Source organism: Paenibacillus sp. ClWae2A (genome assembly GCF_032452295.1).
Taxonomy (GTDB): Bacteria; Bacillota; Bacilli; order Paenibacillales; family Paenibacillaceae; genus Paenibacillus.
Window position 1 is genome coordinate 1 of sequence record NZ_JAULSQ010000015.1, and the last position, 57,671, is coordinate 57,671.

The 57,671-nt window shown below is 46.2% G+C and carries 58 protein-coding genes and 1 pseudogene (1 of these 59 running past the window's edge); 44 read left to right on the forward strand and 15 right to left on the reverse strand.

Features of this window, described 5'->3' with window-relative positions; translation table 11 throughout:
* Positions 1 to 303 precede the first annotated feature (303 nt).
* Positions 304 to 1,251 carry an aldo/keto reductase gene (locus tag QVE09_RS27510; protein WP_315939377.1) on the reverse strand — a complete coding sequence of 316 codons (948 nt, stop codon included), beginning with the start codon at positions 1,249 to 1,251 and terminating at the stop codon, positions 304 to 306.
* A 20-nt stretch (positions 1,252 to 1,271) separates the two neighbouring features.
* On the reverse strand, positions 1,272 to 2,276 hold the full coding sequence (locus QVE09_RS27515) for a Gfo/Idh/MocA family protein (RefSeq protein ID WP_315939378.1): 1,005 nt from the start codon (positions 2,274 to 2,276) through the stop codon (positions 1,272 to 1,274).
* A gap of 118 nt (positions 2,277 to 2,394) precedes the next feature.
* Between QVE09_RS27515 and QVE09_RS27520 the strand changes: the two genes are divergently transcribed.
* The 3 genes from QVE09_RS27520 (at position 2,395) to QVE09_RS27530 (ending at position 4,412) form a co-directional block, all read left to right on the forward strand.
* Entirely contained in the window at positions 2,395 to 3,234 is an 840-nt protein-coding gene (locus QVE09_RS27520) for an AraC family transcriptional regulator (RefSeq protein WP_315939379.1), read from the forward strand.
* A gap of 107 nt (positions 3,235 to 3,341) precedes the next feature.
* Complete coding sequence (locus tag QVE09_RS27525) at positions 3,342 to 3,749, forward strand: RrF2 family transcriptional regulator (RefSeq protein WP_017692155.1); 408 nt, start codon at positions 3,342 to 3,344, stop codon at positions 3,747 to 3,749.
* Positions 3,750 to 3,962: 213 nt separating this feature from the next.
* On the forward strand, positions 3,963 to 4,412 hold the full coding sequence (locus tag QVE09_RS27530) for a nuclear transport factor 2 family protein (protein WP_315939380.1): 450 nt from the start codon (positions 3,963 to 3,965) through the stop codon (positions 4,410 to 4,412).
* A 197-nt stretch (positions 4,413 to 4,609) separates the two neighbouring features.
* Here the strand turns inward: QVE09_RS27530 and QVE09_RS27535 are convergent, their stop codons facing one another.
* Positions 4,610 to 5,989, reverse strand: coding sequence for an MFS transporter (locus QVE09_RS27535; protein ID WP_315939381.1), 1,380 nt, complete (start codon positions 5,987 to 5,989; stop codon positions 4,610 to 4,612).
* Positions 5,990 to 6,194: 205 nt separating this feature from the next.
* Here QVE09_RS27535 and QVE09_RS27540 point away from each other — a divergent pair, with 205 nt between their 5' ends.
* From QVE09_RS27540 to QVE09_RS27570, 7 genes are all read left to right on the forward strand, one after another.
* The gene (locus tag QVE09_RS27540) at positions 6,195 to 6,518 is read left to right on the forward strand and encodes an ArsR/SmtB family transcription factor (RefSeq protein WP_315939382.1); all 324 of its coding nucleotides are present in this window, start codon (positions 6,195 to 6,197) and stop codon (positions 6,516 to 6,518) included.
* A gap of 171 nt (positions 6,519 to 6,689) precedes the next feature.
* Entirely contained in the window at positions 6,690 to 6,878 is a 189-nt protein-coding gene (locus tag QVE09_RS27545; protein WP_074096524.1) for a hypothetical protein, read from the forward strand.
* 83 nt (positions 6,879 to 6,961) lie between these two features.
* Positions 6,962 to 7,183, forward strand: coding sequence for a hypothetical protein (locus QVE09_RS27550; protein ID WP_315939383.1), 222 nt, complete (start codon positions 6,962 to 6,964; stop codon positions 7,181 to 7,183).
* Complete coding sequence (locus QVE09_RS27555; protein WP_315939384.1) at positions 7,180 to 7,881, forward strand: WYL domain-containing protein; 702 nt, start codon at positions 7,180 to 7,182, stop codon at positions 7,879 to 7,881. The genes QVE09_RS27550 and QVE09_RS27555 overlap by 4 nt, the downstream gene beginning before the upstream one ends.
* A 28-nt stretch (positions 7,882 to 7,909) precedes the next feature.
* On the forward strand, positions 7,910 to 8,908 hold the full coding sequence (locus tag QVE09_RS27560; RefSeq protein WP_315939385.1) for a cysteine peptidase family C39 domain-containing protein: 999 nt from the start codon (positions 7,910 to 7,912) through the stop codon (positions 8,906 to 8,908).
* A 23-nt stretch (positions 8,909 to 8,931) separates the two neighbouring features.
* On the forward strand, positions 8,932 to 9,951 hold the full coding sequence (locus QVE09_RS27565) for a hypothetical protein (protein WP_315939386.1): 1,020 nt from the start codon (positions 8,932 to 8,934) through the stop codon (positions 9,949 to 9,951).
* 245 nt (positions 9,952 to 10,196) lie between these two features.
* Positions 10,197 to 10,388 (forward strand): aspartyl-phosphate phosphatase Spo0E family protein, encoded by a 192-nt coding sequence (locus tag QVE09_RS27570; protein ID WP_315939387.1) that lies wholly within the window; start codon positions 10,197 to 10,199, stop codon positions 10,386 to 10,388.
* A gap of 48 nt (positions 10,389 to 10,436) precedes the next feature.
* On the opposite strand, the gene QVE09_RS27575 is transcribed toward QVE09_RS27570, so the two are convergent.
* The 3 genes from QVE09_RS27575 to QVE09_RS27585 form a co-directional block, all read right to left on the reverse strand.
* Positions 10,437 to 11,315 (reverse strand): carbohydrate ABC transporter permease, encoded by an 879-nt coding sequence (locus QVE09_RS27575; protein WP_017692164.1) that lies wholly within the window; start codon positions 11,313 to 11,315, stop codon positions 10,437 to 10,439.
* A gap of 33 nt (positions 11,316 to 11,348) precedes the next feature.
* Complete coding sequence (locus tag QVE09_RS27580) at positions 11,349 to 12,269, reverse strand: ABC transporter permease (RefSeq protein WP_036668173.1); 921 nt, start codon at positions 12,267 to 12,269, stop codon at positions 11,349 to 11,351.
* Positions 12,270 to 12,576: 307 nt separating this feature from the next.
* Positions 12,577 to 12,855 (reverse strand): hypothetical protein, encoded by a 279-nt coding sequence (locus tag QVE09_RS27585; protein ID WP_315939388.1) that lies wholly within the window; start codon positions 12,853 to 12,855, stop codon positions 12,577 to 12,579.
* Positions 12,856 to 13,016: 161 nt separating this feature from the next.
* On the opposite strand from QVE09_RS27585, the gene QVE09_RS27590 reads away from it, so the two are divergent.
* From QVE09_RS27590 to QVE09_RS27600, 3 genes are all read left to right on the forward strand, one after another.
* Positions 13,017 to 14,777, forward strand: a complete 1,761-nt coding sequence (locus tag QVE09_RS27590; RefSeq protein WP_315939389.1) for a sensor histidine kinase — start codon at positions 13,017 to 13,019, stop codon at positions 14,775 to 14,777.
* Positions 14,752 to 16,344 (forward strand): response regulator transcription factor, encoded by a 1,593-nt coding sequence (locus QVE09_RS27595; RefSeq protein WP_315939390.1) that lies wholly within the window; start codon positions 14,752 to 14,754, stop codon positions 16,342 to 16,344. The genes QVE09_RS27590 and QVE09_RS27595 overlap by 26 nt, the downstream gene beginning before the upstream one ends.
* A gap of 142 nt (positions 16,345 to 16,486) precedes the next feature.
* Positions 16,487 to 18,139, forward strand: coding sequence for an extracellular solute-binding protein (locus QVE09_RS27600; RefSeq protein WP_315939391.1), 1,653 nt, complete (start codon positions 16,487 to 16,489; stop codon positions 18,137 to 18,139).
* Positions 18,140 to 18,507: 368 nt separating this feature from the next.
* Here the strand turns inward: QVE09_RS27600 and QVE09_RS27605 are convergent, their stop codons facing one another.
* A complete protein-coding gene (locus tag QVE09_RS27605) occupies positions 18,508 to 18,750 on the reverse strand; it encodes a DUF7662 domain-containing protein (RefSeq protein ID WP_105407032.1) in 243 nt (80 codons plus the stop codon).
* A gap of 331 nt (positions 18,751 to 19,081) precedes the next feature.
* Between QVE09_RS27605 and QVE09_RS27610 the strand changes: the two genes are divergently transcribed.
* The 3 genes from QVE09_RS27610 to QVE09_RS27620 all read left to right on the forward strand — a co-directional run bounded on the left by QVE09_RS27610 (position 19,082) and on the right by QVE09_RS27620 (position 22,631).
* Positions 19,082 to 20,797, forward strand: a complete 1,716-nt coding sequence (locus QVE09_RS27610; protein WP_315939392.1) for a DUF6138 family protein — start codon at positions 19,082 to 19,084, stop codon at positions 20,795 to 20,797.
* An 89-nt stretch (positions 20,798 to 20,886) separates the two neighbouring features.
* Entirely contained in the window at positions 20,887 to 21,939 is a 1,053-nt protein-coding gene (locus tag QVE09_RS27615; protein WP_315939393.1) for a hypothetical protein, read from the forward strand.
* Positions 21,940 to 21,974: 35 nt separating this feature from the next.
* Positions 21,975 to 22,631 (forward strand): hypothetical protein, encoded by a 657-nt coding sequence (locus QVE09_RS27620; protein ID WP_315939394.1) that lies wholly within the window; start codon positions 21,975 to 21,977, stop codon positions 22,629 to 22,631.
* A 122-nt stretch (positions 22,632 to 22,753) separates the two neighbouring features.
* Here QVE09_RS27620 and QVE09_RS27625 read toward each other — a convergent pair whose 3' ends face one another.
* Positions 22,754 to 23,863: a stalk domain-containing protein gene (locus QVE09_RS27625; protein WP_315939395.1), complete on the reverse strand. Its 1,110-nt coding sequence runs from the start codon at positions 23,861 to 23,863 to the stop codon at positions 22,754 to 22,756.
* Between the two features lie 190 nt (positions 23,864 to 24,053).
* Between QVE09_RS27625 and QVE09_RS27630 the strand changes: the two genes are divergently transcribed.
* Complete coding sequence (locus tag QVE09_RS27630; protein ID WP_315939396.1) at positions 24,054 to 24,944, forward strand: phosphotransferase; 891 nt, start codon at positions 24,054 to 24,056, stop codon at positions 24,942 to 24,944.
* Here the strand turns inward: QVE09_RS27630 and QVE09_RS27635 are convergent.
* Positions 24,941 to 25,147: a hypothetical protein gene (locus QVE09_RS27635; protein ID WP_017692174.1), complete on the reverse strand. Its 207-nt coding sequence runs from the start codon at positions 25,145 to 25,147 to the stop codon at positions 24,941 to 24,943. The genes QVE09_RS27630 and QVE09_RS27635 overlap by 4 nt on opposite strands.
* A 267-nt stretch (positions 25,148 to 25,414) precedes the next feature.
* Here QVE09_RS27635 and tnpA point away from each other — a divergent pair, with 267 nt between their 5' ends.
* The 13 genes from tnpA (at position 25,415) to QVE09_RS27700 (ending at position 39,241) form a co-directional block, all read left to right on the forward strand.
* Complete coding sequence (gene tnpA / locus QVE09_RS27640; protein WP_315939397.1) at positions 25,415 to 25,813, forward strand: IS200/IS605 family transposase; 399 nt, start codon at positions 25,415 to 25,417, stop codon at positions 25,811 to 25,813.
* A 5-nt stretch (positions 25,814 to 25,818) separates the two neighbouring features.
* Positions 25,819 to 26,898, forward strand: coding sequence for an RNA-guided endonuclease InsQ/TnpB family protein (locus tag QVE09_RS27645; RefSeq protein ID WP_315939443.1), 1,080 nt, complete (start codon positions 25,819 to 25,821; stop codon positions 26,896 to 26,898).
* Between the two features lie 374 nt (positions 26,899 to 27,272).
* Positions 27,273 to 28,895, forward strand: coding sequence for a copper amine oxidase N-terminal domain-containing protein (locus tag QVE09_RS27650; protein WP_483874301.1), 1,623 nt, complete (start codon positions 27,273 to 27,275; stop codon positions 28,893 to 28,895).
* Between the two features lie 189 nt (positions 28,896 to 29,084).
* Positions 29,085 to 29,534, forward strand: coding sequence for a disulfide oxidoreductase (locus tag QVE09_RS27655; protein WP_124118173.1), 450 nt, complete (start codon positions 29,085 to 29,087; stop codon positions 29,532 to 29,534).
* A gap of 19 nt (positions 29,535 to 29,553) precedes the next feature.
* Positions 29,554 to 29,997 (forward strand): FixH family protein, encoded by a 444-nt coding sequence (locus QVE09_RS27660; protein WP_315939399.1) that lies wholly within the window; start codon positions 29,554 to 29,556, stop codon positions 29,995 to 29,997.
* A gap of 92 nt (positions 29,998 to 30,089) precedes the next feature.
* Positions 30,090 to 31,070: a LacI family DNA-binding transcriptional regulator gene (locus tag QVE09_RS27665; protein WP_315939400.1), complete on the forward strand. Its 981-nt coding sequence runs from the start codon at positions 30,090 to 30,092 to the stop codon at positions 31,068 to 31,070.
* Between the two features lie 161 nt (positions 31,071 to 31,231).
* Positions 31,232 to 32,557: an ABC transporter substrate-binding protein gene (locus tag QVE09_RS27670; protein ID WP_315939401.1), complete on the forward strand. Its 1,326-nt coding sequence runs from the start codon at positions 31,232 to 31,234 to the stop codon at positions 32,555 to 32,557.
* A gap of 146 nt (positions 32,558 to 32,703) precedes the next feature.
* Complete coding sequence (locus QVE09_RS27675; protein WP_091019202.1) at positions 32,704 to 33,588, forward strand: carbohydrate ABC transporter permease; 885 nt, start codon at positions 32,704 to 32,706, stop codon at positions 33,586 to 33,588.
* Complete coding sequence (locus QVE09_RS27680; protein WP_397387109.1) at positions 33,585 to 34,415, forward strand: carbohydrate ABC transporter permease; 831 nt, start codon at positions 33,585 to 33,587, stop codon at positions 34,413 to 34,415. The genes QVE09_RS27675 and QVE09_RS27680 overlap by 4 nt, the downstream gene beginning before the upstream one ends.
* 42 nt (positions 34,416 to 34,457) lie before the next feature.
* On the forward strand, positions 34,458 to 36,020 hold the full coding sequence (locus QVE09_RS27685; protein WP_315939402.1) for a glycoside hydrolase family 32 protein: 1,563 nt from the start codon (positions 34,458 to 34,460) through the stop codon (positions 36,018 to 36,020).
* A gap of 84 nt (positions 36,021 to 36,104) precedes the next feature.
* Entirely contained in the window at positions 36,105 to 37,592 is a 1,488-nt protein-coding gene (locus QVE09_RS27690) for an alpha/beta hydrolase family protein (RefSeq protein WP_315939403.1), read from the forward strand.
* A 26-nt stretch (positions 37,593 to 37,618) separates the two neighbouring features.
* Complete coding sequence (locus QVE09_RS27695; protein WP_315939404.1) at positions 37,619 to 38,020, forward strand: MerR family transcriptional regulator; 402 nt, start codon at positions 37,619 to 37,621, stop codon at positions 38,018 to 38,020.
* A 165-nt stretch (positions 38,021 to 38,185) separates the two neighbouring features.
* Positions 38,186 to 39,241 (forward strand): serine hydrolase domain-containing protein, encoded by a 1,056-nt coding sequence (locus QVE09_RS27700; protein ID WP_315939405.1) that lies wholly within the window; start codon positions 38,186 to 38,188, stop codon positions 39,239 to 39,241.
* An 88-nt stretch (positions 39,242 to 39,329) separates the two neighbouring features.
* Here QVE09_RS27700 and QVE09_RS27705 read toward each other — a convergent pair whose 3' ends face one another.
* The 4 genes from QVE09_RS27705 to QVE09_RS27720 form a co-directional block, all read right to left on the reverse strand.
* A complete protein-coding gene (locus QVE09_RS27705) occupies positions 39,330 to 40,007 on the reverse strand; it encodes a M14 family metallopeptidase (RefSeq protein WP_315939406.1) in 678 nt (225 codons plus the stop codon).
* Between the two features lie 96 nt (positions 40,008 to 40,103).
* Positions 40,104 to 41,072, reverse strand: coding sequence for an ABC transporter ATP-binding protein (locus QVE09_RS27710; protein ID WP_315939445.1), 969 nt, complete (start codon positions 41,070 to 41,072; stop codon positions 40,104 to 40,106).
* 22 nt (positions 41,073 to 41,094) lie between these two features.
* Positions 41,095 to 41,895 (reverse strand): ABC transporter permease, encoded by an 801-nt coding sequence (locus tag QVE09_RS27715; RefSeq protein ID WP_315939407.1) that lies wholly within the window; start codon positions 41,893 to 41,895, stop codon positions 41,095 to 41,097.
* Positions 41,892 to 42,668 (reverse strand): ABC transporter permease, encoded by a 777-nt coding sequence (locus QVE09_RS27720; protein WP_315939408.1) that lies wholly within the window; start codon positions 42,666 to 42,668, stop codon positions 41,892 to 41,894. Before QVE09_RS27720 ends, QVE09_RS27715 begins: the two co-directional genes overlap by 4 nt.
* Positions 42,669 to 42,973: 305 nt before the next feature.
* Between QVE09_RS27720 and QVE09_RS27725 the strand changes: the two genes are divergently transcribed.
* The 10 genes from QVE09_RS27725 to QVE09_RS27770 all read left to right on the forward strand — a co-directional run bounded on the left by QVE09_RS27725 (position 42,974) and on the right by QVE09_RS27770 (position 52,023).
* Entirely contained in the window at positions 42,974 to 43,825 is an 852-nt protein-coding gene (locus QVE09_RS27725) for a DegV family protein (RefSeq protein ID WP_315939409.1), read from the forward strand.
* 202 nt (positions 43,826 to 44,027) lie between these two features.
* Positions 44,028 to 44,693: a response regulator transcription factor gene (locus QVE09_RS27730; RefSeq protein ID WP_397387113.1), complete on the forward strand. Its 666-nt coding sequence runs from the start codon at positions 44,028 to 44,030 to the stop codon at positions 44,691 to 44,693.
* A complete protein-coding gene (locus QVE09_RS27735; RefSeq protein WP_315939411.1) occupies positions 44,690 to 45,622 on the forward strand; it encodes a sensor histidine kinase in 933 nt (310 codons plus the stop codon). The genes QVE09_RS27730 and QVE09_RS27735 overlap by 4 nt, the downstream gene beginning before the upstream one ends.
* Positions 45,623 to 45,749: 127 nt before the next feature.
* Positions 45,750 to 46,673 (forward strand): ABC transporter ATP-binding protein, encoded by a 924-nt coding sequence (locus tag QVE09_RS27740; protein ID WP_100529857.1) that lies wholly within the window; start codon positions 45,750 to 45,752, stop codon positions 46,671 to 46,673.
* The gene (locus QVE09_RS27745) at positions 46,666 to 47,364 is read left to right on the forward strand and encodes an ABC transporter permease (protein WP_315939412.1); all 699 of its coding nucleotides are present in this window, start codon (positions 46,666 to 46,668) and stop codon (positions 47,362 to 47,364) included. Before QVE09_RS27740 ends, QVE09_RS27745 begins: the two co-directional genes overlap by 8 nt.
* A gap of 105 nt (positions 47,365 to 47,469) precedes the next feature.
* On the forward strand, positions 47,470 to 48,282 hold the full coding sequence (thiD, locus tag QVE09_RS27750; protein ID WP_017692191.1) for a bifunctional hydroxymethylpyrimidine kinase/phosphomethylpyrimidine kinase: 813 nt from the start codon (positions 47,470 to 47,472) through the stop codon (positions 48,280 to 48,282).
* A gap of 250 nt (positions 48,283 to 48,532) precedes the next feature.
* Entirely contained in the window at positions 48,533 to 49,213 is a 681-nt protein-coding gene (locus tag QVE09_RS27755; protein ID WP_315939413.1) for a response regulator transcription factor, read from the forward strand.
* The gene (locus QVE09_RS27760) at positions 49,210 to 50,958 is read left to right on the forward strand and encodes a sensor histidine kinase (RefSeq protein ID WP_315939414.1); all 1,749 of its coding nucleotides are present in this window, start codon (positions 49,210 to 49,212) and stop codon (positions 50,956 to 50,958) included. Before QVE09_RS27755 ends, QVE09_RS27760 begins: the two co-directional genes overlap by 4 nt.
* A gap of 20 nt (positions 50,959 to 50,978) precedes the next feature.
* Positions 50,979 to 51,524, forward strand: a complete 546-nt coding sequence (gene pssA / locus QVE09_RS27765; RefSeq protein WP_315939415.1) for a CDP-diacylglycerol--serine O-phosphatidyltransferase — start codon at positions 50,979 to 50,981, stop codon at positions 51,522 to 51,524.
* Positions 51,525 to 51,537: 13 nt separating this feature from the next.
* Positions 51,538 to 52,023 carry a DedA family protein gene (locus tag QVE09_RS27770; protein ID WP_315939416.1) on the forward strand — a complete coding sequence of 162 codons (486 nt, stop codon included), beginning with the start codon at positions 51,538 to 51,540 and terminating at the stop codon, positions 52,021 to 52,023.
* A 495-nt stretch (positions 52,024 to 52,518) separates the two neighbouring features.
* Here the strand turns inward: QVE09_RS27770 and QVE09_RS27775 are convergent.
* Positions 52,519 to 53,170, reverse strand: a pseudogene (locus QVE09_RS27775) (transcriptional regulator).
* Positions 53,171 to 53,492: 322 nt separating this feature from the next.
* Entirely contained in the window at positions 53,493 to 54,683 is a 1,191-nt protein-coding gene (locus QVE09_RS27780; RefSeq protein WP_315939417.1) for a cation:proton antiporter, read from the reverse strand.
* Positions 54,684 to 55,059: 376 nt separating this feature from the next.
* On the opposite strand from QVE09_RS27780, the gene QVE09_RS27785 reads away from it, so the two are divergent.
* From QVE09_RS27785 to QVE09_RS27800, 4 genes are all read left to right on the forward strand, one after another.
* Positions 55,060 to 55,632, forward strand: coding sequence for a DUF420 domain-containing protein (locus tag QVE09_RS27785; RefSeq protein WP_315939418.1), 573 nt, complete (start codon positions 55,060 to 55,062; stop codon positions 55,630 to 55,632).
* A gap of 73 nt (positions 55,633 to 55,705) precedes the next feature.
* Positions 55,706 to 56,449 carry a 2,3-diphosphoglycerate-dependent phosphoglycerate mutase gene (gene gpmA / locus QVE09_RS27790; RefSeq protein ID WP_076328872.1) on the forward strand — a complete coding sequence of 248 codons (744 nt, stop codon included), beginning with the start codon at positions 55,706 to 55,708 and terminating at the stop codon, positions 56,447 to 56,449.
* A 224-nt stretch (positions 56,450 to 56,673) separates the two neighbouring features.
* The gene (locus QVE09_RS27795; protein ID WP_315939419.1) at positions 56,674 to 56,844 is read left to right on the forward strand and encodes a hypothetical protein; all 171 of its coding nucleotides are present in this window, start codon (positions 56,674 to 56,676) and stop codon (positions 56,842 to 56,844) included.
* A 179-nt stretch (positions 56,845 to 57,023) separates the two neighbouring features.
* Positions 57,024 to 57,671, forward strand: partial view of an aldo/keto reductase gene (locus tag QVE09_RS27800; protein ID WP_315939420.1) — the 5' portion only. It continues 261 nt past the right edge of the window; only the first 648 of its 909 coding nucleotides appear in the window; it begins with the start codon at positions 57,024 to 57,026; its stop codon lies off the right edge, out of view.

Sequence of the window (57,671 nt, forward strand, 5' to 3'; positions counted from 1 at the left end):
AAGTGTTTTTTTGACATTCGCTTGACCACCGCTCGTTTTTTTATTCATTGTACACAAAAAGACCCTACAAGATGACCTTTTTTAAAGTGTCCATCTTATAGGGTACATTTTATTCTGGGGTAAGTCCTTCTTTATTTGTTCCCGGGCAAGTGGGGGGAAAGTGAACAAGGATACGGTAATTGTGCAATAGGGTTTACAATAGTGGATCGCTTTTACACAACAGGAAAGGCTGATATTACGCGTTATCGCGGAATATCAGCCCCTTAGAGTCATTAAAATTAATGATCGAATGATTAATTTTCTTTAGATGCCAGCCGGTACATCACTGCCCAGATCCAGCCATGTTATTTCAGCAGGAGTCAGCGTGATGCGGGAACCTTCGTCACAGGACAGCAGCTCCGCCTGATTCTGAGCACCGATCAGGGCACAGGTTGGGAACGTCTGATTCAATACATAAGCGAGTGCAATCTGAATGGGTGATGTTTTCTTCGAATTAGCCAATTGTTCAGCCCGACGCAACCGTTCCCAGTTGCCATCACTGTAGAATACACGCACCAGATCTTCGTTATCCAGAACTTCAGGTGTGAATCTTCCAGTGAAGAAACCACGCGCTTGGGAGGACCAGGATAGCAATGGTAGTTTGGTTTGCTCATGCCATGCGAGCGTCTCTGCATCTGCTGACACACAGCCTTCCCAGAAAGGTTCGTTTGCCTTGGCGAGACTGAGATTTGGGCTGCTGAATGTGAAGCCCTTCAGGCCATTTGCCGCAGCATATGCATTGGCTTCCTCGAGCCGCTGCCAGGTCCAGTTGGAGGCGCCAATTGCGCCGATTTTACCGGATTCAATATGTTCGTTCAGTGCTTCAAGAATAACACTGACAGGGGTATTGGGATCATCGCGGTGCAAGGCATACATCTCTACGTGATCTGTCTGAAGACGTTCCAGACTTTCCATCAAGTCACTGCGGATGGCATCAGCGTTCACACGTGGTCCATTCTGGTCATGATGCGCGCCTTTGGTGAGAATGACGATCTGGTCGCGGTTACCACGTTCTTTCATGTAACGACCAAGGACTTCCTCACTCTGTCCACCACAATAGATATGTGCTGTATCTACAGTGTTACCGCCAATCGACAGAAAAGCATCCATGTTCGTAGCTGCTTTATCGTAGGCATTATGCACGAAATAATCGGTTCCTTTAATCAATCTGGAGATACGTTTACCTGCACCAGCAATTTCGATATATTCCATAAGTCAGTTCATCCTCTCAATTATAGTGTAATTCGTGTACGTTCTTCCGCTGAACGAAGGCAAGCTTCCAGTACTTTCATATTAGCTACCGCATCGGAAGGGGCGAAGCGCAGATCCTTGCCCTGAAGTACAGCACGTGCCATATCATCTCCCTGTAGAGAGTAGTGGTTCACTTGCGGGACTTCAATCTCTCTGCGTTCACCACCAGCCGTTACATAGAAGTTGGAACTGCGGTCCTGTCCGCTGATAAATGCCGAAGGGACTTCAATAATCCCGTCGGATCCCAATACCTCCAGCGTGTTGCGGAAAGCTGCCCACATGCTGCTGTCAAACGTCACGCCAACGTGATTATCGAATTCCAGCAGTCCGGAAGCCATCATATCGACCTGATCATGCTGTGGGGAGAACATGCCAATAACGGTAACTGCACTTGGTTCTTGACCAAGCAGCAGACGTGCTACGCTGATGGAATAACATCCGATATCATACAGTGCACCTCCGCCCCAATCCCGCCGAAAGCGGACATTGCCGGATGCATTGGAGTTATTAAATGAAAATGTGCTGTGCATACCACGGATCTCACCAATCTCACCGCTGGCAATGATATCTCGGATCTGCTCATATCGTGGATGATGGCGGTACATGAATGCTTCAGCCAGATGCACACCTGCATCTGCACAAGCTTGAACCATCTCCTGAGCTTCCTGTTCTGTCAGAGCCAGTGGTTTTTCGCACAAAATATGTTTGCCTGCTTCAGCAGCCCGGATCGTCCATTCCCGATGTAGATGATTCGGCAGTGGGATATATACGGCATCAATGGAATCATCAGCGAGCAAAGCTTCATAACTGCCATAAGCCTTGTCGATCCCAAGTTGTTCGGCCGTCTGTTTGGCTTTATCTTCGTCTCGACTGGCAATCGCGGTTACTTCATTCAAATCGGATTGCTGCAGGCCTGGAATGACGGATTCCACAGCAATGCTAGCGCTACCAAGAATGCCCCAACGCAATTTTTGAACTGAATTCATGTGTTGTATCCTCCTGTGTATAAATGTATATTGTGATTATAAAGAATAGACCAATGAATTAAAATGATAATATATTGAAGTTAGTTAACACAATATTGTTGATCAAGGAGAACCGGCTATGATGAGACAAACCGTATTGCTTACCCTGCAGGATATTCCATATTTTTGTTATCCCGAATCCGTTGGACATTATATGGACCACGTCCAGCATTCCGTGTTGCGGGAGGCAGGTGCACTGAACAATTTTAATATTCACTATGTCGCTTCGGGCAAGGGATATGTGGAGGTGGACGGGGTGGTGCATGAGCTTCGCGCAGGTCAGGCCGTACTCTATTTCCCGCAGCAGCGACAGCATTATTATAGTAGTGAAGATGATCCGTGGGATGTACGATGGGTTCATTTTTACGGTGAACGTCTGCATGATTATATGATCGAGCGGGGGTTACATCGCAATCTATTATGGACACTGCGGCAACGCAGCTCTTGGGAAGAGGCTCATCTGGCCTTGCTGACTGAAGCGGAACAGAACACGATGCTGCGTCCGGCTCAGCTATCCACACTGACCTATGCTGTACTCGCCGAGTTCGTGCAGCATGCGGTACCTTTAAAGAGCACACGTACTACAAGTAAGGCGGAGAGTCGGGTTCTTGCACTTCTTCCACAGATGCAGCAAGAGGCCTGTCAACCTTTCCTGTTACAGGACTGGGCGGATCTTGCAGGGGTGAGTTCGTATTACTTTTGTAAAATGTTCAAGAGTGCTGTGGAGATGACGCCTATGGAGTTTATCACTCGTTCACGACTACAGATGGCGAAGCAATGGTTACTCGAACGGCCTACGGCCAACATTGGACAAATCGCGGAGGAAGCGGGGTATCCCAATGCCAGTTATTTTAACCGCCAGTTTATGGCTCATGAGGGGATGACCCCTACGGATTACCGCGGATTGTATCACAATTAACCCCGTATCCTTTCGATGTTGCCAGCACTTGAGGTATAGTGGTTTGACAGAGAGCTTAATCAAGTCTATTATGGATAAATTAAATCCGTATATAATGAGGTGCCCTCATGAAATATTCAAAAGCGACAAATTATGCTTTGCATACGATGCTTCATCTTGTAAGTACTGCCCCCGAACAGCTGGTTAGTGTACACCAACTTGCAGAATTGCAGAAGGTGTCACCAACGTATCTGTCCAAAATTTTGACCAAATTGGTTAAGGCGGGCATGATCGAATCGACTTCTGGTGCCAATGGTGGCTACCGGCTTAGTCGTAAAAATCCTGATCCTTCTTTCCTGGAGATCATTCATGCGATTGAAGGTCAGGCGTCCCTGTTCGAATGTAGTCAGAATCATAACGCAGGCTGTTTGATCCAGCAGGTGATGGTGCAGGCGGAAGAAGAGATGGAAAGTTTTTTGAACAATAAAAAAATGTCAGAACTGGCTTCCCAGATGAAGGGTGCACATTCCCTGTAACTTGCACTAGAAGTGAAGTTTCGATGGACGTGGTTAACTCGTCTGCCACATAGGTATATCCAGATCTTTCCCCAACCTCGCGAGAGGTAAGGAAAGATTTTTTTGTATCGTTGTACCTAATAGAAGCCGAATGGTACAATAAGGAAGGTATAGTATGCATACATACATGATCCAAATCTTACATCACATTTTACATCTCTGGAGGGACAACACATGAGCCAATCAACGATCACAGGACTGGAACAATTGCTCGCGCTGGAAAACATTCGGAACACCAAGGCGCGCTATTGCCGCTATATTGATACAAAACAGTGGGATACCTTGGGTGATGTGTTTGCTCCGGATGCAGTGGCCGATTTCAGCACAGAAGGTAATCCAATTCCGGTATTAACAGGCCGTGATACAATCGTACAAGTATTCCGTGATCTGGTGGATGTTGCCGTAACCGTGCATCATGTTCATAGCGCCGAAGTTGAATTTGTATCTGAGAACGAAGCAAAGGTCATCTCCCCAATGGAAGATTGGGTAACGTTCCCGGAGGGCAATGAAAACAAATCCTTCCACGGATTTGGACACTACCATGAGACTTTTGTCAAAATCGAAGGCCAGTGGTACATCAAACATACAAGTCTGAAACGTCTTCGTTTGGACCTGTTTGAATAGTATAATCAGTGTAGAAGAATAGAGAAGTTGGTCAACCATAAAATAATAGCCCCGAGGAGCGTGATGAACGCGTCCTTGGGGCTGTTTGGTGTTTGTGGGAGAGGGGAGCTGACACATGTACAGAAAAATGGGATAGAAAAAAAGTCAGGTCCAGAACCCGAAGGTCCCTTCCTGACTTCTTTTGGTTAAATATGATGTTAGATCCGGCTACTTGTTTCCGTGACTTTCCGTGACTGCATTCTCAGATACACCTGAGAGAAAATAACGGATGCCAGTGCAACTACGGTCATACCCCAGAAAATATTGGTGTACGCTGAGGACAGTGGCATGTTTTGCATCGCAGTCAACGCTACGCCAGTAACAGCAACACTGAAGGCACCGCTGAAGAACTGACTGAGTTGGAACAGCCCCATACCTGCGCCCACCTGATCCATGGTCAGATTGCCAGACAATTCATTGGACACGCTGGTGGTTAGGGAAGAGAAGCCTACGCTGAGCAGGACATACACGGCCATGATGGCGTAGATGTTATTGTCTGCAAATAAGGCGAACAATCCGGCAGCAGCAAGTAGCAACCATGGTGCAAATTTCAACAGCAACGTATTGCCATGTCGGTCAATCATACGGCCGATTCGGTTGGACAGCAGCATGGATACGACTGCACCCGGGAAGATGACGAGTCCGGATTGAGCAGGTGTCAGTCCATATAAATGCGCCAAAATTTGAGGTAACAGGAACAACGTTGAGAAGTTATTAATGTACGATACAATACCTAGCGAGCTGAGCATCATATATTTTTTGTTTTTGAACAAAGCAGGTTGAACAAATGGATCTGCCGCGCGCCGAATTCGGAGCCAGAACAGAAGTAGTGCCGCAACACCGATAACAAGCGTGAACCACTGACGGGAAGTCAGAAATAACAGCACACCTGTAGTACCGATAGCAAGAAGCACAGCACCCAGCAGGTCAAATGAACCTTTTTGCGTTGTTTCCCGAGGAAGCAGTTTGAAGAATACAGGAATCAAGAATAACGTTAATCCCGTAACGATAAACAGATCATGCCATCCCAGAAACTGAGTAATACTTCCGCCGATGACGGGACCAAGTCCAAGCCCCAGTGAACTTGCTGACATGATGACCGCCATCGATTTACCCCGGCGATCATGTGGAATGTACCGGGTAATCAGCACGATGGCTAGCCCCGGAACCGAAGCAGCACCCGCAGCCTGAATCAGACGTGCAATAAGCAAAATGATGAAATGATTACTGAAGAACCCGAGAACGGATGCTGCACCAAGTAACGTAAGCCCGGTCGTGAATAATGTACGAATAGGTATGAAATCCGATAGACGTGAGAACGTAATCGAGGAAATGGCAAATACAATGGAATACCCTGTAACAATCCAAGAGGAAGCGACGGATGTAAGCATAAATTCGGCTGCAATTTTGGGCAGGGCCAGATTAAACATCATTGTATTCATAACAACGAGTACAACGGTAAAGCCAAGTAAGCCTACGATTAATCCTTCCTGTATTCCGGTCCGTTCCCCTGATGATGCGGTTGCGGTGTTGTTCATAAAAACCTCCTAAAGTGATGTGTATTTCGCAACATTTCAGAAACGGTGTGTAACATTTGCAAAATGTAGTATGATGTCAATCCCGTGCCTAACAGCAGGGGTTACATAACGAAATCATTAAAGTTCGATTGGTATCGAACATTAGAAATATATCATGGATCTGTGTTAAAATACAATGGATAGTCTGAAAAAAGGAGACTACAGTATGAAGATTTTACACCATCCACAAGTATCAGATATTGAACTTTCCTCCGTATTGTATGCACTAAGCGACCCGACCCGTCTTGGGATTGTTGCCGAGGCTGCCAGAAGTGGGGAGCAGCCATGCAGTCATTTTCATGCACCTGTTGTGAAGTCAACGATGTCGCACCACATTCGGACCCTGCGGGAAGCCGGAGTTATTCGGGTCAGAGTGCAGGGTACACAGCATTTTCTCACCCTGCGGTCCGAAGATCTGGAAACACGATTTCCAGGACTCTTGCAACCATTATTGCAGGCTGCCGCTCGGACGAGCACAGATCTTTCCTAAATGTTGTCCTTTCTTCAGGTCGAAGAGGGGACATTTTTATTTTCTAATACTTCGTGATCAATTGGGGACTTTTTGAAATACTTCTAATACTGATGCGACATTCTGTGTCGTACCAGGCCCTATATAATAACGGTGAACACACAAACCATATCGAAAAGAGGTTCACAACCATTGGCAAAAACTAAAAGAGGACGCGTCTTGTGGAGTCTTCCTTCCAGGGGCCGGGGAACATGCCCGGTGTGTAGCAGTACCCGAATTAAATTGTTGTATACGCAAACAAAAACAGACGGTACAAGTCTGAAAGTATGCAAGAAATGCTTCAAAGCCGTGCAATCCAGAGTGGATAAGGCACACGTATAACATAACCGGCCTGTTCTTCGGAACGGGCCATGTCTTTTGATATAATCGAATATATTAGGGATGGATGAGATGGGGGCGGGAAGATGAGTAACATGCATCGGATTCACTGGTTTGACGAACAGATTCGGGGTGGACGTTTTCCGAATAGCAGCTGGCTTGCCCGTGAGTTTGAAATCTCCCGTCGTCAGGCTCAGCGTGATATTGAATATATGGCAAGTTCCCTGCGAGCCCCTTTGATGTATATGGCAAAATATCGGGGCTATTGTTATGAAGATCAGACTTTTCGATTGCCCATTTGTATATGACCGAAGAAGAGCAACGTGTACTGAAATATCTTGCGCATCGATATCGACATTACGATTATGATCAAGCAGACGCGGTGAAACGTGTAGCACATTTGCTGGAGCGTTTTACGTTGGAGGAACAACAAATGGGAAGTAGCGAGCTTCCGGTATTTTCGGCGCAACCGAAGCAGCTGCAATTCTTTGAATTGTTGTCCCATGCCATAACTGAATTGTGCAGAGTACATATTCATTACAGGGATCACGATGGAGAACGGCAGTTTTCCTTGTGTCCATTGAAGATGATATCCCAGTTTAACGCCGATTACGTGGTGGGTTATGAAGCAGATCCTGTGCAGCAAGTGGCCATTCGCTTGGAAGGCATTGTTCATGTATCGATCTTGGATGAGAGATTTGAGTACAGGCCAGATGCTCTCCTAGGTGGATGGGAAGAACCACTGCCTGTGCGTAAACCGTTTGTAGCTGAGATTCGCTTGAAAGAATTGCAGCAAATGGACCTATGGCAAGGGTATCGTATCCAGGCTAGGCAAGATCAGATTTATTCAATTGAATTTTATGACACGGATGCTTTCTTGCAGCATTTGTTTATTAGCGAATGGGAGGAACTTTTGTCTCCTGAGTGGCTTAGACGCAAGCTTCAGCAAAGCGCAGAAGGGTTGATCCACAGGCTCGCGATACAACATAAGCAAAACGTGGAATAAACCGATGTAGAGAGGAGAAGGTACGTTCTTGGCTGAGAATATGTTAAATAACCTCATCATGAAGCGGGAGTCCAAATCGTACGTGGATAGTCTGCATGCGATACTCACCCATACGGGCCAGTTTCAAGATTCCAAGGTTGTACTTGCCGGATATACGGGCATGGCTTTCAAGCTGTCGGTGCATCGCCGACTACTTCCCATGTCGGTTACAGCGTATGGACAATGGGGGGAAGCACATCGTCCCGGAGTTGATAACGTGGGGATATTCACGATCTGGGATGGGGGACGTACACGTCATTCCACGTTTGGTTATTACCAGCAGGATGCAGTGAATTGGGTGAGACGTAGTATTGATGAAGGCACTGGTGTGATCTACTGGATTCCTGAGTTCGGTGTTATTCATGGATATGATGACAGTGACCGCATCTTTTATGTGCAAGACGGATGGAGCAAGAAACCGCAGATTTTGTTGTATGACAATTTCGGCTTAAACTTTACCGGATTTTGGTATTGTCAGGTGTTTGGTGAGCAGGTCCGTATCCCTGAACAACAGATGCTGCTGGAATCCCTGCGACTGGCGATTGAGGATTGGGATATTCCCTATCGTCTGCTGCCTGATCAGAATATTGCTTCAGGTAGAAAGGCATATGATGTGTGGGTGGAGGCCCTGCGGAGTGGGGATTTTGATGAGTCGGGTGCGGGTTATATTTTGGAATCTTTCTGCCATGCTAGAACGGAAATAAGGATGTATTTGCAGGATGTTCGAGGGATATGGAACGAACTGGACCAGGCTTATGCATGTTATGAACAGCTTGGGACGTTAATTGACCAAATGAAAGGATATATGGTTCAGCAGGAAAATAGACGTGTCTTGCGACCAGATACGACAGAAGATCTAGCACAGGTACTAGTGAAGGCAAAAGCATTGGAAGAGCAGGCTATTGATTATTTTCGAGTGATATCGAGGAAGTATCCTGACCGTAAACGGTCCACTGTACCACGGTGGGGGGCACATTCAGCACGATAGAATGAGGGAGGAAGGAGTGACGGATGATGGCAGCCAAAGTATTGCAGGACTTGATTCGCTTCCCGCAAGCCCCAACCTCTGCGGATGCACACCTATCATGGAACGGTGTGGGTTCGTATACAGATGCGATGTACCGCATTTTATTGCACACACAGTGGATGGATTTCCCGCGCCACATGATTGCAGGCATGACAGCAAGTGCATTCAGATTAGTGGTGGATCGGCGTCTGACCGCCGAATCTATCTCGGCATACAACTGGATGGCAGAGAACTTTGTGGCGGCTGATTTTCTTGGCGTAACAACGGGACAACATGGTGGATTCTCATTTGAACCGACTTTTCCGCTCTATCAGAAGCAGGCCGTGCTGGATATCAAAGCTTCCATTGACCGGGGCGTAGGTGCGATTCTCTGGCATGATCAATTTGTCATTGCTGCCGGATATGATGATGAGGAGCAGGTGCTGTTTATTGGAGAAAGTGAAGGACATGAAGTCATTCGTCTGCCCTATGATTCATTTGGCAGGAACAGTACGCCATACTGGTACTATCAGGTGCTGGAATCTCATGAATCTGTTGATCTATGGGAAGTTTGCAAGGAATCATTAATTCAGGCTGTATACAAATGGGAAACCCATGACTATATGCTGCCGTCCCAGGACTATGCCTGTGGAGCGGCTGCGTATACGGTTATGGCTGCTACTTTGCAGTCTGGAACATATGACACAGAACAAGCGGCAACTGTACTGCGCTATTATGCCAGATCAAGACTGGACATTGCCTCTTATGTTGCAGGGCTTGAGTACCTAACAGCTCGGATGGTTCATGTCATGCATGAGTATGCATTGCTCGCAGAACTGTATTCGGAGATTGTTGATGTAGTTAATGATTCAATCTCATGGAATACGAAGGAACCAGATTGTGTGCAAAGCGTGATTGAGCTTATCCGGAAGGCAGGCGCAACGGAACAACATGCCATTGATGCCATTAAACATGCATTTCCCGAGACAATAGCCAATCGGTTTGATAACGTCGGTTTAAGATAAATGGAGCATGATAGAGAAAATTGAAAAGTACAGCATGAATAAAACCGGAAGGGCCATGAGAGCCTACCCGGTTTTATTTGCTTGTCGGAATGTTGAACCGAGAAGATGTGTATATTTCATGTTTTACAAGAAAAAATAACCAAAATTTTAATTTTGGGGTAATCCAAACCCCCTATTGTTCCGAATATTATATTAGATGGTCTTTTTTGGATGATGGATATTTAAGGACAACAGGGGGCGGGAGTATGGTACATAATCCGGAAACCATTCAGGAATGTATCGAACATGCACGGCAAAGGCTCTACCAGATTGCAGCTCAATACCCGGAACTATGGCATCCAGAGGTTATTCGCCAATCCATGGTGCTGGATGAGTTAATTAATGAATATAACAACGCAACTCGCGGGAGCGCGAGCTCGAATCAACTGAAATCTTGACCTTATAGAATGAAGAAGAATCCCATGAAGGGATTCCGTGTGTTTGCCTTACTCTTTTACCGCCCCGAGCACAATTCCCTTTACGAAGAAACGCTGCAAGAACGGATATACGAGCAGGATTGGCAGAGCGCCAATAAAGATCTGGGCCGCGTTCACCGTACGTTGAGACATGTTCTGGAGCTGCGTTGCATCCACGTTCATGTTGGAGAAATCTTGCTGTACAATTATGGTCTGCATTAACGTAGCAAGTGGATATTTGGAAGCATCATTCATATAGATCAACCCGTCAAACCAGGAATTCCATTGACCTACCATGGTGAATAAGGAGATCGTGGCAATGGCGGGCATGGATACAGGCAGATAGATTTTGAACAGAGTTGTGATATGGTTGGCTCCATCAATGAATGCAGCTTCTTCCAGCTCTTTTGGCACGTTGCGGAAAAAGTTCATCATCAGAATCAGGTTCCAGACAGCCACCGCTCCTGGCAAAATGAGAGCCCACATTGTATTAATCAGCCCAAGCTTCTGGATCAAGATATAAGACGGAATTAATCCCCCGCTGAACAGCATGGTAAAGATGAAAAACCACGCGTATAACGAGCGCCCCTTGAAATGCAGACTCTCCTTGGATAAAGGATAAGCCGTCAGGAAGACAAGTGTCATACTGAGCAGTGTACCCAGTACCGTACGTTGGACTGAAATCCAGAGTGCACTCAGAAAGTTACTGTTACCAAATGTTTTGGTATAGGCGTCCACCGTAAAATCAATCGGCCAAAGTGTCACCAGATTGGCGGATGCTGCCGCTTTACCACTGAAGGAAACCGCCAGAATATGGACCAGCGGCAGGATGCACAGGATGGAGACGGCCGCGATGAATATCAGGTTGAAGCCATTGAATATACGGTACCCGGTTGTTTTGTGATACACCTTGATTCCTCCTTAATGCATTATGCTAACGCTTTAGAAAATACGATAATTGGCGATTTTGTACGCCATCCGGTACGCAGAGATGACCAAGAACATTGCGACAAATGATTTGAATAGTCCAACGGCGGTCGCAAAGCTCATTTTGCCATTCAGAATTCCCATCCGGTAGACAAAGGTATCGATAATATCGCCTTTCTCATATACCAGCGGATTGTACAGGTTAAAGATCTGGTCAAAGCCTGCATTCAGGATATTGCCCAGTGATAACGTACCTACCACGATAATCATCGGCACAAGTGCAGGCAGGGTAATATGTAGTGTCTGTCTGAGTCGTGTTGCCCCGTCCACCTCGGAAGCCTCATACAATGCCGGGTTAATGCCCGCAAGTGCTGCCAGAAATACAATTGTTCCGAATCCAAATTCCTTCCACACATCACTGACAACCACCGTTACACGGAACCAGTCACCATCTCCCAGAAAGAAGATCGGTTCAACACCAGCCGCGGCTAACACCTGGTTTACCAGCCCACCTTCCGGTGATAACATATCGAGCAGAATGCCGCCCAGGACAACCCAGGACAGGAAGTGGGGTAGGTATACCAAGGTCTGTGAGAAACGTTTGAACGTGGAGTTCCGAACTTCATTCAGCAAAATGGCAAACACCACGGGGGCCACAAGTCCGGCCACAATTTTCATCGAAGCGATCAGAACCGTATTCCAGATGACCTGAACGCTGTCGGGATATTCGAACATGAACCGGAAGTTGTCCCAGCCCACCCATTTGGAGCCAGTGAACCCCAGCCACGGTTTGAAGTCTTGAAAAGCAATAATAATGCCGCCCATGGGCACATAGGCGAACAGTAAAGTGAGCAGTACAGCAGGCAGCAGCATCAGATGCAGCGGCCATGTGCGTTTGAAATTCCAGCGGGTACGTTTGCGTGGATGGGGTGTCATTTTTCGCACCGGCGTATTGGTTGTTAACGGTTGTTCGATAGCCATCAGGGTCCCTCCTTTTTTCTCGTCCAGCACCGGCAACATGAGGCAAGCTAGCCTCTGCACAGAGTGGAGCAACTGAATTATAGCAATGGAAAAGGGCGGACTATAGAACAACATTTCAATGCGGATGTTGAAATATTAACTTGTTGATGGAAACGGCAAAAAGGAGCATCCGACTGTAAAGTCCAATGCCCCTGTCTTCAGGTTGTGCTCCTGCCATATGCTCTCTGCTTCCGATATGTCCTTCATGCTGAACGTGCCTATATCATTTCACAATGGACCCATCATACTGCGCATCAACGGTACGAAGCGCTGACTGCACCTCGGCCACCAGACGTTCCCGTTCTTCATAGAGAGGGGCTTCCTCTTCCTCAAAATCAAACTGAATCGCCCGAACACTGCCTGGAGATAAGGTTAATTCATGAAACTGTAACTCAAACAGGAACGAAGCATCAAATGCCATCCCATCCCGATCCCGATAACAATACATCGTGGAGATATCTTCCTCTTCAATGTGCAAAATGCCTTGTTCTGTCAGTTTCATCATAGGGCCCCCTCACGAAATGTTGATTCACTCCCAGTATAAGAGGATTTCCAGTCACAGGAAAGCGGGAGAACAAAAAATCATATAGAATTGTAAGGGCTTTCAATATAAAATAGGACTTCGGTGTAGAACGACTTCAAATTCAGGGACAGGGTGAAACGATGAAATTCACAGTATTTGCGAAGACGGTCATTCTTTTAATTTGCCTGCTGGTACCCATTCTGCTGCTCTATACATATGCGAATCAGGCTAATGTGGATATGGTCGTTGAAGAGAAACAACAGTCGAGTCTGAACCAGTTCAATTATTTCAGTTCCCAGGTGGATAAAAATATCGAGCAGCTCTCACTGTATGGCCTGACATTGCTGCGAGATCCCAGTATCCTGCATTATCGTTACATGACGGACTCCACCAGCCAATATGAGAAAAACAGCATCTATCTGGATATCCTCGACAAATTATCATTGTACCAGTCCACCAGCCGCTGGAAGAATGATATTACCATTGTGCTGCCACAAGCGGAACTTGTGTTGTCCACCATGTCCAGCCGGACGGTCTACGATGAGAAGATGTTGACGTTTCCGCAACCGGGCCAATGGCAGCTGGAGCAGGGGAGTTTCACTTACTTTTTCACGGATAACTATGAGTGGAATGAAAAACCGATGAACACAGGCGTGCGAACGGTGATGGAGATTAATTTTGACCCGATGAACGTGGTTGCCATGTTGGATGATTTCAAAGAAACGCAGGGAGGAGATCCTTTCTTGCTCGTACCAGGTAAAGATCCGTTGCTGAACCGTACGGCGGACCCCGAACTGGTCGAAGCGATTATGCGAGATATCCCTTTTGACGGACCGGAGCGGGAAGGTAATCATCAGCTGGAGGTGGGTGACAAACAATATTTGGTCAGTTACGTGCACTCCAAACAACTGCAAGCGGTATACGTGAACCCGGTGGTATTGGATGATTTACTAACCCCAATGGACAAGAGCCGGAATATGTTCATTACCTCCATTCTGTTACTGCTCGTGCTGAGTATCGGGGCTGCACTGCTTTTGTATCGAAAAGTCCAGGTGCCCATCCATCGTTTGATGAGAGGGCTGCAACAGATTCGCAAAGGCCAGTTGTCCACTCGGATTCCAGTCGATCACTCCCGTGATGAATTCGCGTACCTGACCCAGAGCTTCAACCATATGGCGGAACAGATTCAGGAATTGATCGAGAAGGTATACGAGGAACGTATCCGCTCACGGGAAGCCACACTGAAACATCTGCAATCACAGATCAATCCGCATTTCCTGTACAACTGCCTGTTTTATATCAAAAATATGACCCAGCTTGGCAACCGTGAAGCGGTTATTGCCATGTCGCTAAGTCTGGGAGACTACTATCGCTACATTACGCGGGGCGAGAATGACATGACGACAGTAGAAGAAGAGATTCGGCTGCTGGACCATTATCTGTCTATTCAGCAGATGCGGACCAACCGACTGACCTATGAGATCGCCGTACCGCAGCAACTGATGCAGCTCCACATTCCACGGCTTCTCATTCAGCCGATCGTTGAGAATGCGGTGATCCACGGCATCGAGCCGATGGAAGGCAGTGGGCATGTCGTCGTAACGGGAATGGCGGTACCCGAACATATTGAGGGACGAAAATATACAAGATACAGCCTGTTTGTAGACAATGATGGTGTCACGCTGACAGCGGAAGAGATTGCAGAATTGGAACGGGAGATCAATGAACCAATGGGTGAGGAGATTGGAACAGGAACATGGAATGTGCACCAGCGTCTCGTTACGCGATATGGGCTGTCGTCCGGGCTTCATTTTGGAGCGATTCCCTATGGTGGGCTTAGTGTAGAAATTCGATGGTTTGAGGAGGATCAGACGTATGATGAATCTGATGGTCGTGGATGATGAACATTCCGCAGTAGAGTCGATCGCTGTCTCCATACCGTGGAGGGAACACGGGATTGGTCAGGTATTCAAAGCCTATTCTGTCAAAGAAGCCTTGGAACATATGGCATCACATCAGGTCCATATTATTATCACGGATATTCGCATGCCGGGTATGTCCGGTCTGGACTTGGTCAGTCACATCCGCCAAAAGTGGGAACAGACCAAATGTATTATTTTATCGGGGCATGCTTCCTTCGATTATGCGAAGCAGGCGCTCAAACATGGGACCGTCAGTTATCTGCTCAAACCAGTTCGGGATGAAGAACTGATCGAATCCGTGCAGCAGGCCGCCGTGCAGATTCGCCTGGAGGGTGAGAAACAAATGCTGCATCAGCAGGCAATGTATTCAGTGAGGGAACATCTGCCCGAGAAGCGGGCAGAGCTGATGAAGGATGTACTGTTAGGGCATAAATTTGCGGATGCTGAACTCGAAGGTAAGCTGGAGCAATTGGAGATCGGGTTCCGTCCACAGGATAAAATGCAACTGCTGCTCATCCGTTATGATGACCATCAACCTACACATAAAGCGTTTCGATTGATGAAGTACGCCATCTCGAATGTGGTGGAAGAGATCTACGGGAGTACCTATCATCTCTGTCATACGGATGACGCCTACGATGACCTGGTCTTCATGGCCAGTCCCAAACAAACTCAGGCTGAACCTGAAATGTTAATGGGTCGGCTTGGAGAACGGTTGATCCACAGTGTGAGGCAGTATCTGAAGGCGACCATTTCCCTGTCTGTTAGTCGTATGGGACGTTTTCCAGATCAGGTGCCGCAGCTATATCATCAAGCCGTGAGTGCGCTTCGAAAGCGAGCAGAGGCAGGCAAAGGATTACATCTGAATGCGGCAACAGGCTCTAATGGGGCTACGTTGAAGTCTCTTGCAGCACTGTATGAACCGCCGGGTCTGACGACGTTACTGGAAGCCGGGCGTATGGAGGATGCACACCGTAAGATTGATCAGATCTTTGCCGAACTGTCGAACAGTGTGTTCCCGGAGCATGTGTATGTGGCTTTTCATTATCTGGCGGCAGCATTCTCCTATATGGCTCATCGGGAAGGAAGGCAGTTAGCCGAAGTGCTTGGGGAGCAGTACCAGCAGTTGCTCAAGGATGGTTATGGTATCTCGCTGCGTAGTCTGGAAACGTGGACCAGATGTGTGATGCAGCAGTGGCAAGAGAGCACCAGCGATGCGGGACAGGATGCGGGATCAACGCTGATCCGGCAGGTGCAACAATGGATCGACCATCATCTGGGTGAGGATCTATCGTTGCAGGTCATTGCCGGAGAGGTGCATCTTCACCCGGTATATCTATCGAAAATGTACAAACAATCCACCGGTGAAGGCATTAGTGATTATATTATCCGTTCCAGAATGGAACGTGCGGTTCATTTGCTCAAGCATACGGCGATGAAGATCTATGAAGTCGGTCAGGAAGTGGGGTACAATAACACGCCTTATTTCATTCAGGTGTTCCGCAAACATTATGGATTGACCCCGCAGGATTTTCGGAACGGTTAACAAATCAATATGAACATTGAAATTGTGATATATGTTTGCCTCCCCGGCTGCACTATCCTTTTCATGTAAGGTGCATAATGCCACATGCAGAGGTGCATTTGGCACATAAGGGTATCCAAGTTACCTGAGGAGGGGTTAGTTCATGTATAGAAAAATGATGACGGCATTACTCGCAATAACGATGGTTGCTGTAACGGCATGCAGTTCGGGGGCCAAGGAAGAACCGGCCAAGGAAGCCGCTGCACCACTTGCTCTGCAAGACGGGAAGTATGAACCGACGGTACAGATGAGTTATTTGCGGGCCTGGAATGATGATACGAAATTCAAGAATGGGGAAACGGCACAGAACAATGTGCATACCAAATGGGCCAAGGAACGACTTGGCATCGATCTGACCACACCATGGGCTGTATCGGTGACCAATGATGCATTTTACACGAAATTACGCTTGTCGCTGTCCGCTAACGAAGAACTGCCGGATATCGTATCCATTCGGGGAGACTACAATCTGGTCCGGGAATTAATTGAGTCCGGTAAATTTGCCAATGCAGGCGAGCTGTTTGACAAGTATGCTTCGGACACATGGAAACAGGCATCTGAATCGGCGCCGGAGGAATGGTATCCGTACATGTATGAGGGCGAGCGTTATGGCATTCCAATCTTCGATTATGCCTACAACGGCGATTCAGTCATGTTTATCCGTGAAGACTGGCTGAAGAAGCTGGGACTGGAAGAACCAAAAACCATGGATGAGCTGGTTACGGTCATGGATGCTTTTACGAATCAAGACCCCGATGGGAACGGCAAAAAAGATACGTATGGTCTGACCGTGGGCATGAAAAATGCGCTCAATACCTGGATGACGGAATCCGGCTGGATCTTCGGCATGTACAACACGATGCCAGGACAGTGGAATGATGCCGGAGACGGAACACTGCAATATGGTTCCATTCAGCCAGGTGTGAAGGAAGGCCTTGCAACGATGAAAGATTGGTTGTCCAAAGGTTATCTGCCCAAAGAAGCAGGCGTATATGACGAGATCAAGGCAGCAGAATTGTTCACCGCAGGTAAAGCAGGCATTATTGTGGGGCCACACTGGATGCCAAACTGGCCGATTGATGATGTGAAGAAAAATGTGGACGGTGCCACGTACAAGGCTATTGCCTTACCTACAGGGCCAACAGGCGAGAGCCACCAACATGGATCTGGTGCAAGTAACGGCGTTGTACTGATTAACAAGGATATGGTGAACCCAGAGATTTTCTTCACGTACCAAAATTATCTGTTCGACAACTTTGCTAATCCGGAAGTGGGCAGCGAGTTCGAACATGGCTTCGCGCAAGGATACGACTATGACATCGTGGACGGCAAAGTGGTTGGTGAAGCCGAAGTGAAGGATGGCGTATCACCACTCAAATATACAATTACGTATGATGGTGCACGAATTCCGAATCTGATGATGGATACGCTGGCGGAACTTGCGAAGGGCAAGGAACCGGAGACTCCTTTTGAGAAAAATACGAAGATTGCCAACAAACCGGAAGTATTTGTAGCCGCTGAGGTGGTCGTTGCAAATAAAGATAACGCGATCAAGAACAAGTTCACCGGGGCACCAACCGAGACGATGAAAATGAAGAAGGACGCAATCGACAAGTTGGAGAAAGATACTTTCAGCAAGATCATCTATGGTCAGGTAGGCATTGAGGAATTTGATGCGTTTGTGACGAAGTGGAAATCCATGGGCGGCGATGATATTACCGCCGAAGTGAACGAGTGGTATAAGACAGTAAATTAATTTACAAAGCAGGGGAGAACTGATGAATTCATCAGTCTACCCTGCTTTTTTAGTAGGCATCTTCCATATTATAAAAACAACAAGGATAAGAAAAATAGAGCCTTGAAGTGGATACCAATAATCTATATAAATTGAACTAAAACATTCACACGAGAACGGAGAGGGCAGAAATAACCTGAAGAAGCGAAGCTAAAAGCTTTCTGAAAGAAAGCTGCATCGGAAGCATAGTCTCGCCTTTATCCCTAGATTGTCACCTTTGTAAGAGTGAATGAAAAAAAATCTGGGGATAACAGCGATCGGAAGGTTGTTCTGTCATTGGAGTTTTAAGTGTGAATAATCTTTAGTTCAATCTATATCGTACAGATCGATTATGACTCGCAGCGGACAAAGGTAACGTTTTTTCCTAAAATCACATTCTCCACTTTCCATCCGGCATTTAACCAAGATAGTGCCTGTGTATGATTCATGGAATTATTCACCCACCATTGTTCGCGATTATACGCTGTAGGGGGTAACGTAAATCCGAGAATCTCCTCAAGCTCTGCGTATGTAAGGGTGATTGAAACCTGATTCAAATAGTTTTCCAAGGGGAAGTATTTGCTGTAGCTCATTTATTCGAACCTCCTGAAAAGGAATACAATAATTATACAACGTAGGGATGATGATAGCGAGGGCATACCGAGAGCCTACATAGATGTGAAAGGCATCTGTAGATCTCTTTGACTAGGGCATGTCTTAAATACCACTTAAGGGCATCTTTCACCATCTTTTCTCCCCCTGCTGCCTTATTGTTCCGGGTGTGCTGGAGAGAGTAAAATAATAGGTAGTATACAAACATCAATACGTATTTATAACATAGATGCCCCGGAATGTTCCGGGATTCATAGAGGTTCAAGTGTGGTTGGTGAACATCATTAGATGTATAGGAAGGCAGGAGATTAGATGAGTACACTTTATGACCAGGCAATGGAAGAGATGATGACGACAATTCATGAATGGTTTGATGAACAGGAAAAGCGGGATGACTTGGAAAATGTTACGAAGCGAACTACGCTGCAAGTAGGCATCTTCAATGATATTTTGCTGGATTATAGACCTGGACGGACTACAGTAGACAGTGTGGATCTGGGTTTGGATGATGGTCTGAAATCGAAGCAGGCAGGAGCCTTTACCGAGGAGCAGGTGCGGAATGAGATCGGGCCTAAGCTTGTAGAGGTTGTTCAGGGAAGATTGGACAAGCTGGCTAACACACCGTTGATTGACTACCACTTCACCTTCCGTGGTAAATTCCCTACAACAGAAGGGAAACTGCAATTGACGTTACTGGAATATATCAATGAAGAGAAAAAGCAGCAGTTGCTTGAGCGCATTCATACATATATTGATAAGAAGCTGGAGAACAGTACATATCCAACAAAGCCATTGGAATCCTTCTTTTTGACGAGTCATCTGCTCGATCCAAAGCTGTTCCCGGAGTTGGATGTAGCATGGACGATCAGGCAGTATGACCGGATTCAAGAGTTGAATCAGGGGCGTCCGGATGCACTTGCGGAACATCGTCGTGAGATTACTCATGCAGTGACGGCATGGGTGGAGAATCAGTTTTTGCCACAGTATTATGATGTGCAGTCTTCGGCTTATCGTACCAATGAATATTCGCTTAAGCCCGGAGCAACGCTTCAATCCAACATTGAAACACAGACAGGTCAACGTTCGGACGAGCATGGGAAGCAGCAAACATCCGAGACTCAACCAATCGATCTGCTGTTATACGCGGCGGTCATGATTCTACGTTTTGAGCCAAGTTATAGCAAACCCAAAGGTGTGACTTTCTTGGAACTCGCGAAGCAACTCGGTAGCAAACGTGCGGCACGTATGATGACAGAAGGTAGCGGGACGTATGCGAAGGACGATATTCATGTGAAAACGGAAGAAGTAGAATGCAAAGCAAATGATGTATTTGCTCTGATGACCATTCACATACGTAAGGAAGAGCCGGGTGCCTATCAACAGGCACTTACCTTTATCACTCATTTAATGAAACAGGGCTTTCCGAAAAGTTATAAGATCAAGCTCAAGTCCAGCATAAAACAGTATTTGCCGATCAAAGGACTCGCGAAGTCGGATACCCACCGATTTTTTGCCAATGCACTGGAGTACCCGGAGTTGCATCCACTCCTGGAAGAGTATGCACGTGAGGCTATCCAAGAGTTCGAGTTTTATGAGGATACCGAGGGAGAGAAAAGCTGTATGCCGGGCAGTTATGCAACCTTTGGGCTGGGGCTTGTGGATGAGCGGTATTTCCCGTTGGTTGAATATTACATGGGTGAAGTGGATGATGAGCATCAGTTAATTCAGGATAAGTTCATTGCGGCATTTGTGGAAAAACAGGGTGTAACGGCCCAATCCATACCTGCGTTAGTCGCCAGCTTGCGTCGTTCGACGGACAGTCTGAAGCTGAAGATTCAGCTTGAGCTGGAGAATGAGGAAATACTCGAACTGTTGGTTAGACAGATTCAAGAACTTGAGCATTATGAAGCGGAACATGTACTCTATCCGATCTTCGGCAAGGTGGAGAAGCTCACAACGCTCGCTCGCAAAGCGGAGGGAAGACGGAAGGAATTATTGCTGGAACTGTTACAGGCCGCAGGGAAATAGAATGCAAACAAGGCAAGTCAGATTGTGCTGTACCAGCCAGTAAAGCATTTTAGAGAAGTGGAAGTGTATAAGTAAAGGTGGGGAGAGTTATGGAAGCATTAAGACGAGACATGTGGCAGGGGTTGAATGCCCAGGACAAAGAGGCTTGGATGCGTAAGCTGGTTCATCAGTTACCGGAAGGTATGGTATATGAGGGTCTCGAGACATTTGAACGATTCGGTCAGCGAATCGAGACAGGAGTGTTTAGGCATGAGGAGGAGAGGTTTGTATTTGTACCTGGGGACCGCATAACCCTCGGCTGGGATCGTTGGCAGCATGGTATGAACGAAGAAACCTCAGCCGACCTGCATGAAACGGTCAGTGAGTATGGTGTGGAGGACGTGGATTCGTTTCTGGTGAGTCAAATGTCACCTGTAAGAACGGTCAACATTGCGCCGATGCTTGTTGAATGCGAACTGATCTCGCTAGGCTGGATTGAAGTGTCCGAGGAGGAAGCATTTGCACAGGAAGATCCTGATTTCCCGTCAGCACTGGAGCAGTTTAAGCAATCGGAGATACGTGAATACGAATTGCATCAACAATTTCGTCTGATTCGCCAAAGTGAGAATGAAGTCCGAATCCTATGGTTCAACGAAGGAATAGAGTTGGAAGACGTTGTGAGGGAGGAAGCTGCGGCGGGTTTTGGTTTGCTGACCGAAGACGAATGGGAGTATATCTATGGCGGCGGTTGTCGCACGTTATTTCCCTGGGGTGACAGCTTCGACTATACGATGAGATTGAAGCACTTTGGAAGTCTGGAAGGCGTGGATGAGATTGTGAATGGATCGGCAGAGACGGCCTCGTCACGGGTTAAAAAAAAGGATGATTGTCCCTATGATCTGGAAATGCCGAATTTCTTCGGGGTGCAATTTGCTGGTGATCCCTACAAATATGAGCTTACGCTCGATTCGGCTGGGGATGTGATGCCCAAAGGCGGAGACGGCGGTAGCCTGATATGTGGTGGTACAGGGCCGCTGGTTGGTTTCTTGCCTGCTGCTGCGGTGTATTATCGAGACGTTAATGCCAGTGAACTCGATTGGGAGGATTTGATGGATGCGATGGTGTATCGCAGGGTTGTTCGTTTGGCTGAACTGGCATTGTAATCATGACGAAACGAATCTATCAAGGAAGAGCTATAATGGTGAATAATAAACGTTTGAAACCGTATGAAGATTCACCTTATGTCATCTATGCGGTAGATGGTATTCGGTTGAGTGCAGGCATACTTGTCCTGTTTTTTCTTAACGTATTTCTGCTTATTCCCGTGTTCAGTGTCCCGTTCCAATCGCTGTATGCGTATATTCTCGTGCCACCACTAGCCTTTATGAATATATGGGCGATTGCCCTGATTGCTGCCCCACGCAGACTTCAACTGAATTATGTATTGTTCCGAGGCGTATTTGGCATCGTTTGTTCTGTGGGATTTATGGTGATTATACAGAAGTTTGCCTACGGGACACTTGGTCTGTCGACACCTTGGTACGCCATTGGATCATTTGCGGTATATGGTTTTGCTTTGTTCCAGTACGTGAAGTTTCGTTTGCGTAAGCAGCAGCAGCCCCCTCAGCGTAAAAAAGGGGATAAAAGCACGGGTGTGCCTGTTGCCACAATAACGATGATTACGGGCGGAGCATATCTTCTGGCCAATATTTCACTGGTCTTTGTTACACAGCAGACTGCGGCTGTTGTGCTAATGTGTGTATACATTATGCTGGCTTTTGTGGTATTTCATTTTATCATGGATTTGCATCGGTATTACTGGCTTCGCCAGGTCATGAACAAGGTAGAGAGTTAATTGCAGGATAGGGACAGACGAACAGGAAGAAGTCTTTGCAGCAGAGCTTGAGCATACGTAACACACATCAAATCAGCCCCAGCTCATAGAGCGGGACCGAAATGAAGTGTGTTTATTTTTGTTTATTTCACTTTTTGTACAGATACCGCCATTTGCTCCAGTTGAGTATGAGTCAATTGGTTATTCGGTGAGCTGATGGTTACATAACGATCATCCAGCTTGAATGTGAGCATATCCGTTTGATCTGGTGTGTACCATTTGGCTGATACGCCATTAGGCAGTTTTACCGTTTTGCCATCATAGCTGAACGAGTAGTCTTTAGGGGATACCGTGACATTCATACGATTGAAAACAAAGTTTACACCATCACCGCCTGCACCTACGCTTTTGAACGTATCTCCAGCAGCCATATGTTGTGGGGCATAGGCTGTTGTGAACCCGTCAAACTTCGCAAATGCTTTGCGAATGTTATCCAATTGTTGTTTGCTATAGTTTACATCTGCGAATGCAGTGATCCCTTGATCGTTGTTGCCAGTTGCTTTCTGAACAGAGACAGCGACTTGTTGCAACTGAGCTTGACTCAGCTTATGATCCGGTGATCTTAGGGTAACGTAGCGATCATCCAGTTGGAATGTGAGCATGCCCGTTTGATCGAGTGTGTACCATTTGGCGATAACCCCATTGGATAGTTTCACGTCTTTGCTCGTATAGCCGTCCGAATAATCTCTTGGAGATACATCCACTTTCATATGGCTAAAAATAAAGCTTACGCCGTCGCCACCCGCACCTACACTTTTGAACGTGTCACCTGCGATCATCTGCTGAGGGGCATAAGCGGTCTCAAACCCATCGAATTGTGCAAAAGCCTTTTGAATGGCCTCTTTTTGTGCTGCACTATACGTTACATTCGTCAGAGCTGATGGATTGCTCGTAGCTTGGCCGATAATAACCTGCCCTTTTTTGCCGTCATAGGATACGGGTACATGCAACGCATCGGCCAGCGCACGTACAGGCAGATAAGTGGAGTTGTTATAGGTAATTGGAGCAAGTTTGTTGCCATTGCTATCCGTTGGTGAGTAAGCCGCCCCATCAACATTAAAGCTGATTCCATGATTAAGGTATGCGGAGATTTTCTCCAGCTGTGTTCCGGCGAATACGCCCGTTGCTCCTGTTAAAGTCATGCCCAGTACCATCATCGTTGCTACGGATTTCTTCACGTTTTTTTTCATCATATATCTCTCCTTCAAGTTGGGGTTTAGTTTTGTTTAATGGGCTCGCTGTCCCTTATGGCTTTATATTAAACCCCGAACATATCCAGAATAATTCTGAGTTATCTCCAACTTGTAAACATGTGTATATATACAGGAGACTAGCATCTGTTTGTTGAATAGATCGCTTAGGATCAGAAAACGAGGTGAAGGCGTGACCATTTTTCATTATGTGGCAGTTCATTATAATATTGGGAATATTGTAGGATTTAATGCCATAGAACACGGTAATAGTTCTAAAGCGATGCTGATCGAGTCTACACAAGGTAAGTTCGTTTTACGTAAGCTGAGGAACGAACAACAGGCGTGGATTGAGTATGAAATGGTTCAGGCATTGGCATCCGTAAACATTTCACCATCCATGGTACAGACAAAATATAAGATTCCGTATATCACATATAATTATGAGATTTATAATTTGCAGATCTACATAGAGGATTTGCTTCCGCGTTCCCAAAGTAACATTGACTTTGTTCGGTTAGGTCAGGTGGTCGGCCTTTTTCATCGTATGACGAATCATCTTAAGGTTGCTGGTATGGATGATCGTTTCGAGTTATCTCAATTATGGCGTGAGGTTTCCAATGTAGTGTTAGCCTCGTCATCTGAACAAATTCGTACGTTAGCCCAACTTACAGAGGAGTGTCTGGAATTTCGCAAGACGAACCATTCAGTCATTCATGGGGATCTGGGCATGTGGAATTTGTTGTTTACAAAAGAGTCCATCTACATTATTGATTTCGGTGAAGTAAGAATGGACAATCGTCATTTCGATCTGGCAGCTGTACTGACTTCTACAATTCCCTCGTCAACACATCGGCAAGAACTTGGAAAGATTATGGCTAACTTTGAAGATGGTTATGTGCAGGAGAATGCTGATTTTAACAGGAGGCAGCTTTATGAACAGTTACAAGTATGGATGTTACGCGGATTTTTGGCAGTAATCAGGGAGAGGGGAGATGGCCCCTCAACCATTGGATATGTAGAACGAAAACTGAAGATGCTTGGCATGTTTGAACGTATTCTTTGCCGAATCGAAACATTTTAGTTAAACAGATAAAGGATTAATCCGCCAAAACCAAGTACAATCGCACCAACATATACATAGGAAAGTTTGCTTAGGTTTTGCTTTGTGCGGCGGTCATATTCGGGGTTGCTGGTCTGATTGGCTTTGGAATTTCCGATGATCATGGTAGCAATACCTCCAAACAAGGCGATACCCACAATTAAAACATAAGGCAACCAGGTCATGAATGGGCCTCCTTCGCGAATGATATGATATGTCTTTATTGTACTTCAAGTTAACCTTTGATGTAAGCTTCATTTGAGAAAATAAGGGAAATGAAGTATCTGTCTTACAGAATCCCCGAACGAGAAAGCCCAATTCTTTAGATGTGGGATGAAAGTGAGGTCGGATACGGAGTATCACTATTGTGATGCTTCAAGTATCCGAAATGTGTGCGTTCTTAATTTTTTCAGCTTGTTTCAATTCATCTATTAAACTGATACAATATAGATATGAATGATTATAGAAGAACAAACACAACCGTATCTTTGTTGAACTATCATTTTGTGTTCTGCCCACGATACAGAAGAAAGATATTTCTCAAATTAGAGGTAGAACAGCGCTTCAAGGAACTGGTGCATGAGGTATGTGCAGAGCTTAAAATTGTGATTGTTGCCATGGAGTGCGACAAAGACCATACACATATGTTTCTCAATGCACTTCCAACATTAAGCCCTGCTGATATCATGGCAAAAATAAAAGGAGTCACATCAAAAAAACTACGAGAAGAGTTTCCACACCTTCTGCATTTGCCCAGTTTGTGGACACGTTCCTATTTTGTTTCTACCGCTGGAAATGTATCAAGTGAGACCATCAAGCGTTATGTTGAACAACAAAAGACAAGGGGGTGAAGTAACTGTCTCAGACCATAACGGTTAAGGTAAAGCTGCTGCTGACTAAAGAGCAGATCCAACTATTGCAACAAAGTAGTCATGAATATATCCGAGTTGTTAATACACTCGTAGCCGAGATGGTAGAAGAAAAGAAAAGGTTGAAGAAGACAACAAAAGACATTCCTGCTAATTTACCAAGTGCAGTAAAAAATCAAGCGATTAAAGATGCGAATAGTGTCTTCTCTACCAAAGTTAAGAAAAGTAAATACGCAATCATACCGATCCTAAAGAAACCGATTTGCGTATGGAATAACCAAAACTATTCTCTTGACTTCACGCACATTTCCATTCCATTCATGGTAGAGGGAAAATCTAAGCGTTTAAAAATTCGTGCATTGTTCATCGACAAAGACCATCGAAACGTTGACCTTTTGAAGCATAAACTTGGTACACTCCGTGTCACAAAAAGCTCAGGTAAGTGGATAGCCCAAATTGCTGTCACCATGCCAACAACTGAAAAAACGGGTATGCGAATTTTGGGCGTTGATTTAGGGTTGAAAGTCCCTGCCGTAGCCATCACAGATAATGATCACGCTCGCTTCTTTGGGAATGGGCGAGAAAACAAATACAAGAAACGGAAGTTTCGTAGTGTTCGTCAAAAGCTAGGAAAACAAAAGAAAGTGAACGCTATTCGCAAGTTAGATGATAAAGAACAACGATGGATGAAAGACAAAGACCACAAAGTCAGTCGTGAAATCGTTAATTTCGCAGTCGAAAATAAGACTTCTGTCATTCGCTTAGAGAAACTAACGAATATTAGGCAGACGACAAGAACAAGTCGTAAAAACGAAAAGAATCTACACAGTTGGTCATTCTACCGTTTGGCACAATTTATTGAATACAAAGCAAATATGGCAGGGCTCAAAGTGGAATATGTGAACCCTGCATATTCAAGTCAAACCTGTCCAGAATGTTCAAAAAAGAACAAGGCGCAAGATAGAAGATATACGTGCCCATGTGGATTCAAGAAACATCGTGATATCGTTGGGGCGATGAATATTCGCTACGCAACTGTGATTGGCGGTAACAGTCAATCAGCCTAAGGTGCTATATGCACTGTCTTAGGAGGGGTAATGGCATATCCTAATCTTAGCATCTGTCCAAAGCAGAAATGAAATGAGGACGTTAAGCTTAGCTAAGAATCCCAATCACTTTAGTGATCTTGCCCCTTTAGGGGTGGGAGTGTCAAAGTATGTATGTAGTCTTGGATCGGAAAGATCACTATAGTTTTATTATTTTTTAATATTAAAAAACCTTGATACAACAGGCATTCGCAGCTTTCTTCACTGAAGGTTGCGAATTTTTTTTGCCGACAGAGTGATCCAGAATAGAGAACCCTGCGTTACACCCTATGAAGACGACGACGAGGAAAGAAATTATACACAAAACATAATCGAGGAGTGAACACGTAATGAAAATGAAAATGAAGAAGTTTATCGCACCTGTACTTAGTTTGACACTGTTGATGCCGGGGATCGCTGGAGCAGCTTATGCACCACAGACACCAATGACAATGATGAAAGCATCCGTGAACACACCGGCGGCTGACCTGAGAGCGAACCTGGACCACCTGTTGTCCGAGCACTTTGCACTCGCAGTAACAGCAATGGCCAAAGCATATGACGGAGCAAAAGATGCAGATGCAGCCTACAAAGCACTCGACCAGAATGCATTGGATATGCAACCAGCCATCGCTTCCCTATACGGTGAGGCAGGTGCCAAAGAATTCGAACGCATCTTCCGCGCTCATAACAAATACACAGATGATCTGGTGAAAGCAACCAAAATGGGCAACCAGGCTGGAATCAAACAAGCACAAGCAAACATCAACGGTTTTGTGGATGAGTTCTCCACATTCCTGAGCACAGCTACCGAAGGCAAGTTGCCAAAAGCAGCAGCCAAACAGGCACTGAAAGTACATGAAGATCTTGTGCAAAAAGTATTCGATGAGTATGTAGCTGGAGATTACGCTGATGCATACAAGGCTTACCGTGAAGGTTTCAAAGAAATGTTCGACGTAAGTAAGGCACTCTCCACAGCAATTACTACACAAATGCCTGAGAAATTTGAAAATACCAAAGCGGATACCAAAGCAGCCGATCTGAGATCTGCACTTAACCACTTGGCTTCCGAGCATTTTGCACTTTCGGCTCTGCAAATGCAAGAGGAATTTGATGGACGTACAGCCGCTTCCAACGCACTGATTACAGCTGAAGCTGGAAACACAGCTGACTTCAAAGCAGCGATTGCTTCCGTTTACGGTAACGATGGTGCCAATGCTTTCGAGAAAATTTGGGTAACCAATCACGTTAATGCACAAAGTGACTATGTAAAAGCTGTTAAAAACAACGATGCTTCGGCTCGTGCAGCAGTAGAGAAACGTATTGACGGATTTACAACAGAGTTTGCTACATTCCTGGATTCAGCAACAGCTGGCAATCTGCCAAAAGCAGCAGGACAACAAGCGTTGACAACGCATGAGAATCAAGTGCAAAACGTATTGAATCAATATGCAGCAGGTAACTACGATGCTTCTTACACAACAAATCGTGAAGGCTTCAAAGTGATGTTTGGTGTAGGTCAAGCCCTGGGTAACGCCATTGTGACTCAATTCAATGACAAATTCCAAGAGCCAGCAACACCTGCACCAGCGCCAGAAATGACAACGGTGTGGATGAAACTGAACAGCAAACTGTTGAAAATTAACGACAAAACAACCAACATGGACACTACACCAGTGCTTTGGAAAAACACAACATACATTCCATTGCGTTTCTTGAGTGAAGGTATTGGCGCAACGGTGAAATGGGACAAAAAAGCACAGCAAGTAACGGTAATGGCTGGCGATGATACTCTTGAATTCTGGGTGAACAACAACGTTATGGAAGTGAACGGCGTGAAGAAAAACGTAGGTGCAACTGTATTTGTAAACAAAGATGGACGTACGCAAGTACCTCTGCGCTTCATTGCTGAACTTCTGAACTGGGACGTGAAATGGGCACAAAAAGATGGTTCCATTACGCTGACTAAATCGATGTAATACAACGTTTTATATATGAATCAAACAAAAGAGCTGCCCCATACGGCAGCTTTTTTGTATTCACCCAAAAGTTCCAGATATTTGGTATAATCATCGAGTAATGACCTACATAACAGCTTGAATAGCCGATGGAGTCTAGAATGATGTATGATAATTTGGTATAAGCAAAATGAAGAGGGGGACAGAGGAATGAGTACATCATCAAAATCGGAGCGCCCAGCGAGAAATGTGGATACCCGGTTATTTGTTGCTTGGGCCGTTTCCGTTATTGCAACAGGGGGGAGTCTCTATTTCAGTGAGATCAAGGGATATCTTCCATGTGATCTATGCTGGTACCAGCGTATATTCATGTATCCACTAACCATCTTGCTGGGTATTGCCTACTTTAAGGATGACGTGGGCATCACCAAATACGTACTCCCACTTAGTTTCGTCGGTGGCGGCATTTCGTTATATCATGTAACAATCCAGCGTATTTTTTCGGCTACAGGTAATGCCGTTGCGTGCGGTAAGGTTCCATGTTATACCGACTATTTGAACTGGTTTGGTTTCATCACGATTCCATTACTGGCACTGATCGCCTTTATTATCATCATCGTGATGCTGTGGGGTATCGGCAAAACACCAAAATCTTCTTAATAAGAAAGGATAGATGGTGATGAGCGGACAAGCTCGTTGGTTCATGCCCTTCATTATTCTGCTCCTCCTGACGGTGGGATGCTCTTATGAGGAACAGTCACAATCAGGCGAGATGCCGGAGATGATCAAAGTGAAACTTGACGTTCCAGAGAAGACTTCTCTTCATAAACCAACACGGTTGCAGGTGAATCTTACACAGGGAGATGCACCGTTAAGTCATGCTGACCATGTGCAATTCCAGATCTGGAATGAGCTTGATGATCCGCCTTCTGTATCTCCGGAACAAGGTATGATGACAGCCGACGAACTGGAGAATCAGGGGGCCATTACTGCTACTGAGGCAGAGGAAGGGCTGTATGAAATCCAGCATACCTTTGAAGAACCAGGTACGTATGTGGTACAGGTCCATGTTACGCACGGAGCTATGCATAGCATGCCGAGAGCGAGAATTGTAGCGGAATGAAGCAGCGGGCGGGTACCAAGGGTTTGGTTCAGGGTTAGCAGTAGGTTTATAATGTTAAAGGTATGAAGAATGTTGTAGGAAAAGAGGCTGTTATGGCAACTATTCATGATGTTGCACTCAGGGCAGGAGTTTCTGTAACTACCGTCTCGCGTGTATTAAACAACCGGGGATATATCAGTCAGAAGACTCGGGACAAAGTGTATCAAACCATGGACGAACTGAACTATCGACCCAACGAAATTGCCCGTTCTCTTCTGCGTAAGCAATCCAATGTGATAGGCTTGATTATTCCCGATGTATCCCATCCGTTTTTTGGAGAATTGGCTAGCTATGTTGAGTATCATGCTTACCAGAATGGATTTAAAATTATGTTATGCAATTCCCACATGGACCCTTCCAAAGAGCGTGAATATGTGGAAATGCTCAAGGGTAATCGCGTGGATGGCATTATTATGGGAAGTCATACACTGGAAGTTGATGAGTATATGAATCTGCATTCCCCAATCGTGACCTTTGATCGTAAGATCGGTGAAGACATCCCGTTTATCTCATCTGATAACTATCAGGGAGGGGTTATGGCTGCTGAATTGTTGCTCTCGAAGAACAGACGACATCTGGCACATATCTGCGGTAATTTGGAATTGCAAATGCTGTCCAATCGCCGGACGACAGGTTTCGTTGATACCTTGCAGGCTCATGGAGTCAAACCGGTCATGATTCATGAAACCGATCTGAATGTGTTTGATCAGCATCAGTATACGGAATTGGTGGATAAGCTGCTTGCACAACACCCCGAGGTGGATGGGCTCTTTGTAACGAGTGATCTGATGGCGGTGCATGCGCTGAAGCAGATCGTGTTAGGTGGGCGCAAGGTACCCGACGATATTGCTATTATAGGTTATGATGACAGTCGTGCGGCAGCGTATACGGTGCCTGGCATTACAACGATCAGGCAACCGGTGGAGGCCATGGCTAAGCTGGCGATTGATCTGATTCGGCGCCAGTTCGCGGAAGAGAAGATCGGAATGGAGCATATTTTGCCAGTTAACATCGTGGAGAGAGAGACGACCTGATACAGGTCGTTTTTTCCTATTCGTCCTTTTGCCACGAAGAAATGAAGTAAAGAAAAATTTTTTTGAATGGTATGTCAAACGATTGACATGTCAAACCTTTGACATTATAATTCGATTTGTAAGCGTTTCCTTTTAAACTATTGATCGGGGGCCATAACAAGATGAAAAGAGAACAGAGATGGATGAAATTATCGGTATTGTCATTGATTATGATGCTTGTATTGTCGGCATGTGGAAGTAAAGCAGCGACGGAGTCCAACTCCTCCTCAGAGGGTAGCAGCAGTGGGAGTGTCAAAATCACCTTGCTTAATTCCAAGTCGGAAATTAACAGTCAGTTGGAACAAGCAGCTAAAGACTTCCATGCCGAAAATCCAAATATAACACTCGAAATTGTACCTGTAGGCAGTGGACAGTCTCCGTTTGAAAAAGCGTCTGCTCTGTATGCCTCCGGCAGCCCTACAACGATGATGATGCTGGATACAGGAGATGTCGAGAAATTCAAGGATCGCGTTCTGGATCTCACATCCGAGTCTTGGATGAAGGATGCAGTGGAGAACAGTACAGCGGCTACAACGTTTGATGGCAAAAATTATGCCTTCCCGTTCTCTATTGAAGGATATGGATTCATCTATAACCAGAATGTCTTGGATCAGGCGGTAGGTGGGACATTCGATCCAAAGTCTGTACAGACCACTGCACAGCTTGATGAGTTGTTCCAAAAGATCGCTGCTACTGGAAAATCACCTTTGATTGTATCTCCGATGGATTGGTCGCTTGGTGCGCATTATCTGGGGCTTGCATATGGTGGGCAGTCGCAGGACCGCGCGAAGGTGGACCAATTCATTACTGATTTGAAGGCAGGTCAAGTGAACCTTGCTTCCAACGCCGTGTTTAATGGCTTGTTAGATACATTTGATCTGATGAAAACCTACAATATTGACAAGGCTTCTCCACTGTCTGGAACCTATGAGCGTGGACCTGAGGTGCTTGGCAAGGGTGAGGTTGGGATCTGGTTCCAGGGCAACTGGGCATGGCCGCAAATTTCAAGCTTTGATACAGCAGATGGAAAGTACGGTTTCCTCCCGGTACCTGTGAGCAATAATCCAGATGATTTCGGTAATACGCAAATCTCTGCTGCTGTATCCAAACGAATATTGCTGGATAAGGAAAAGAGCACACCAGCGCAGCAGGAAGCAGCGAAGAAATTTTTGGACTGGATCGTTTATAACGAAAAAGGTCAGGATTTCCTGGTGAATCAAGCCAGTATTATTCCGGCATTCAGCAACATTAAATTGGAGCCAACCGATCCACTTGGCAAATCCATTAGTGAATACATCAAGGCAGGCAAAATCGAGGAATCAATGAGCACACTTCCCGCGGATCACTGGTCCAAACTGGGTGCATCCATGCAGAAATATTTGGCTGACGTCATTGACCGTGCCGGACTTGCCAGTGAAATTCAGGCATACTGGAGCAACATGAAATAAAGGAATTAATCATAGCCCTGTGCAGCACATAGAGAGAGACTTGCGGTAGCCGGAGATGATGAATGTACAGCTTCCATATGAGGTCTGTTCAACTTGTTTCCGGCATAACCGTTAGGCTAATCATTTGGATAGAGTGGAGGATGACAATGCTGACCGAAAAAGGATTATGGACACGTCTGCGCACTCGCCTGATCTTTACTGGCCCGACATTATTTGCGTTTGCTACGGTGATGATTATTCCATTTTTGTATGGTATTTATTTGACGTTTACGAACTGGGATGGCATTGCCATCGATCAAAACTTTGTTGGCTGGGATAATTACATCGGTGTGTTCAAGGACACGGTGTTCTGGAAATCATTCGGGATGACGCTGGAGTACGTATTTATTACCGTTGTGCTGACCAATGCGGTTGCCTTCCTGCTCGCTTACGCTGTAACTCGGGGAATGAAGGCACAGGGCTGGTTTCGGGCCGGATTTTTCCTGCCGAATCTGGTGGGCGGAATCGTGCTTGGTTTCATCTGGCAGTTTATTTTTAATCAGGTACTCGTTTTTGCAGGACAAAAAATGAACCTTACTCTGTTTTCCACCTCCTGGCTGGCTGACCCTGATAAAGCGTTCTGGGCACTCATTGTGGTGACCGTTTGGCAGTATGCCGGCTATATGATGGTTATCTACATTGCAGGACTGATGAATGTGCCGAAGGATGTTATGGAAGCAGCCAGCATTGATGGGGCAAGTAATCGCAAAATGTTGGCGCGCATTGTATTGCCACTGATGGTTCCTTCGTTTATTGTTTGCATCTTTTTGTCACTGCAACGGGGATTCATGGTGTATGATCTGAACGTCTCCCTGACCAGTGGTGGGCCCTTCAAGAGCACAGAGATGGTATCCATGCATGTTTATGAGCAGGCCTTTCTTGCTCGTGACTACGGATTGGGTCAGGCAGAAGCCTTTGTTCTGTTTATCCTTGTAGCCGCCATTACATTGCTCCAGGTCTATTTCAGCAAAAAACTGGAGGTCGAGGCATGATGGCTGGACAATCGCGCATTCTCAACTGGATGAAGTTTATTGCATTAATCGTTGTGATGATTTTGTTTGTATTTCCGTTTGTACTTCTAATCGTCAATTCGTTCAAGGCTAACCAGGCAATTACCTCCGATCCGCTGGGCTTGCCAAGCTCCTTTCAATTCGATAATTACGTCAATGCGTTTGACAAAATGGGATATGTATCCGCCTTCAGCAATTCGTTGCTTATTACCATTGCAGGTGTTTTACTGATTGCTCTTTTTGCGGCGATGACAGCCCATTACTTTGTTCGTCACAAAAGCAAGCTGAATCAGTATCTCTTTTTCCTGATGGTAGCTGCGATGATTATTCCGTTCCAGGCCATTATGATTCCGCTGGTTAAAATATACGGCTCGCTTAGCCTGCTGGATAACAAGTGGTCGCTGATCTACATGTATATTGGCTTTGGCAGTCCGCTCGCCGTATTTATCTACCATGGCTTTATTAAAAGTATTCCCCTGGAGCTTGAAGAAGCGGCTTTAATGGATGGTTGCGGCAGAGTGCAGACCTTTTTCCGTATCGTACTGCCGGTTTTGCTGCCAACAACCGTAACAATTAGCGTACTGAATGTATTGTGGATATGGAATGATTTTTTGCTGCCATCCCTGGTGCTGACTTCATCCGAGCAGCGAACGCTGCCGCTGTCCACGTTTTATTTTTATGGGACATACACAGTGGATTACGGTCCATTGATGGCTGGTCTGGTGTTGACCCTGCTGCCTGTCCTGATCGTTTATCTGTTTGCGCAGAAGTACATTATTCAGGGGGTCATGCAAGGGGCTATCAAATAAGTTCAGTTGGGTGATATAGAGAGAGACAGGAGTGAAGGACATATGAACCAGGAACGATGCGAGAAGCAGGAAATAGACACAAGGCAAGAGACAGACCTTGGACTGATGAGTTCTTCGGCTCAAACGAAGGAGAGTTATACACTCGCCCGGGCCAACGCATATATCAAGGCGCATCGACATCAGGTTGATCCAACCTATCGAATGGCCTATCATTTGATGCCAGAGGTGGGCTGGATGAATGATCCCAACGGCTTCATATACTTCGATGGGATGTATCATATGTTCTATCAGCATTATCCCTACGAACCGGTATGGGGACCGATGCACTGGGGCCATGCGGTGAGCCGTGATTTGGTTACGTGGTCTTATCTGCCTGTTGCACTGGCGCCCGATCAGAGCTACGACAGTGGAGGCTGTTTCTCTGGAAGTGCAATCGTGCAGGATGGCAAATTGGTGCTGATGTACACGGGACATGTCGTGACTGGACCCGACAAGGATAACGATTACTTGCAGACACAGAATATCGCTGTCTCGGACAATGGGATTGATTTTGTCAAAAGCGCGATGAATCCGGTCATTCGGCTGGATCAAATCCCAGAGCATACCAGTCCGAAGGACTTCCGTGATCCAAAAGTGTTTGAACGAAACGATGTGTACTATTGCGTCCTTGGATCGAATGATGCTGCGGGCAAAGGTGTCATTCTGTTATACCGCTCAATGGACTTGCTGGATTGGAGTTATGTCAACATTATGGCCCAGAGTGACGGGACGCTTGGTGACAATTGGGAATGTCCGGATCTGTTCACACTGGATGGCCGAGATGTGCTGATCATGTCTCCGCAACGCATGCCTGCTCAGGGAGATAACTATCGCAACTTGCATTCGACCGTTTATATGATGGGAACGCTGGATGAAGACCAGGGTGTGCTGAAGTATGAGCAGTACATTCCGCTGGACTGTGGCTTTGATTTTTACGCACCTCAGACGATGGAGGATGCACAGGGACGACGAATCATGGTGGCCTGGATGGATACGTGGGAAACGGAAATCCCGACACAACAGTCCCATGCCTGGGCTGGAGCGATGACGTTGCCAAGACAATTGATTCGTAGGGGAGAACGATTGATATTCCAGCCTCTTCCCGAACTTATACAGTACAGGTCAGAAGGCACCGAGCAGTATGGTATTCATTTAAACGGTGACGAACATGATTTTGATCTTGGAATCAGCGGAGAACGTTACGAACTATATGCTGTATTCGAAGCGGAACAGGCACGACACTTCGGGTTGAAGCTGCGAACGGGTGAGGATGAAGAAACCGTGATTTCCTATGATGTAGAGCAGCGTCGTTTATGCTTGAATCGCCAGCAGGCTGGACAAGGGCCGGGCGGAGAACGAGCTGCAACAGTGGAACTGCTTGACGGGAAGCTGGAACTTCATATTTTTATGGATGTCAGCTCCGTTGAGGTGTTCATTCAGCAGGGGGAGCAAGTGATGACAGGGCGGATCTATCCTGGGCCGAACTCAACAGGTATCAAGGCTTTCTCGTCCGGAACGTGTACGTTGACCGAACTTCGCAAATGGAATTTACGAATTCGCCGATAAAATTCTATCTAAAATTCAGCCTTGACCTTGAAGTATACTTCAAGGTTTATTCTTTTTTTATCAAGAAATATTGGAGGCTGAATAATGAGAATTTTAGAATGGATTTTGGTATTGGTAACCGTAGCTGCTACGGTACTTATGCTGGTGTTTCCGAAGCGCCGGGCAATGACAGTGGGGACACTCACAGCTTTGGTTCTGGCAGTGCTTCTGCATGGCTTGATCAATTCATTTCGCGTGCAGATGATCGCAACCTATCTTGTTAGTCTAGTATTATTCATTACGTTAATCATTCAACTCATGAAATCATACCGCGGTGATCGTTATGTTCAGAGCGCGCGGAGACCCAACCGTCTTTCAAAAATCAAGATGACACTGGTATCGATTCTGGTTCTGGCCTTCAGTGCAGGTTCAATCATACTGACCTGGCTGTTACCTGCCTTTACGATGCCTGAACCAACCGGCACATATGCTATTGGCACGTTCTCTGAGCACCTGGTGGATGAATCTCGTGAAGAGACCAAAACACTCGAGGCGGGGGACAAGCGTGAACTTATGATTAATGTATGGTACCCGGTGGATCAGAAGTCCGCCCAAGGGCTGCCGCTGGAGCATTACCCTAGTGAATTGGGAGAAGCGATCAGCCTGGTGTTTGGCATCCCGTCTCAGGTATTCAGTTATCTGGATACCATTCCAACACATGTGGTAAAAGGAGCTGAGATGTCCGCCACCCAGAGCAAGTATCCGGTACTGCTATTCTCGCCGGGTATCCGCTCAGCCCGTTTTCAGAGCATGACGATGATTGAGGAACTGGTTAGCCATGGTTACATTGTCGTGGGGATAGATCACCCTTATACGTCAGCACAAGTGACATTCCCCGATGGACGTGCAGTTTCCTATCAGGCTGACCCTGAATTTGCAACGTCAGCGGAATTATATCAATATAATGTAGAAGGCATTGGCATACGTGCAGATGATGCAAGCTTTGTTCTCGATACGCTTACCCAGTGGAATTCACATGATCCGAATAAACTGCTCGAAGGCAAGCTTGATCTCGATCACGTCGGCATCATGGGACATTCGTATGGTGGGGCAACAACAGCGGAAGCACTGGCGCAGGATGAACGTTTCCAGGCAGGAATGAGTTTGGAAGGCGGATTCTGGGGATCGGTATCCACGACAGCCCTGAAACAGCCGTTTATGTATATCATGTCGGGTGGAACCGCCAAAAGTCTGGAACCCGATGCCACCGAAACGGAAAAAGTAGCCTATCCAGAGTTTAAGCCAGATCTGGATCGAGTGATGACGAATAGCCTTAATGATACCTATTATCTGACGGTGGAGGACTTCTTCCATCAAAGCTTTACGGATATTTCATTAATTTCACCGAAACTGTTTGCCAGAGGCATGACGCCAGAACATAATGTGGATATAACCAGATCCTATGCGCTGGCATTCTTTGACCGTTATCTGAAAGGGGAAGAGCAGCCATTGCTGCAAGGATCTTCAGCACAATTTCCCGAGGCCACCTATGATGCCACATATACTAAGATACGCAACAAACAAACACAATAAATCCGCAGAAGGGTGGAGGAGTAGGCATGGAAACCATGACAAGAGGAATGTTGGCTAAGCGTACCGGTGTGAGTATGGCAACCCTACGTTATTACGAAGATAGTGGAATTCTGCCTGCTCCCCGTCGTTCCTCCAACGGATATCGGGTGTATACCGAGGATTATCTGGTCAAAATCAAGTTCATTAAGGATGCCCAGCTGCTGGGTTACTCCTTAAAGGAGATACAAGAGACCCTGCAACTGCTCAGCCAGGAAGACATGGAAAAGGATACGTTAAAAACCCTTGTACGCGAACGCATCGCTGACATTCAGAAACATATTGACCATCTGGAACAGATGCAGATTCATCTGGCACGATTGTTGCATACACCGGAGGACGATATCGACAATTATATTCAATCGTTCAGGGTGCAAAAGAAAGAGCCGTAAATGCGGCTCTTTTCCTGTTTAGCAGAAAACAGGCATTGGCTAACGAGCAGGGAATCGGAGATTTAAAACGAATACATAGTGTAGTTTGCCAATACATAGTGGTGGTTAACGTAATTTCAATATTCCAATAATGAGATCCACACCATAAAAGGAGTAACATTTTCTATGAGAGATTTACAAGGTTTTGTATCCGATTACATCAAAGGAAAGAAACATCTGCATCTTGAGATTGGCGTTATTACGAAGGAAGATATCGAATATCATTCATTAGGCAATCCCCAAAAGAAGAGCGTGGCTGCTCCCGAACACAGATTGTTCGAAATCGGCTCTGTAACCAAACTTTTTACATCGATCCTTCTATTAGAATTGGAACGTCAAGAGCAACTTTCCACGGATGACACGGTTGGCAAGTACATACACAATGGCAAAAACGATTATTTGAATAAGGTTACCTTAAAAAGTCTTGCGACGCATACCTCTGGATTACCCGGAGTTGCCACAAACCTGTCCTCGAAGAAAAATCGATACAATCCGTATTCAAATTATACGGAGGATGATTTACTTGCTTTTTTATCCGATGCTGACTTTACGGATCAGATGGGTTCATTTGAGTATTCCAATACCGGCGTGGGCTTACTGGGTTATATCCTATGTAAAGTATCAGGCAGTACATATGACGATCTGCTGAAAAAATATATCACAGGTCCATTAAACATGACGGAGACAGCAGCTATGCTGAATGCAGAACAGAATGGCAGATTTGTGGATGGACATACGTCAACGGGGAAAAAGATGCCTCACTGGGATACGGGTGTACATGAAGGGGCAGGAGCGATCAAGTCATCTCTTCACGATATGAGTTTATTTGTACAGGCCAATCTGAATGAAGATCATCCGCCCGCCTCTGCAATACAACAAAGTCACATGCCTATAATGATTGGAGATTCGACTCATCATTACGCTTGGTTTAGTGATAACATCTCAGATCAGAATATACTCTGGCATAACGGGGGTACATTTGGTTTTAACAGTTATTTAGCATTAAACAAGGAACAGGGTATAGGCATCGTATTATTATCTAATTATTGTTTTGGATCAGCCTCCATTGTGGATGAGTATCTGGATGCAATATTCAAGTTTATAACTAAAAAAGACCTTTATCCACTCATGCCGTTGGACCCTGTAGGAAATAAAATACTGGAAGCAATGATGCAGAGATAAAAAAACACCTCTAATAGAGAGCACCTAAAGATGTACTTCGGACGCTCTCTGTTCGAGGTTTCTTTTAGTTCTATCTTAATGATCTCAATCATGACATACCCGCTTCACGCAGAAAATGGTGCACAATCTCCGTCTGATACTTGATACGGGTCGAGCGTTTCAGACTCCAACAGGTCTCTACCGTGACGGAACGGGCTTGTAATAGTCTTGAAGCCGCTGTACGGGCAGATCCCGGCAATTCATGCTGCTTGAGGTTAAAATGACGATCACGAATGGCAATCGACCGATTCATCCGTTCGATAACTCTTCTGCAAGTTGGAATCGTCCGACTGCCGGGATTGGTGATCAACGTCTGTCCAAGCACTCGTGAACTCAGTTGAGACAGGCCGTTGGCTTCATGCAGATCGAGCCACCAGTTGGCCTGATGTTTACGCGCCAGTTGAAAAACCGCCGCAGCGAGCGGATGCTTGGCCTTGCCTGACATCCGGCGTGGAAAGGTACGATTCAGATCTGGCTTGCCTCTGATTTTTTTGGCGTGGGCTTTCTGGTTCACACGTGGCACGATAATTAACAGCCCTCGCTGAATGACGTGACGACCTGTCGCAATATCATCTGCGAGTTTTTGCGCAGCAGCCATGCTGGCCGTTTCGTTCCCGTGAACCCCAGATGTAATGAACATCACCGGTCCCGGCATCATGCCACGTACGATGAAATAGGGAGTGGCGTGTACGCTGGATGCTGCAAGGACATGTTTGGTCACAAGCATGTCGCTTCACCTCCGTTATTACAGTACGCCATGTCCCTCTTTCATGTAACGGCGTAAGAACAGGTCTTCATCCTATTTCCTCACAAAATTGGTCGACTAATACACCCGATGAATAATATCTTCGAAATCGGGTTCTTTCATCTCTACATCTTCAATCTCACCCCAGTGCTCCAACTGTTTCAGAATGTCCATTGTGCTCCATTCCTTCCGGTTCACTTCGAAGGTGACAATCTGCCCTTCCACTCCTGTAATATGTATCGCGGACGACACAACATCCGGGATGTGAAACGCTCCTCGGAACGTTACCCGAATCAGCGTAGGTAGTCCGATGGTTTCGCGAAGTGACGAGATCGTGCCGTCATATGTCAGTTGACCATGGTTAATCACCATGACCCGGCTGCATAACTGCTCGATGTCGTCCATGTCATGTGTGGTCAGCAAAATTGTTTTGCCAAACACTTCATTTAATGTACGTAGAAATTGACGAATATTCCGCTTTGCGTTCACATCCAGTCCGATCGTTGGTTCATCGAGAAAAAGCAGTTCGGGATCATGCAGCATGGAAGCTGCGAGATCCGCACGCATGCGTTGTCCAAGCGAGAGCTTCCGGACAGGCGTGGCCCAGAACGATTCGAGGTCCAGCAGCTCGGCGAACTGGGACAGCCGTCTCTTTTTGTCCTCGGCACGGACGCCGTACATCTCGGCCAGAATATCATATGAATCTTTCACGGGTAGATCCCACCAGAGCTGACTGCGCTGTCCAAACACAACGCCCAGTCGACCAACGGTCCTGCGCCTGTCCTGATGCGGGTTCATACCGTCAAGCCTTACCTCACCCGAGGTTGGGTGCAGGATACCTGTCAGCATTTTGATCGTGGTAGACTTGCCAGCCCCGTTCGGACCGATGTAACCCACAAACTCACCTGGGCCGATATCAAAACTGATATCGCGTACCGCTTCCTTGGACACATATTCACGTGAAAATAACGTACGTAATCCAGAGAAACGCCCTTCGCGAATAACAGGAGTTTTGAATTCCTTTTGCAGATGCCTTGCTGTGATCATGTTCATGATTCGTTTCGCCTCCTTAGCTACCTGTACTTTGATATTTGGTCATGCCGAATTGCCAGAAACGCAGACTTACAGCCAAGCTCAGCACGGCAACCACCGCAACAGCAACAAGAATCCACGCTCCTCCTTCACCCCGTAGCAGATAAAGTGACGGAATATAGTTGACGAATCCCACCGGAATCACCGTTAACAGAATGCCAGACATCCATTTGGGATATAACGTTAGCGGATATTGGGCAGCCGTTCGTGCTGCATCTTCAGTGATCGTCTGTAATTCCTCGATACGTGTGGTCCAGAATCCGAGTGTGGCGGTAGCAAGTCCGATGGAAAACAGAATGACTGCGCCCGACAGGATAATGAGCAGGGAGAAGGGAATGGCTATCCAGCCAATCTGTCCGCTGTGCATCATACCTGCCAAAGACCAGCAGAGAATGAACCCGCCTTGCAAAACTTCCCCAGCCATGATGCGGAAGTTTTGCGGCAGCAGTGCCAGCAATACGGGCATGGGACGAGTTAACAGTTGATCAAGCTCACCATTAACCAGATATTTTTCCAAATGATGAACCTCATTGCCGAATGTCCGGTACAGTGTTTTGGATAACGTCATGATGGCAAAGAGATAGCCGATTTCATGGAGGGACCAGCCTTTAATGGCTCCGAATTTGTGCAGCACCAGAGCAACCATTAGAAACTCGGAGATCTGAATTAAAGCGGCCAGTACGGACGCCATGATGAAATTGAACTTGTATTGCATCCGGCTGCGGATGCTTGTTCGAATCAGCATTTTATATAAATTGAACCAGGAAGTTCGCTTCATCCGCCTTGTACCTCCACTTTACGACGTAACACTTGGGTAATCGCAAGACAGATCAACGTCATAAAGACACACCAAAGCAAGGTTCCCCATAACAAGGAGCCATCTTCGAAACCAAGATAGATTCGGGTCGGTACATAGAGCAGGAAAGGGTAGGGTGATATCCAGGCAAGTTGTTCAAGCCAGTCCGGTAGCCATTCCAGCGGAATGAAAAAACCAGCCAGCAGATTCATCATCGCGTGATTGCCCCAGTGAAGCCAAGAGGACTCCGTGGTCCACATCGACGTGGCACCAATGATGTAGTTCATGCAGATGGACAAGTATGCGGCGCCGGCAAGACCAAGTGCGGCATAGAATAGTGTTGAAACGTCTGAGGGCCAATGCAGGGAAAAGACAATGGAGAAGAGCAGGTAGATCGGAATACTTTTGTACACGAACTGGTAGGCAATCTGCCCCCATTCGCGTGCCATCAGGTGGGTGAACAGATGAACAGGCCTCATCAGATCCAGTGCGATCTGCCCTGTCCTGACGGATAAGGGAATACCCAATCCATTCGTGAGAAAACCCGAGATCCAGAGAGAGGATTGCGTGAACGCAATGTAACTGATCATCCCCTGTGTCCCGTATTCTCCGAGATTATGGTCGGCCCCGATGCCGATCCAGAGGCAGGCATACATGTAACCAAACATGGCGCTTGCCAAGTTATGTACCATGTGTGCCCCACGGTATTGCAGATTCCGGGAGTAGGCTTTGGAAGCCAGAGTGAAATAAAGCATGTGACACCTCCGATAAGTGGATTGAACGGCGTTTCCGTTCACTTCAGTCAAGGCGAAAAAGAGAGAAGGACAACAGCATACCAATTTATTCCTTCACAGGCAAGACATTTTTTTAGCTAATAATGGTATTAACAGGGGTGTTCATGATTGCGCCACAAGACAACGGTCTGTCCGTTCATTTATAATTGAGAGGTAGTATCGCAAACGTTTACAATGTGAAATATTCAAATTTTAAATAAACCGCCGGGCTTGTGCTTGACGATTGAGGATACAGAACGAACAATCCGGCAAGAGAGAAGGATGTCATGAAGAAAATTGCATGGGTCACCGATAGTACCAGTACACTGGATCCCGTTTTTGCGGAGCAAAATCATATCTACATCGTACCGCTGCGCATCGTATTTGGAGAGGAATGTTACCGGGAAACCGATGACATCACATCTGAAATGTTCTATGAGAAACTTGCGGAGGCTTCACGTGCGAGCAGTTCGCAGCCACCGATTGGCGAGTTCATTGAACTGTATGAATCGCTCAAAGACAAGTATGATGAGATTATTACGATTCATTGCTCTACTGCACTTAGCGGAACGCTGCATACTTCTATCCAGGCTGCAGAGATTGCAGGTGTGACGGTGACCGCAATTGATTCAAAGGCAGGTGCCTATCCTCTTCGTGAGATGGTTATGCAAGGATTGGAATGGCAGAAGCAGGGATGCTCGGCTTCCGAGATCAAAGTAAATATTGAACAGATGATTGATAACATGTCCTTTTACCTCATACCAGCGAGCCTTCAGAATCTTCATCGCAGTGGCAGGGTGTCCGGCACACAGCTGATCATCAGTCAACTGCTCAAGATCCATCTGCTGCTCCGATTTGAGGAGGGCAAAGTGGTTGTGAATGAGAAGATCCGCACGTTCAAGCGAACGAAAGATCGTATGCTAGATATGCTTAAGCTGGATATGGAGAAAGTAAAGCATGTATGCATTATGCACGCGAACAATCAGGAAGAAGCCGTTACAATCAAGAAGCAGATTGCTAATCTCCTGCCCAGATTAAAGACAGAAATCATGCCGTTCATCCCTGTCGTAAGTATCCATGCAGGTGCAGGAACCATTGGATTGTGCTGGATACACAGTGAGAACGGATATAGGAATTAGAAGCATAAATACTCATCTATAGACCGCATAGACCTGACAGGAAGCACACTTTATCCCAAGTGATGATTCTGTCAGGTTTTTTCGTATGTCATTGCCAATTCATACAAACTGTGAGGTAATAAAGAAAAATGTTCGTGTTGGAGGGAAACTTGTGTCAAGTCAGCGCTTATTGCTTGTTGAAGATGATCGTTCAATTAGTGAAATGGTTGGACCTTATCTGGAAAAAGAGGGATACGACGTCACGTATGCATATGACGGCTTAGAGGCAGAGCGTCAGTTCAGCCAATCACAACCTGGGTATGACCTGGTTATTTTGGATTTGATGCTGCCCCGCAAGAGTGGGATGGATGTGCTGCAAACCATTCGGGCAGTCAGTCTGGTACCTGTACTCATTCTGTCTGCGAAGGATGGGGAGGTGGACAAAGCGTTAGGTCTGGGCTTCGGCGCAGACGATTACTTGAGCAAACCGTTCTCGTTAATCGAACTGACTGCCCGTATTAAAGCTGCGATTCGCCGCGCCAATTATACCACCCCGCCTGTGGCTGAAGTGGCTAAAGATCAGCGTATTCGCATTGGCGGACTTCTGGTCGATATGGAGACGTACGAGGTGGAGCGTGAAGGTACAACCGTCAAGCTGACGTCCAAGGAATTTGGCATCCTGAAGTTATTGGTTACTCATCCCGGCAAAGTGTTCACCAAGGCTCAGATCTACGCTTCGGTCTGGAACGATCATTATTATGGAGACGAAAATATCATTAACGTACATATGCGTCGGCTGCGTGAGAAACTGGAGGCGGACCCTTCGGCTCCCCAATATATCAAGACGCTCTGGGGCATCGGATATAAGTTGGAGGCAGAGCAGACATGACACTGATTTTTACTATTTCAACAGGTATTCTAACCATTGTAGTCATTGGGTTGTGGATGAGATTGCGGAAACGCAGTCAACACCTGTCCTATATTCATCACAAAATATCCGATATCCTGGATCAAGGCACCTTTGAGCGCTTACTCGTATTCAACAGTGATGATCAAGTTAGCCAGCTTCTGAAAGATATGAACCAGCTGCTGGACTATGCGCACCGCGCTAAGGCCGGTTATGCGAACCAGGAGAAGGAGATGCGTAATATGCTCTCCAACATTTCGCATGATCTGAAAACGCCGCTCACCGTTGTGCTGGGTTATAGTGAGACCTTGCTGCACAGCCCATCACTGACCGATCAGGAACGGAAGGTTATGACGGGAAAAATACAAGATAAGGCGCAGGAAGTGCTGCGTTTGATCCATTCTTTTTTTGATCTGGCGAAGCTGGAATCTGGAGACAGGGAGTTAGTGCTTAGTCGAGTAAATATAAGCGAATTATGCCGGTTAAAGATGCTTTCCTTTTATGAAATGTTGACGAATCTGGGGTTGCACGTGGAGCTGGAGATACCTGATGGTGATATTTTCGTGCAAGCGAATGAAGAAGCATTGGACCGTGTGCTGGATAATCTCATTACCAATGGAATGAAATACGGGGTAGATGGTAAGGTACTGGGACTTTCACTTGATCATTCGATAGATGGACCTGTGACGCTACAGATCTGGGATCAGGGAAAAGGGATTCCTGAGAGCGAGCATAGTCGTGTGTTTGAACGCATGTATACATTGGAGGATTCCCGTAATCGACTTTATCAAGGCAGCGGCCTGGGACTGACCATTACGAAACGGCTAGTTGAACGGATGGGTGGAAGTATTCACTTGCATAGTGTGCCACATCAACGGACTGCATTCTCAGTTACCTTAAAGGCTTGGTAGACCCTGCGTTGGTGTGTCCGGTCAGACTTAAGGTTTTTGTAAGATTTGATTAATAAAAAAGAAGACTTTTCTCTTTACAATATAGATATAGGAACCCGGACAGGGGACGTAAAGGAGAACAAGGACGATGAATTATATCGCACGAACAATAGATGTGACCAAAGTATATGAAGGGGTGGAGGTTGTATCTAACGTCAATATGAATATTAAGCAAGGTGAGATCTATGGATTCCTCGGTCCGAATGGTGCTGGTAAAACAACCATCATGAAGATGCTCACCAATCTCGTCAAACCAACCACAGGGGAGATAGAACTGTTTGGGGAGAAGCTTACGCCGACCTCTTATGAAGTGCTGAAGCGAATGGGGAGTATTATTGAATATCCTTTTTTCTACGATAGACTGTCTGCTCGCGAGAATCTGGAGCTTCACTGTGAATACATGGGGTTTCACAACAAAAAGATCATCGACAATACGATGGAAATGGTAGGGCTGAAGGATACGGGCAAGAAACCGGTCAAGGACTTCTCCTTGGGCATGAAGCAAAGGCTGGGACTGGCTCGTGCACTTATAACCACACCTGAACTGCTCATTCTGGATGAACCGATCAACGGATTGGACCCTGTAGGGATCCGGGAGATGCGAGATTTGTTCAAGCGCCTTAGCAATGAGTATCGCATTACCCTGTTGGTCTCCAGTCACATCCTTGGTGAGATAGAGCAGATTGCTGACACAGTTGGTGTCATTCGCGGCGGTCGCTTGGTGGAGGAAGTATCGATGGAGAGCATTCGCGGAAGTCAAAATGAGTACATCGAGTTACAGGCGGTGGATATCCGCAAAGCGACCTATGTCATTGAACACCAGCTTGGTTTGAGTAATTATAAACTGGTCGATGACCAAACGTTACGCATCTATGATCCGGGAATCATTCCATCGGAACTTAACACCAAGCTGATCCAACACGGCATAGAGATTGAATCGATATCCAAACGGGCTCATTCCCTGGAAGAACACTTCATGAAGCTTGTGAAAGGGGATGAAGACGTTGCTTAAACTAATCAGACTTGAGATGCGGAAGCATCGTTTTGCACGTAATTTTGCAGGTGCAGGTATTGCCAATATAGCCGTTCTTCTTTTCCTGATCATGATTGGATTCGTGGATGTGGGAGCAGAAGATTATGCTTATGCCGATTACCAGACTGCCTTTATGATTATTGATACGTTTGTGAGAGCGACCTTTATCATATTTGCAGGAGCTTTATTATCCAAGCTGGTGATCAGTGAGTATAGAAATAAAACGATGAACGTCATGTTCACCTATCCCATCCAGCGTCATAAAATCATTGCTGCCAAATTGATTATCGTGTTTGGTTTTACATTTGTGATGATTATGGTTACCGACCTGTTGATGGGTTCACTGCTGTTGATTGTTAATCATTTCTACTTCTTCATTCCCGGATCATTGACGAATCAGGATATTTTGGGACTTCTGGTGATGTACAGTATGAGTTCTTTATCGGCTGCGTGTATGGCACTCATTCCCCTATTCTTCGGTATGCGTAAGCATTCTGTCACAATTACAATGGTCTCGTCCATTTTGCTGGTTTTGATTGTCTGCTCCGGATTCAACGGGTCGGAAGTTTCCATTCATTCGCTTATTATTATCCCTCTGACCCTTGGAGCAATAGGGATATGGATTGCTTCGATGTCCATGGTTCGTCTGGAGACAAAAGATGTGAACTGAATCATTCGGAAAACCATGCTCTGTATGGCTTCAGATGCCATTGACATCCGCTCGTACAAGGGATAGGATAATGTCAACTGAGACACGAAGGAGAATGCAACTACCATGACGATTCCAAAAACATTAACAATAGCTGGTTCGGACACGAGCGGCGGTGCAGGTATTCAGGCTGATTTGAAAACTTTTCAGGAGCTGGGTGTGTATGGCATGACCGTACTGACTACAGTTGTGGCGATGGAGCCCGAGACATGGGATCACCAGGTCTTTCCTGTGGAATTAAATGTGGTTGAAGCCCAGCTTCGCACTGTTCTGGACGGTATCGGTTTCGATGCCATGAAAACAGGCATGCTCGGTTCTGTAGATATCATTGAACTGGTAGCAAAACATATTCGCCGCAGCGGTCTGCCACAGATCGTTATCGATCCGGTAATGGTCTGCAAAGGTACAGACGAAGTACTGCAACCGGAAAATACGGAAGCGATGATCGAATTCCTGTTGCCAGGTGCTGATCTGGTTACACCTAATCTGTTCGAAGCATCTCAACTGGCGAAGAGTGGACCGATTCGCTCCAAGGAACAGATGGAAGCAGCGGCAGCAGCAATTCATGCTCATGGCTCGAAACATGTTCTGATCAAGGACAGAGGTGTCATTAGCCCGGGTAAAGCAATGGATCTACTCTATGATGGAACCAACTACGAATGGTTTGAAGCCGATGTTGTCGGCTCCGGATATACGCATGGTGCAGGCTGCACTACGTCTGCGGCGATTACCGCAGGATTGGCTCGTGGTCTTTCAGTGAAAGAGGCTGTTCGTGAAGGTAAAGCCTTCGTGACCAAAGCGATTGCCGGCGGATTCCCGCTCAACCGTTTTGTTGGTCCGACACTGCATGTGGCACACCGTCTGGAGCAACAACGTTAAGTGTTGCCAGGGAGCGCGCAGTAGCGCATCGCTTCTGGATAACACACTTCGATTTCATTCAAGTAGCTGTCAATGAGCTGGAGCTTGCTCGTTGACGGCTTCTTTTGTATGCGAATTTTTATAAAAATTAGTAACTTTTGGCTTATATTAATCGTATATATCATGGGGTCATTCCAAAACATGTATGGACACATGAACGACACATGGAATAGGTATGTTAACATCAGAAATCTAAAAAGGAGAGTCGGCCATGATCAGAACAGTGCTTCTGGTGGAAGATGAAAGCCGCATTCGTGAGATTGTGGCCGATTATTTCATAAAAGAACAATGGAACGTCATAGAAGCAGAACATGGAGTACAGGCACTGGAGCTGTTGGCTCTGCATGAGGTGGATCTGGTTATTCTTGATGTTTTGATGCCTGAAATGGATGGATGGACGTTATGTGGGCATATTCGATCCCAATCGACCGTACCTATTATCATGCTGACTGCACGGTCCGAGGATGACGATAAAATTCATGGATTTCAGCTGGGCGTAGACGATTACGTCACCAAGCCGTTTAGTCCACGTGTGCTGGTTGCACGTGCAGAGACATTAATGAAGCGTGTTGAAGGCGCATTTGGACGAGAGCAAGGTGTGATTCGCTTTGGACAGGTAACCCTTGATCCATGGGCTCGGCGGCTGGAGAAGGACGGAATTGAAATGGAACTTGCTCCAAAGGAATATGATCTGTTGCTCTATTTGGTGCGTAATGCAGGCATTGTGTTGTCCCGGGATGCCATTTTGAATCGGATCTGGGGATTTGATTTTGAAGGGGACTCACGTGTTGTGGATACTCACATCAAGAAGTTGCGCAGCAAATTGGGTGATGAAGCCAAGTGTATCCGGACGGTGATTGGCACCGGATATCGATTCGAGGCAGAAGCATGAGAAGAAATGGCGTAACGATGAAGCTTTTCCTGGTCATGGCAGGATGTCTGGTTCTACTATATGGGACGACGGTTTTTGCCCAGTTGGTCTGGTTTCCCGACTTCTATCAGCATCAAAAGGTAAGCAGTATGAAGAAAAAGCTGTCCAAGTTCGAACAGCAATATTCCAATGGACATTGGAGTGATTTACAGTTAGCCAAGGAGACCGGCAAGTTCATGCGTCAGAATCAATCGCATCTGGTCATTCTGACGAATACCGGAAGACTGGTTAATGACCCGTTCCACATTACGTTGCTTCAAGAGGATGGGAGTCACGTGAAAGTGTCCTTATCCTTGTTTATCAATAGTGAGAATGCTGGCTGGATTACATCCCATCTGAAATATGGGCAAGAACTGACGGTGAAAGGACCGGCAAGCGGGTCCATGGTCTATCCATTCAAAATCCAGGATGCCACTTCTGCCGCATGGGGAACAGAAAGCTTTCAGGAATCAATTGAACCGGTAAAGGAATGGTCAGGCGTATTGACCGAGGTAGTTCTTCCCAATCTGGCAACGTGGAGTCAGAGGCAGGGACTGCTGGTGCAAGCACTGGATAGCCGGTTTCCATTGTCCACCGAAGACCAACTTGCCTTGGCGAATGGCAAAATGCTCAATGAAGAATGGATGGATAGCTGGAGCGGTGTTCGCAATGTCATCACCATTGCTCCAGTGCATCGTTCCGGACCGGAGCAACAACTGATCTTCTCGCTCACCTCTCTACAGGAGATGAGGGAAGCGAATGAGGCAACACGTTTGTTTTATGCGTATTTTGGCATTGGGGCATTTATATTGATTCTGTTGCTGGCGTTACTCCTGTCCCGAATTGTAACGAAGCCGCTCTTGGCTTTGAACCATGTCGCCAAGAAAATGTCTACGCTGGATTTCACGGTGAAATCACCCATCCGGCGTAATGATGAAATCGGCAGTCTGTCTAACAGCCTTAATGCCTTGTCGGGAACCTTGGGTCAGACACTGGAAGAGCTGAGGCAGGCCAACACGCAGATGCGTACAGATATGGAAATGAAGCAGGAGATTGAACAGCGTCAGCGCAAGTTTTTTGCCGATGCATCACATGAACTTAAGACACCAATCAGCATTATTAAGGGATATTCTGAAGGGCTGAAGGATGGCGTGAGTGAGAGCAAACGGGAGCGTTACATTGAGATCATTGCCGATGAGGCGATCAAAATGGAAACGATGGTTGAAGAGATGCTGGATCTGGTGCGACTGGAATCCTCAGCGGTTCAATTGAATACGGATGCTGTTGCACTGGCTGACATGATTGAAGATATCGCCGGCCGTCTGGGTCCGCAACTGAAGGACAAAGGATTGGATGTGGTGCTTGTATCCACAACAGAACAGACGGTTGAGGGTGACCGAAGCAAGCTGGAGCAAGTTATTTTCAATATCATGATGAATGCTATACGTCATGCGATACCGCATACCGATATAACTATTGAGATCAGCAGGCGTGAAGGTTTTGTCCATATTTCCATTGAAAACAAGGGCGAGCAGATTGCTGAAGCTGAGCGGCAGTATATATGGGAGAGGTTCTATCGGGTTGAGCGCTCACGTAACCGTAAAATGGGGGGAACCGGGCTCGGTCTGGCCATTGCGAAGCAGATTCTCGATCTGCACGGGTGCAATTATGGAGTGGAGAATACACCAGATGGAGTCCGTTTTTATATTATTTTTCCTAAAGCCTAGTACGAAAGGGAGTCAATCTTATGAAGTCTTTACCATCGATTTTAACCTTGGGGAATCTGAGTTCAGGCATGCTGGCAGTCATTATGGCTATTCATGGTGAATTTGCCCTTGCTGTGATGATGATATGGGTAGCGATGTTCTTTGATCTGTTTGACGGATTTGCGGCCCGCAAATTGCATTGTGAGGGTGAGTTCGGCAAGTCCCTGGACTCGCTTGCGGATGTAGTTTCATTCGGAACAGCCCCCGTGCTGATTCTGTACCTGAACTCCATGAATGAAGTGAGTGTGCTGGGAATGGCACTGACCGCATTGTTCCCGGTTTGCGGTGCTTTACGTCTGGCCCGTTATAACTGTCAGAAGACAGCAAGCAGTGGTTTTGTTGGAATGCCGATTACCTTTGCCGGAGGTCTGATGTCCTTTTTCGCGCTCTGGAGTCCTTATTTCACACATGGTGTAGCCTATCTTGTCATTATTGTATTATCCGGTCTCATGGTGAGCCAAATCCGATTCCCGTCTCTAAAACAAGTGCTAGCCTCACATGAGAAGGATATTGTGGAACCGAAATAAGGAGCGAGTCAGTATGGAATTTGCAAAAGAATTTATTGGTCAATATGGTTATTTCGCAATATACGGACTATTGGCTCTTGGCGTTATTGGCATGCCGATTCCGGATGAGGTGATGATGACTTTTGTCGGTTATCTCGCCTCCATCTCGGTATTGAATTACTCCGTATCCATCGCCGTCAGTTTCGGTGGCGCATTTACCGGAGGGCTGCTCAGCTACACGATTGGCAAGAAGGCTGGCCGGCCGCTGGTTGAAAAATACGGCAAGTGGGTCGGCGTGAATGCCAAACGATTCAGCAGGGTGGAGTCGTGGTTCCTCAAATATGGGTATTGGTCCATCATCCTGGGTTACTTCATTCCAGGCATTCGTCATCTGATGTGCTGTTTCTCCGGGATTAGCCGCATGGCGATTGGCAGATACGTAGTTGTATCCAGCATCGGTGCATTCGTCTGGTGTGTTGTCTTTATCTCCATTGGTTATTATGTTGGCGTGTTAACTTAAAATGGGACAGCCTGTTGTAGTAACGGGCAAGGATGGAAGACCTCTTGAGTGTAAGGTGGTCTTTTTTTGTTTTTCTATGTAAGCTTGGAGACCTCATTCTAAGTAAATTAATCGACTACAAGTAACTTACCCTTGGAGCTGTAGGCTCCCCCGCAAGCTATATCAAGTAAATTCAAGCCTAGAGCTATTCCTCCGAGTAATTCTCCATGTAACTCGTTAGTGACGCAAGTATCTGACACTCCAGTAATTAAAGTGGTTCGCAATTAGGTTTAATAGTAGTAACTCCAAAAGTTTCAAAGTCATCTCCAAAATTCTAACGAACTCAGGTGAGCTTATTATTGAGATAAGAGGCATGTTGAAATTCTAACGAATCTCAGCAATCTTATTTCATAAAAAAGCCCGAAAAAATGCCCAAATTTACTCCATATCATCACAATAAGGTGTCCTGAGTTCGTTAAAAAATGGATATGTACCATATCGGCGAAATAGAGTGTCTCATGTTCGTAAGATATAGGTTCGATATCGTTGAGCGCCACTAGCGACATGTAATACCTCTTGATCAATCAGGCTGTGAAGAACTCTTCGTGCATGCTGAACTGTGATTCGCAGGTGCGTTGCTAGTTCCGAGGGAGCAAATGGACGAATGATGCGTCTGGCATAACGTACAGTCTCGGCTTCAATCCAATTTAAGGATGTCGGTACGTCCGTAGCAATGAATTTTCCATAAAAGAGAGCACAAGCTGTTGGCACCGTTCGGTTCGTCTTTAATGGAGAGATACGCGATCGGCAGAAAAATCCAATCATCAAGCGTTAGTAGACAATGCCGCCAGCATAAATCTTTAAAGCGCCGTACATCCAGATCACGGGCATGTGTTCCGTATCCTTGAATCTCAATACCTCCCTTAACGCCGTTACCTGGCAGATAAGCCAGATCCAGATACCGATAGCCGTTATGAAAGTCTCGAACTTCCCATTCCGGTTGCAAATGGTTAAAGTTTTTCATCACCGGAAACCAGACTGAACGCAAAAATTCCAATGTGCCATGTTCAAGTCCATTTTCTAGTCTGGACAGCACTCTGGGGTTCGTTTCCTTCTCCAAAAGGGAGTGCATCCAAACTTCGTAAGCCTCATTAAAATCAATGCTCATTGTCTTCATCTCCTCTAAAAATAAAATAAAGAGAACGTGAACAGGGCTTCAGGTCGTCATGTGAAAATACAAAAAGCCGCTCTGACCATGTCCAACCCTTCATGTCGAAGGGGAAGAATAGATCAAAGCGGCGTGTGCTTCACGACCGATATATTACATTTCTAAATCAAGTATAGCTTTAAATACGCAATGATTTCAATAACTTTCAACGAGACCAATTTCAAGCCTCGGTATGAAAGCCCAAACGAGACTGAGTGTTTTCCGAGATGGTTGAATGCCACACTGGAATTATTACTGTTAAGTTTTGAGCGGTGACATACCCTTAGCCACTTAAATGAGATTCTTCAATTCCTCTTTCGACTTGCTTTTCCCCTTTTTTGCGTGCAAAGGTGATTTTGAGAAGTGGCGGAGTAACCAGTGTAGTAACAATAACCATGATCACAACGCTGGTAAAGTACTCCGAATCAAGCAATCCGGAAGCAAGTCCGGTCGAAGCAATAATAAGGGCAACTTCCCCTCGCGAGATCATGCCTGCCCCAATAGCCAGGGAAGAGGAACGGTTGAATCCCGTCAGTCGTGCACCGGCTCCACCACCGATAAGTTTGGTAACAATAGCGATGAGGCTTATAACGACAATAAACCAAATTTGTGAACCCACGCCATCAAAGGTGACATTTAAGCCGATACTGACAAAGAACACCGGAACAAAAATTCCGTAAGCGATCGGTTCCAGTTTGGTTTCGACTTCATGTTTGAAGTTAGTTTGGGAGATGGCGATACCAGCGGCAAAAGCACCAATGATTCCAGCAACACCCATCCACTCTGCAAAGTAGGAGAAGCCAAAACAAATAATCAGTCCCGCAGTAATGACGGTCTCGGTTACTTTCAGTGGTGCCATCCACTTCATGATGCGTGGAACAAGGAACCAGCTGGCAGCGATAATAATAACAAAGAATAACAGCTTCTTGCCGATAAGCAGAGAAATCGAAGTGTCTCCTCCACCTGTACCCAGCAAGCTCATCATAACGGCAAGAATGACAACAACCAGGACATCATCGACGACAGCTGCACCAAGGATTGTTGTACCCTCACGAGAGCTGAGTTGATCCATATCTTTCAGTGTTTGAACCGAAATGCTGACGGAAGTAGCACAGAATAAAAGTCCAAAGAACAGTGCGTGTGTCTGTGACATACCAAATGCTATGGCCGAACCGTATCCTCCGATAAAAGGCAAAATAATACCGCCGACCGCTACGGCAAAGGCCGCCTTCCAGTTTTTCTTCAACTGCTCCAGATCGGTTTCCAGTCCGGCAATAAACATTAACAGCAATACCCCGATCTCAGCCATATAATGCACGAAATCACTTTGCTGAACCCAACCGAGAATTGCAGGCCCTAGGATGACACCCACAATTAGTTTTCCCAGAACCGATGGTTGACCCAATCTTACGGATAGATCACCAGCAAGTTTGGTAAAGATTAAAATAAGTGCAAGAACCAAAATAAATTCCATAGGTGTTCTTCCCTCCAGTAGTAGCGCCTATAGGTTAACCAACCCAAGGGCGATCCATTCTCCGCTTCAAACATACAAAAAGGCACAGAACGGCATTTAGAAAAGTGCCGTTCTGTGCCTGAAAAAGACAAAGAGGGACCCTTGGTGACAGGCTCCTCCAGTTTCAACGCGTATGTGATTAATTGCATTAATTATACCACAAATGTGGACTCGGGTAAATGGGAGCCGGTTTGGATTTGATTGAAAACGGCCGTAAAGGGGCATTTTATAGGGGAGTGCAGCGGTTTTTGTTCAGAGTGTTGTCACTTAACAGCCCGGAATTGCCGAGATATAATGATATAGAACATAGAAGTTAGGATATGAGGAGGATTTTGCATTGGGCAAAAATAACAAAGGGGAGCCGAACATTCAGTCCCCGAAGAGTAATAAAAATTTCGCAGGCATCATTATCACGATTTCCATTCTCGCTAATGTCATTATTTTATTATTGTTCTTCGCACCGTCGATTGGTTACAAAGGTGATGTAACCTTTGATATTACGGTGTTGCCGCGGTTTAATGCCGTGTTTAACAGCTTTACCTTCATATTCCTGCTCGCAGCGCTTATTGCTATTATTAAGCGGAATGTGAAGTTGCACAAACGATTTATTCTTGCTGCATTCTCAACAACACTGTTATTCCTCGTGACATATCTGACGTTTCATTACCTCTCACCAGAGACGTCCAAATACGGTGGCGAGGGCATTATTCGTTCGATCTATTTCTTCATTTTGATTACCCATAGTATACTGGCAGCCCTGATTGTTCCATTAGCGTTGTTCACACTTGTGTGGGGTTGGACGAATCAATTGAAGAAACACCGCAAAATTGCACGTTGGACGATGCCAATCTGGCTATACGTCAGTTCTACAGGTGTCGTGGTATACCTGATGATGGCACCATATTATTAATGTTATGAACGTTTCACTGTGCTAATTAGTTTGACTTGCGGGTAATGTTACCATGGAGGGAGGATTCACGCTTATGTACAGAGTTGTTTTGATTCGCCATGGACAGAGCATGTGGAATGTAGAGAATCGTTTTACCGGATGGACAGATGTGGATCTGACGACGGATGGTTACGCAGAAGCTCGTAAAGCAGGGAAAATCATGAAAGAACAGGGTTTTGATTTTGATTACGCCTATGCATCCGTACTGAAACGTTCTATCCGAACACTCGATATTGCGCTGGATGAAATGGACCTCATGTGGATTCCCATTACGAAGACTTGGAAGCTGAATGAACGCCATTATGGTGCGCTGCAAGGACTGAACAAACAGCAGACTGCTCTGAAGTATGGGGAAGACCAAGTAAAGGAATGGAGACGCTCCGTTAACGTATCTCCCCCGGCACTGGACGAAACCGATGACCGATATGTGCAGGATCTGGACAAGTACAAGCGGCTCGGATGCACTATCCCGTTTACGGAGAACCTGATGGATACCTCGAAGCGTGTACTGGAGTACTGGAATGCGGAGATTAAACCAATGGTGTCGGCTGGCAAAAGAGTGCTGATCTCTGCGCATGGTAACACGCTCCGTTCACTCGTCATGCATCTGGACCAATTGTCCGAAGCAGACGTGATGGCGCTCAATATCCCGACGGGTATTCCGCTTGTCTACGAATTGGATGAAGATCTGCATCCGATCGGACACTTCTATCTGACCGCGGATGGCTCGACCTACAAACATGAAGAAATGACCCATGTGGCAACGCCGTCCGATTAATGGACATGGACGTATGTCTTGATCGTACGAAAGCTTGTTTGATTTATCTCGTTCGGTTGATGTTTCAACTGGACGAGTACGAGTGGAAGATGACCGCTGAATTTTAATTCGGAGGTCATCTTTTTTTTCTGCGATCAAGCTTGCACTTCGTTTCGTTTTGCTCCCACAGGGTAATTGTCAAACAAGACACAACGTACATTTTTATCCTGAAGGAGGAGAATTACATGTCTAAAAGAAGAGGAATACTCATGACGGCTCTCGGTGCAGGTGTGACTTATCTGATGAGGAACAAACAAGCAAGAGAAAAGCTGTTTAGCACTGTCTCGGGTATGATGAAAAGCTCCAATTCGTCCAATGGAACAAGTAAAACCAGACCACGCGTAGAAGTGAAATAGATTTCGATAGTTCGTTTATCGATTGAATTAAAATGATGATCATGAGAAACCTGGAGATGAAGTCGTTCCAGGTTTTTTTGTGCAGTTGAAAACTACCTTTTGTTTCGGTGAGGCATGCGATTTTTGCCAGCAAGAATGATACAATGGATACTTGCAGAACGTATGGAGGGAGATGCAATATGAAGAAAAATTGTTTGGGTACATCCGAACTGATGGTGTCTGAGATTGGGCTTGGATGTATGTCACTTGGAACTGAAATGGAGCCCGCTATGGGCCTGATTCATGAGGCTCTGGATCATGGGGTTAATCTGCTGGATACAGCCGATCTGTACGACGCAGGGCGTAATGAAGAGATTGTAGGACAAGCTATTAAGGGGCGTCGGGACCAAGTCATTGTGGCGACCAAAGTAGGTAATCGTCGTATGCCCGGCAAAGAGGGCTGGTCATGGGACCCGTCCAAAGCTCACATTAAGCAGGCTGTACATGAAAGTCTGAAGCGGTTGCAGACCGATTACATCGATCTGTATCAGCTGCATGGCGGGACCTTGGACGACCCCATCGAAGAGACGATCGAAGCGTTTGAGGAACTGAAGAAGGAAGGACTTATCCGATATTACGGAATTTCCTCCATTCGTCCCAATGTGATTCGGGAGTATGTAAAGAGGGCATCCATCGTCAGTGTGATGAACCAGTACAGCATTGCTGACCGCAGAGCGGAAGAAGAAGTGCTGCCTTTATTGGAACAAAAGGGGATCAGCGTAATTGCCCGTGGGCCCGTAGCTAGCGGTGTGCTTGCCGATTCCGGATCTGCCAAGGCAGACAAAGGT

Coding starts and splice junctions, on each gene's coding strand:
- QVE09_RS27620 (WP_315939394.1), top strand. CDS start 21,975: ATGGTGAATAATAAACGTTTGAAACCGTATGAAGATTCACCTTATGTC.
- QVE09_RS27590 (WP_315939389.1), top strand. CDS start 13,017: ATGAAATTCACAGTATTTGCGAAGACGGTCATTCTTTTAATTTGCCTG.
- QVE09_RS27710 (WP_315939445.1), bottom strand. CDS start 41,072: ATGATCACAGCAAGGCATCTGCAAAAGGAATTCAAAACTCCTGTTATT.
- QVE09_RS27725 (WP_315939409.1), top strand. CDS start 42,974: ATGAAGAAAATTGCATGGGTCACCGATAGTACCAGTACACTGGATCCC.
- QVE09_RS27580 (WP_036668173.1), bottom strand. CDS start 12,269: ATGACACCCCATCCACGCAAACGTACCCGCTGGAATTTCAAACGCACA.
- QVE09_RS27700 (WP_315939405.1), top strand. CDS start 38,186: ATGAGAGATTTACAAGGTTTTGTATCCGATTACATCAAAGGAAAGAAA.
- QVE09_RS27740 (WP_100529857.1), top strand. CDS start 45,750: ATGAATTATATCGCACGAACAATAGATGTGACCAAAGTATATGAAGGG.
- QVE09_RS27605 (WP_105407032.1), bottom strand. CDS start 18,750: ATGAGCTACAGCAAATACTTCCCCTTGGAAAACTATTTGAATCAGGTT.
- QVE09_RS27510 (WP_315939377.1), bottom strand. CDS start 1,251: ATGGAATATATCGAAATTGCTGGTGCAGGTAAACGTATCTCCAGATTG.
- QVE09_RS27520 (WP_315939379.1), top strand. CDS start 2,395: ATGATGAGACAAACCGTATTGCTTACCCTGCAGGATATTCCATATTTT.
- QVE09_RS27650 (WP_483874301.1), top strand. CDS start 27,273: ATGAAAATGAAGAAGTTTATCGCACCTGTACTTAGTTTGACACTGTTG.
- QVE09_RS27655 (WP_124118173.1), top strand. CDS start 29,085: ATGAGTACATCATCAAAATCGGAGCGCCCAGCGAGAAATGTGGATACC.
- QVE09_RS27690 (WP_315939403.1), top strand. CDS start 36,105: ATGAGAATTTTAGAATGGATTTTGGTATTGGTAACCGTAGCTGCTACG.
- QVE09_RS27755 (WP_315939413.1), top strand. CDS start 48,533: ATGATCAGAACAGTGCTTCTGGTGGAAGATGAAAGCCGCATTCGTGAG.
- QVE09_RS27600 (WP_315939391.1), top strand. CDS start 16,487: ATGTATAGAAAAATGATGACGGCATTACTCGCAATAACGATGGTTGCT.
- QVE09_RS27585 (WP_315939388.1), bottom strand. CDS start 12,855: ATGAAACTGACAGAACAAGGCATTTTGCACATTGAAGAGGAAGATATC.
- QVE09_RS27540 (WP_315939382.1), top strand. CDS start 6,195: ATGAAGATTTTACACCATCCACAAGTATCAGATATTGAACTTTCCTCC.
- QVE09_RS27780 (WP_315939417.1), bottom strand. CDS start 54,683: ATGGAATTTATTTTGGTTCTTGCACTTATTTTAATCTTTACCAAACTT.
- QVE09_RS27595 (WP_315939390.1), top strand. CDS start 14,752: ATGATGAATCTGATGGTCGTGGATGATGAACATTCCGCAGTAGAGTCG.
- QVE09_RS27680 (WP_397387109.1), top strand. CDS start 33,585: ATGATGGCTGGACAATCGCGCATTCTCAACTGGATGAAGTTTATTGCA.
- QVE09_RS27670 (WP_315939401.1), top strand. CDS start 31,232: ATGAAAAGAGAACAGAGATGGATGAAATTATCGGTATTGTCATTGATT.
- QVE09_RS27565 (WP_315939386.1), top strand. CDS start 8,932: ATGATGGCAGCCAAAGTATTGCAGGACTTGATTCGCTTCCCGCAAGCC.
- QVE09_RS27660 (WP_315939399.1), top strand. CDS start 29,554: ATGAGCGGACAAGCTCGTTGGTTCATGCCCTTCATTATTCTGCTCCTC.
- QVE09_RS27515 (WP_315939378.1), bottom strand. CDS start 2,276: ATGAATTCAGTTCAAAAATTGCGTTGGGGCATTCTTGGTAGCGCTAGC.
- QVE09_RS27615 (WP_315939393.1), top strand. CDS start 20,887: ATGGAAGCATTAAGACGAGACATGTGGCAGGGGTTGAATGCCCAGGAC.
- QVE09_RS27735 (WP_315939411.1), top strand. CDS start 44,690: ATGACACTGATTTTTACTATTTCAACAGGTATTCTAACCATTGTAGTC.
- QVE09_RS27570 (WP_315939387.1), top strand. CDS start 10,197: ATGGTACATAATCCGGAAACCATTCAGGAATGTATCGAACATGCACGG.
- QVE09_RS27770 (WP_315939416.1), top strand. CDS start 51,538: ATGGAATTTGCAAAAGAATTTATTGGTCAATATGGTTATTTCGCAATA.
- QVE09_RS27730 (WP_397387113.1), top strand. CDS start 44,028: ATGGTTGGACCTTATCTGGAAAAAGAGGGATACGACGTCACGTATGCA.
- QVE09_RS27675 (WP_091019202.1), top strand. CDS start 32,704: ATGCTGACCGAAAAAGGATTATGGACACGTCTGCGCACTCGCCTGATC.
- QVE09_RS27665 (WP_315939400.1), top strand. CDS start 30,090: ATGGCAACTATTCATGATGTTGCACTCAGGGCAGGAGTTTCTGTAACT.
- thiD (WP_017692191.1), top strand. CDS start 47,470: ATGACGATTCCAAAAACATTAACAATAGCTGGTTCGGACACGAGCGGC.
- QVE09_RS27760 (WP_315939414.1), top strand. CDS start 49,210: ATGAGAAGAAATGGCGTAACGATGAAGCTTTTCCTGGTCATGGCAGGA.
- QVE09_RS27555 (WP_315939384.1), top strand. CDS start 7,180: ATGACCGAAGAAGAGCAACGTGTACTGAAATATCTTGCGCATCGATAT.
- QVE09_RS27635 (WP_017692174.1), bottom strand. CDS start 25,147: ATGACCTGGTTGCCTTATGTTTTAATTGTGGGTATCGCCTTGTTTGGA.
- pssA (WP_315939415.1), top strand. CDS start 50,979: ATGAAGTCTTTACCATCGATTTTAACCTTGGGGAATCTGAGTTCAGGC.
- QVE09_RS27685 (WP_315939402.1), top strand. CDS start 34,458: ATGAACCAGGAACGATGCGAGAAGCAGGAAATAGACACAAGGCAAGAG.
- QVE09_RS27695 (WP_315939404.1), top strand. CDS start 37,619: ATGGAAACCATGACAAGAGGAATGTTGGCTAAGCGTACCGGTGTGAGT.
- gpmA (WP_076328872.1), top strand. CDS start 55,706: ATGTACAGAGTTGTTTTGATTCGCCATGGACAGAGCATGTGGAATGTA.
- QVE09_RS27625 (WP_315939395.1), bottom strand. CDS start 23,863: ATGATGAAAAAAAACGTGAAGAAATCCGTAGCAACGATGATGGTACTG.
- QVE09_RS27705 (WP_315939406.1), bottom strand. CDS start 40,007: ATGCTTGTGACCAAACATGTCCTTGCAGCATCCAGCGTACACGCCACT.
- QVE09_RS27535 (WP_315939381.1), bottom strand. CDS start 5,989: ATGAACAACACCGCAACCGCATCATCAGGGGAACGGACCGGAATACAG.
- QVE09_RS27530 (WP_315939380.1), top strand. CDS start 3,963: ATGAGCCAATCAACGATCACAGGACTGGAACAATTGCTCGCGCTGGAA.
- QVE09_RS27720 (WP_315939408.1), bottom strand. CDS start 42,668: ATGCTTTATTTCACTCTGGCTTCCAAAGCCTACTCCCGGAATCTGCAA.
- QVE09_RS27610 (WP_315939392.1), top strand. CDS start 19,082: ATGAGTACACTTTATGACCAGGCAATGGAAGAGATGATGACGACAATT.
- QVE09_RS27715 (WP_315939407.1), bottom strand. CDS start 41,895: ATGAAGCGAACTTCCTGGTTCAATTTATATAAAATGCTGATTCGAACA.
- QVE09_RS27550 (WP_315939383.1), top strand. CDS start 6,962: ATGAGTAACATGCATCGGATTCACTGGTTTGACGAACAGATTCGGGGT.
- QVE09_RS27525 (WP_017692155.1), top strand. CDS start 3,342: ATGAAATATTCAAAAGCGACAAATTATGCTTTGCATACGATGCTTCAT.
- tnpA (WP_315939397.1), top strand. CDS start 25,415: ATGAATGATTATAGAAGAACAAACACAACCGTATCTTTGTTGAACTAT.
- QVE09_RS27795 (WP_315939419.1), top strand. CDS start 56,674: ATGTCTAAAAGAAGAGGAATACTCATGACGGCTCTCGGTGCAGGTGTG.